The organism is Acuticoccus mangrovi, from assembly GCF_016411865.1.
GTDB classification, from domain to species: Bacteria; Pseudomonadota; Alphaproteobacteria; order Rhizobiales; family Amorphaceae; genus Acuticoccus; species Acuticoccus mangrovi.
On the sequence record NZ_JAEKJA010000011.1, the window covers coordinates 57,672 to 114,582 of the forward strand.

Genomic DNA, 56,911 nt, shown 5'->3' on the forward strand with positions numbered 1-56,911 from the left:
GCGTCATCGACACGGCCATCGACAATCTGTTGAGCGCGGAGGGCACGCTTGGGGCATCGCTCACCCGCGTCGAATCCCAGCAGACCTTCAATCAGGCGCTGATCGACGCCAAGAGCCAGGCGATCAGCGATCTGCTCTCGGCCGACATGGAAGCGGAGTCGACCCGCCTCCAGGCGCTTCAGACGCAGCAGGCGCTCGCCATCGAGGCCCTCGCCATCGCCAACAACCAGACGAGCAGCATTCTCGCTCTCTTCCGCTGATCGGGTCTCACCCTAACCCGCCCAGCTTTACTGGGACTTGCCGAGGCCGGGACCCCTGCACGGGACCCGGCCGAGGCGACGACATGCCCGACAACGCCCCTCTCTTCACGGGAATGACATAGCGCTATTTCCTTGCACGAGGCTTTTCGCCTCGGATCGCCGCCGCTCGCCCGTCGCGCGGCGGCGACGCTGTGCAGGGCCGCCGATCGCGCTATAGGTGCCGGGTATGCACATCGTACCCAACATCCTCACTGTGCTGCGCTGCCTCGCCGTCATCGTCGTCGCCGTGCTCCTGGTGCCGCCGCTCGGGCCGCAGCTCTGGCCGGCGTTCGTCATCTTCGTGCTCGCCGCGGTGACCGACTGGTTCGACGGCTACATCGCCCGCACCTTCCAGGTGACGTCCGACTTCGGCCGCATGCTCGATTCCATCGCCGACAAGCTCCTCGTCGCGGTGACGCTCCTCACGCTCGTCGCCGCCGGGCTGATCCCCGGTTGGCACGCCATCGCCGCCGCGGTGATCCTCTATCGCGAGATCGCGATCTCCGGCCTGCGCGAGCATCTCGGCCCCAAGGGCATCGTCATCCCCCCCTCGATGGCCGGCAAGCTGAAGACCACGGTGCAGCTCGTCGCCATCGCCGCGCTGATCGCCGCGCCGCTGACGCCGCTGCCGCGCATCGCCCTCTGGAGCGGCCTCGCCCTCCTCTGGATCGCGGCCGCGTTGACCATTATCTCAGGCGTGCAATACGCTTGGGGCGCGCGGACGGCGTTCGGCGGCCGTCCCGCCGCCCCAATGCCGGCGGACGCGCGCGCCGCGTCGCCGACCATGCCCGAGGCACGCAAGGAAACGCCATGAAACTCAAGTATTTCGCCTGGGTTCGCGAGCGCATCGGCCTCGCCGAGGAAGACATCGCCCTGCCCGACGACGTCGCCACCGCCGGCGACCTGATCGTGTGGCTCAAGGGGCGCGGCGAAGGCTATGCCTATGCGCTCGAGCGCGACGCCTTCATCCGCGTCGCCATCGACCAGGAGCACGCCCTTCACACCGCCCCCGTCCGCGGCGCCCGCGAGGTCGCCCTGTTCCCGCCGATGACGGGCGGATGATCTCGGTCCGCATCAGCGGCGATCCGCTCGACCTCGCCGCCGAGGCCGCGGCCCTCGGCAGCGACGACGACACCGGCGCCGTTGCCACCTTTCTCGGCCTCTGCCGCGGCGAGGCCGGGCGTCTCACCGGGCTCGAGCTCGAGCACTATCCCGGCATGGCCGAGGCAGAGATAACGCGCATCGCGCAAGCGGCGATGGAGCGCTGGCCGGTCCAGGCGATCCACGCCGTGCACCGCCACGGCCTCGTCGGGGTGGGCGAGCCGATCGTGTTCGTGGCCGCCCGCTCGGCCCACCGCGACGCCGCCTTCGACGCCGTGCGCTTCGTGATGGACTTCCTGAAGACTGAGGCCCCGTTCTGGAAGCGCGAACACCTCCTCGACGGCACCACCGGGCCGTGGGTGGAGGCGAAGGACGCCGACGACCGAGCCCGCGAGCGCTGGGCCGCCGCATAGGCCGCCGGCCGGCCGCGCGACCTCAGCGGATGCCGAGCCGCCGCGCCCGCGAATGCCGGGGTGGCGGCGGGTCCGTCGCGCCGGGCACGCCCACCGTGCCGTCCACGATGCGGCGGGCGATCGCCTCCGCCGCCGCCCTGGTGCCCGCCCGCGAGTAGATCGTGCCCCGCACCTGAACGCTCGCCGCGAGAAGGCGCAGGAACGCGTCGAACAGCTCGGCATCGGGCGGGTCGGCCGCGCTCCAGAAAGCGTCGATGTCGCCCTGGAAGGTGAGGCCCGGCACGTCGTAGATCGCCGGCGACAGGCAGATCGTCGGGAGCCCCGCCGCGAGCCCGTCGAGGCCGGCGCTGGAATTGACCGTGACGAGACCCGCCGCGTCGGCGCACCAGACGCTCATCGAGAGACCGTCGGCGAAGGCGACACGCTCGGCAATGCCGGCCGCACGCGCGAGCCGCGGCACGTGGCGCGCCCAGTCGACGGGGCCGAGATCGCCCGGGTGCTTCTTCACGACGAGCCGCGCGGCCGCCGGAGCATGCGCCGCGAACGACGCGAAGGTGAGGCGAAGCGCCTCCTCCATGTCGGCGAGCTGCGAGTTGGTGCGAATCTGGAAGTCCGTATCCGTCTGCATCGCGAACAGGAAGAAGGGCGGGCCGATCTCTCGCCGCACCGCCGTCGCCGCGCGATCGCGCGCGCCGCGCTGCGCCTCGCGCCACAGAAAGCGCGCGTAGGCGACGAACGGATGGTAGAGCCCGTGCTGACGGTAGTAGGGGTACAGGAACCAGGCGAAGAAGTTCGGCAGGCTGTTCTTGAGGTCGTCGACCGTCTCGAGACCCGCCTCACGCGGATAGCGCACCGGCGTCTCGACCGGCGGCAGATCGGCCGCCAGCCCGAGGATCGTGTCGGGATCGGTCGGCACCAGCGAATCGACGGAGTTTCCGTAGCGCTCCAACGTCATCCAGTCGGGACGCAGATAGCCGAGCTCGGTCACGAGCACGTCGACGCCGAGCCGCCGTGCCTCCGCCGCGGCCTCGCGGTGATAGGGGCGCTGCTCGGAGTGCATCAGCACGGCGTCGATGCCGTGACGCGGCATGAAGTCGGCGACGAAGGCCGGCCAGCCCGCCTTCCGCCCGCGATAGGCGACGGCGCGGGAGAGGCCCCACGCCACGCTGTCTCCCGGGCAGAGATTGATGCGGTGGACGGCGACGCCGGCCGCCTCGAGATGGCGGCCGACCTGGCGATAGAGCGGCGACAGCGGGCCCTCCAGAAGGAGGACCGCCGCGGGGCGCGTCAGCCGCGCTCTCCGCTCTCCCCGGCGTCGTCGGCGGCGGCTTCCTTCTGCGCCTCGCTGGCCTTCGGCCCGCCCTTCGCGATGCCCACCATCGCCGGCCGCAGCACGCGGTCGCCGATCATCGACCCGGTCTGCACCACCTGCACGATGGTGCCGTGGGCGACGTCCGGGTTCTCCACCTCGAACATCGCCTGGTGGCGGTTCGGGTCGAAGCGCTGGCCCACGGGGTCGATCGACGTGATGCCGTGCCGCTCCATCACCGAGGCGAGCTCGCGCTCGGTCATGGTCACGCCCTCGAACACGCCCTTCAGCTCCGCGGGGATCTGACCGTCGTCGATCCCCTCGGCAGCCTGCATCGCGCGTTTGAAGTTGTCGGCAACGTTCAGCAGGTCGCGCGCGAAGCTCGTCACGGCGTACTGGCGCGCGTCCGACACGTCGCGCTGGGCGCGGCGACGGACATTCTCCGTCTCCGCGAGAGCGCGCAGCATCGACTGCCGCATCTCGTCATATTCGCGGCGGAGCTCCTCGAGCTGGTCGAGAAGCGCCGTCTCGGACGAGGCGTCGTCGGCCGGAGCCGCCGTCTCGCCCATGATCTCCGCCGCGTCGGGGACCAGCGTGTCCCCAACTTGCGCGTCTTTCGATGCGCTCGGCTTGTTGTCGTCTGCCATGCCCGCCCCTGCGGTTAGATGGACGAATTGATCCAGGCGAGGAGCTTGCCCTTCGGCGCCGCCCCGACCTGCGTCGCTGCCGGCTCACCATTCTTGAACATGATGAGCGTCGGAATCGAGCGGACGCCGTATTTCATGGCGATCGCCTGATTCTCGTCGACGTTCAGCTTGGCGATCTTCACCTTGCCGTCCATCTCGCTCGCGATCTCCTCGAGCGCGGGCGCGATCATCTTGCAGGGGCCGCACCATTCGGCCCAGAAATCGACGATCACCGGCTCGTCGGCCTGGATCACGTCGGCGTCGAACGACGCATCAGTCACGGTGGAGGGGGACATGCCTCACCTTTGTCTGTCAGGAGGTTCGATCGTACAGGTATGAGCCGCCGGGGGGAGCGTCAAGCAGCCGCGACGGCGGACACCTCCGGCAATTCTCCGTCGAGCCGCATGAAGCGCGGCACCGCCGTCCACACCAGCGCCGTCTCGACGTGGTGACCGGGCAGGATGCGGCGCACCAGCGCCCGATAGATGGCGAGCTGCCGACGGTAGGGGGCGGAGACCTCCGCCGCGCTCGCCGGCACGACGCGATCGGTCTTGAAGTCCACGATCAGCGCCCGATTCCCGTCGATCTGCAGCCGGTCGATGCGCCCGCTCGCCCGCCGCACCGCGCCGCCGGCGAGCCGCACGTCGCCGATCACCGCCACCTCGCGCCGCACCTTGGGCGCCGCAAGCTCGGGCAGCGCCATCACCGCGCGCGCCTCCGCCACAATGGCCGCCACGGCATCGCTGCCGAGCGTGGGGTGAAGGGCGGCGACGCGGGCCGCCATCGTCGCGGCGTCGGCGTCGCGCTCCATCAGCGCGTGCAGCACGTCGCCGAACTCGGCGGCCGGCAGCGGTCGCGCCGCGAGAGCCTCGCCCTCGGCCGTCTCGTGCTCGCCCTCGGAGGGGGCGAGCGGCTCCGGCGCCCCGGCCGGCACGATCGCCGGCGCCCGCAGCCAATCGGGCGCCGGCACCGGGCGGCGCGTCGGCGCGCGGCGGGCGGCGGAGGGGAGCGACGTGCCGGCGGGCTCGCGGAAGGCGAGCGCCGGCTCGGCGTGCCCCGGCAGCGCGAAGGGCGTCGCGTCGCCGGCGAGCGCCTCGCCCACGATCTCGTGCCACATGCCGGCCTCGGGCGTGCGGGTGCGGTAGGCCCCACACACCACGAGATGCCGCTCGGCGCGCGTCATCCCGACATAGAGGAGGCGGTAGTGCTCGGCCTGCTCGGCGGCGCGCGCCGCCTCCTCCCGCGCCGCCACCACCATGGGCTTGTGGTCCCTGGTCGGCGCGAAGAGCAGCACCTCCCCTCCGTCTTCGGCCCTGAGCGGCACGAGGCGGGGCCGGGTGCGCCCGGCGACGGCGCGGCTGCCGACGTCGGCGAGGAACACCACCGGCGCCTCGAGCCCCTTGGAGCCGTGCGCCGTCATCACCCGCACCGTGTCGCCGTTCCCCTCGGTGGAGCGGCGCAGCTCGGTGCGCGTCTTGGCGAGGCGCATCAGAAAGGTCTCGAGGGCGGGAATGCCGCGGCTTTCGAAATCGAGCGCGATGTCGAGGAAGGCGTCGAGCGCATCTTCGGCCTCCGAACCCATGCGGGCGGCGAAGTCGGCGCGCCGCCCCTCGCCGGCGAGGATGCCAGCGAAGAGGTCGAACGGCCGCCCGGTGGCCGCGAGCCGCCGCCAGCGCACCAGGGTGGCGTGCGCCTCGCGCGCCGCCGCGTCGCCCTCCGCCAGCGCGGCGAAGAGGCTGCCCGCCCGGCCGTGCGCCACGCGGAACAGTGCCTCGTCGGAAAAGCCGAACAGAGGGCCCCGCAGCACCGCGGCGAGCGACAGGTCGTCCCGCGAGATCAACGCGCGGGCGAGGGCGACCATGTCCTTGACCGCGATATGCTCGGTGACATCGAGCCGGTCGGCGCCGGCGGCTGGGATCCCGCGCCGCTTCAGTTCGCGGTTCATCAGCGTGGCGAAGGGCTCGCGCTTGCGGGCGAGGATCAAGACGTCGCCCGGGCGGATCGGCGGCCCGCCGTCGGGCCCGTCGACCATCCAGCGCTCGATCTGGTCGGCGATGGCCTGCACCAGCTTGGCGGGGCCGTCCTCGTCGGCGGTCTCGTCGAAGGGGGCGTCCCAGTCGCCGGGCTTCTCCGCCACCGTGCTCGCAAACAGCGGCCAGACGTCGACGCCGCCCGCCGCCTGCCGCGTCGCAAGGTGGCGCACGCCGCCCGGCGGCGCGCCGACGGCGGCGGCAAGCTCCGGCCGGGCGAACACCCGATCCACCGCCGCGAGCACCTGCGGGGCGGAGCGCATCGAGTGGGCGAGCTCCACCGCATGGAAGGTGAGATCGATGTCGGCGGCGGAGGCCTCGTAGGCGGCCCGCTTCTCGGCGAAGAGGCGCGGCGCGGCGCCCTGGAAGGAGTAGATCGACTGCTTCTCGTCGCCCACCACGAAGAGGGTACGGTGAGCTTCCCGCGCTCCCACCCCGGCGAAGAACTCCTCGGTGAGCGCGCCGACGAGGTCCCACTGGGGAGGCGAGGTGTCCTGCGCCTCGTCGACCATCACGTGGTCGATGCCCTCGTCGAGCTTGAAGCGCACCCACGCCGCCGCCGAGCCGGAGCGCACCAGATGCATCGCCCGTTCGATCTGGTCGTCGTAGTCGATCAGCCCGCGCCGGCGCTTGTCGGCCTCGAGCACGGCGAGCACGTCCCAGCCGAGCATCACGAGCGGCAGGGTGGCGGCGATGGCGGCCTCGGCGCGGTGGCGCTCAGCGAGGCGCTCCAGGCGCTCCTGCTCGGCCGCCACGCGCTCGTCGAGGTCGGGAAAGTCGCCGCGCACGGCAGCGGGGGCGAAGCGCTTCAGCCCGCGCGGCTCGCCCTTCTGGGTGAAGAAGATGTCGCGCCACAGCCCGTCCCGGCGCGGCCCCTCCGGGCAGCCGAGGGCGGCGGCGATCCGCTCGGCGAGGTCCCGCATCTTGCCGCTCGCGAGCACCGCGTCGTGGAGGCGGCGGCAATAGTCCTCCTCGATCGCCGGCGCCTCGTCCACCGGCGGCACGGCGAGGGCGGCGGCGAGATCGGCGGCGAGGCGATCACGATCGGGCGTGAGCCCCACCCAGTCCATGAGGCGCTGGTGCTCGGATAGTACCCAGGCCTTTAGGTGCTGGTGCTCGGCGAGCACCGCTCTAAGACTCGCTGACAGCGAGGCGTCGGAGACGTGCGGCAGCAGCTCGTCGACGAGCCCGGCCACGCCACCGGCCGGATCGTGGGCGGCGCGGGCGAGCACGGTGGCGATGGCGCTGTCGGTCAGCTCCTCGCGCGTCGCGTCGTCGAGCACCTGGAAGGCGCCCGACACGTTCGCCTCCAAGGGAAAGCGGCGCAGGAGGGCGGCGGCGAAGGCGTGGATCGTCTGCACCTTGAGGCCGCCCGGCGTCTCCAGCGTCTCGGCGAAGAGGGTGCGGGCGCGCTCGGCCGCCGCATCCGGATCGGCGCCGGGCGCGAGCACCGCCACGCGGGCGCGCAGGGCGGCGGGCGCCATGGTGGCGAGGCCGGCGAGCTCGCCGTAGACGCGGCTCGCCATCTCCGCCGCGGCGGCGTTGGTGTAGGTGAGGCACAGGATCGTGCGCGGCGCGACGCCCGACAGCAGCAGCCGCACCACGCGCTGGGCGAGCACGTAGGTCTTGCCGGCGCCGGCATTCGCCGACACCCACACGCTCGCCGCCGGGTCCGACGACCGGCGCTGGGCGGCGTCCGCCTCGGGCGGGATCAGCCGTTCTGCCATTCCGCCGCCCGCGCCAAATGGTCGTAGTCGCCGTCGAGGGTGCCGCCGAACTGCAGCCGCGCGCGACTGAGATAGCCCTTCGACGGGTCGCGATAGTGGGCGACGAGCCGCACGAGCCGCGCCATCGTCTCGGCGGCGAGGTCGGCCGCATCGTCGCCGGCGACGGGCTGCCAGGCGACCGGCTCGCGGCCGGCGCCGAGCGCCACGTAGGTCAGCGCGGCGAGCGGGATGTCGGCGGGCACCCCCTCCACGGCGCCCGCCGCCACCAGCGCCGCCTCGAGCGGGAGCTGGGGCTCGAAGAAGGTCGCGACCTCCTTGCGCGTCGGCGCCCGGCCGGTCTTGTAGTCGATGACCTCGAGCCGCCCGTCGGGCCCGATGTCCATGCGGTCGATGCGGCCCGAGAGTTCGAGCCCGCCGGCGATATCGTGTCTCACCGGCACCTCCACGTGATGCACCGAAGGCGGCCGTCCCCGCTCCGCCTCGATCACCCCGGCGGCGATGAATTTCAGCCGCGCGCCCCAGAGCGCCTGCGCCTCCGGAGCGTGGTCGAGGGTGCCGAGCAGCTCGTCGACGACGGCGGCGAAGCGCGCCTCCGCGTCGCCTCCCCGGTGATGGCCCTCACCGACGAAGCGGGCCATCACCGCGTGCATCAGCTCGCCCCGGTCGCCGGCGGTGGGGTCGGCCTCCAGAGGGTCGAGCGGCTCCAGGCCGAGCACGCGACGGGCGTAGACGGCGTAGGGATCGCGCACCAGCCGCGCCACCTCGGTGACGCGCAGCGCCGTCGGCCGCGCCGCGAGCGGCGGCGTCGGCGCCGGGCGCCGCGGCGGGTCGACCCGCGGCCGCGTCTCGATCCTGCGGGCGAGGTCGAGATAGCGCCGGCCGCGCTCCACGGCGGCGTCGGCCCCCTCGCCGGCGAACGCCGTGAGACGCTGCCACCAGCGCGAGGCGACGGTGGGTTCCCCCGCCGCCTTCTTCGCCCGCGTCAGCGTCACCCGCGGCGCGTGTGCAGCCATCACGAAGTCGTGCGCCGACAGGCCGATGCGCCGCTCCGGCAGATCGATGCCGAAGTCGCTCATCATGCCGCGCGACATCCAGGGGCCGGCGTCGGGCAGCTGCGGCCAGGTTCCCTCGTTGAGGCCGCCGAGGATCGCGTGGTCGAAGGCCTGAAGGCGCGCCTCGAGGGGTCCGAGGATACGCACCGCGTCGTCGCGCGGCGGACTGCGCACCACGATGCCGCGCATCAGCGTGTCGAAGGTCGCCGGCCAGTCGCCGGCGGGGATCGTGAGCTCGGCACGCGGGCCGAGCTCGGCGAAGAGGTCCGCCACGGCGCGGGCGTCCGCCGTATCCGCCCGGCTCATGTCGGCGGCGCCGGTGTCCGCGTCGCCGGTGTCGAGGGTACGCACGACCGCCGCGAAGGCACGGCCGTGGGCCCGGGCGAGCTCGCCCACGCCGGCGTCCCGGCCGGCGAGGCGCGCGAGGGGGGCGAGCGCCGGCATCACCCACTCGGCGAGCCGGGCCGCCTCCTCGCCCGCGGCGAGCATCGCGCCGTGCATCTTGCCCGCGCCGATCCGCGGGCCGCGCAGCAGCCGCTCCACCTTGGCAACGCCCTTCGCCTTGTCGGCGGCATCGAGGCCGAAGCTTGCGGCGGGGTGCTTCAACAGCGCCAGCCACTCGGCCGCGCCGCCGCCGAGGGCGACACTCGCCACGAGCCGCGCCAGGATGCCGGCGGGCGTCGCGCCGAGCGGGTCGCCGCCCGAATCGTCGACGGCGATCTGCCACCGCTTCAGCGCGTGGCTGACGCGGCGGGCGAGCGGCCGATGCGGCGTGACGAGCGCCACCCGCTCGCCGAGCGCCACCGCCTCGCGCATCGCGAGCGCGATGGCGGCCGCCTCCTCCCGCTCGTCCGCCGCCTCCACCAGGGCGACCCCGTCGAGGGCGCCCGCGAGATCGCCGATCGCGTCACGGTCGGCGAGCCAGGCGCCAGTGGCGGGGGCGGGCTTCAGCGCCGCGCTCATCAGGCGCGTGCGGGCGGGCGCCACCCCGGCGGGCTCGGGGGCGGCGAGCGGCACCACCTCAGCCGGCGCGAGGCCCAGCGCATCCACCAGCTGCTTCATGCCATATTGGGGATGGCCCGGCGCGTCGGTCGCCTCCTGAAGCGCGCTCCAGGCGGCCCCATCGGCGGTGCGGTCGAAGCCCGGCAGCACCACCACCCCCATCGGGCTCTCGGCGATGGCGCGGATCAGCCGCCGCGTCGCCGGGATCGACCCGGTGGAGCCCGCCACGATGATCGGCCCGGGCGCCGCCTCCACCTCCGCCGCGGCGGCCTCCGCCTCCATCCGCCGCGCCGTCGCCGCCGTCACTTTGCCGACCTGGGCGAGGTGGTCGGGCCACGTCCCGGTGGCGATCTCCAGAAACTCGGTGGTGATCTGCCAGTGCTCGGCGAGGTCCGCCCGCTCGACGAGGCCGTGGAGGTCGGCCCAGTCGGCCTCCTGCGTCTCCACCTGTTCGAGCAAGGCGATGAGATCGTCGGCGAGGCGCACCGCGTCGGGCCCCGCCGACGGTACCAGGACGCGCGCCCCCTCCTCCGCCCGCGGCGCCCGCTCAAGCGCCGCCGCCCAGCTGCGGATGAGGCTCGCGAGCACCACCCGCGCCTCGGTCAGCCCCATGATGGCGGCGCCGGCGAGCGGCTCGTCCTCGGCATCGCCCAGCCCGCGGATGCGGGGCAGCGCGGTCGGCCCGCCCGCCACGTCGAGGAAGGCGCCAGCGAGCGCCCGCGCCGCACGCTGGGTCGGCAGATAGATGGTCACGTCAGCGAGCGCGAGGGGATCGTCCGGCCGCACCCCTCCCGGCCACAGGGTGCCGTCCGCGACCCGCGCCGCGAGCGTTCCGAGGAACGGCTCGCCGGGGTCGACGGAGTAGACCCTCATGCCGCGCTGGCGACGAAGGCTCGTTCCGCCTCCCCGATCGCCGCCGGCGTGCCGACGTGCATCCACAACCCGTCGAGCCGGGTGCCGAAGAGCCGCCCCTCGGCGAGCAGCCGGTCGAACACCACGTTGAGCGAGAACGCCCCGTTCGGCGGATCGACGAGCACCGACGGCGACATGATCGCGCAGCCGGCATAGACGAACGGCGCCACGGTGCGCTCGCGACGCCGCTTCAGCCGGCCGTCGGTGCCGAACTCGAAGTCGCCCGCCCCGTCATATCCCACCGAGGCGACGGTGGAGGCGAGGAGAAGCAGCCCGTCCATCCGGTCGGGATCGAACTCGCGCATCATGCGGGCAAGGTTCGACGAGGCGCCCTCGATCCAGAAGGTATCGGAGTTCGCCACGAAGAAGGGCGTGTCGCCGAGATGGGGCTGAGCCTTGACGAGGCCGCCGCCGGTGTCGAGCAGCCCGGCCCGCTCGTCGGAGATGATCACGCGGTCGCCGGCCCGGCGCCGCGCATGCACCTCGATGAGGTCGGCGAGATAGTGCACGTTGACGACGAAGCGGGTGACGCCGGCGGCCTCCAAGCGGTCGAACACGTGGTCGATCAGCGCCTTGCCCGCCACCTCGATGAGCGGCTTGGGCGTCGTCGCGGTGAGCGGGCGCATGCGCTTGCCCCGCCCGGCGGCGAACACCATCGCCGTCTGTCCGATACCGGTCATCCGGCCTCCTGGAGGATCGTGGTGTGCGCGGCGAACCAGTCGCGGATCGGCGCCAGCCTCGGCTCGGCCGCGAGGTGGCGGGCGAGCGCCCGCTTCAGCCGCGGCAGATGGGGCAGATATTGGGGCTTGCCATCGCGGTCGTTGAGGCGGCGGAAGACGCCGAGGATGCGCGTCGCCCGTTCCGCGCCGAGCGTGTGGTAGGTGGTCCACCACCGCGCGGCGTCGACGTCCGGCCGCAGCGCCAGATAGCGGGCGCAGATCTCCGCCTCCAGCGCGTCGGGCACGTCGACGCGGGCGTCCTGCGCGAGCGAGACCACATCGTAGGCGGTGGGAGCGATCATGGCGTCCTGATAGTCGATCACCCCCACTCTAGCGATGCCGCCGCGTTCTGGAAGCCACAGAAGATTGGGCGAGTGATAGTCGCGCAGGGCGAGATGATCGTCGCCCCGCCACATCGCGTCGATCGCACCGCGCCACAGGCCGACGAAATCCGGGTCGACGGGAGCGCGCTGATACCATTGCGGGAACAGCGCCACCTCGATGGCCGCAAGGTCTGCATCGAAGCGAGGCGGGGCGTAGGCGGGCGGCCCGAGGGTGGCGGGCGCCGGCGCGGCGTGGAAGCGGGCGAGCGCCTCCGCCGCGGCGATATAGCGCTCCACGACGGGTGTGCCGTCGACGGCGACCTTCTCGTCGCCGAGATCCTCGAGGAGCAGGAAGCCCTTCTCCGGGTCGGCCGCCTTGACCGCCGGAACGGTGAGACCGCGCTCGGCGAGCAGCGCGCCGACCGCGAGGAAGGCCCCCATGTTGCCGTCGGCGAGGCGGGCACGGACGCTGTAGGAATCGGGCGCCGGGGTGAAGCACGGCGCGTCCATCAAGACGGCGCGCTCGCCGTCGCGGCGGAGCCGCTCGTAGCGACGGGTGGAGGCGTCGGCCTTGAGGGTGAGGCGACGCGCCCGCCCCCAGTCGGCGCCGTCGAGGAAGGCGCGGATCGCCTCCTGCCGGGCGAGGGCGTCGAGCACGCCGTCCGGCGCCTCGATGGTGAGGCCGCGCGTCTCGTTCTCGCCGATGTCGATGCGGATGGTGACGGGCAGCGGCTCGCGCGGCCACTCGACGAGCTCCACCGTCTCGCCGTCGCCGAGGCCAAGCTCGTCGAGCTCGGCGTCGTCCGCGACCCGGTAGAGGTCGACGTGGCGCACCGGCAGCCGCAGCGCATAGTCCTGCACGATGGTGAAGGTGGGGCTCGGCACCTCGAGGTCGGGATCCTCGGCAAGGGTGCGCAGGACCGCCCGCACGAGGGTGGTCTTGCCGGCGCCGAGGTCGCCGACGAGGGCGATCCGCAGGCCCGGCGTCAGGACGCGGGCGAGATCGGCACCGAAGGCGGCCATCGCCGCTTCGTCGATGATGAACCGGGTGATGGCGCTCACGCGGCGTCCTTGACCGCAGGCGCCTCACCCGAGGCCGACAGGGGGAAGCGCACCACGAGCTCCGCCCCCGGCCCCTCCACCGGCGCCACCGACACCGTCCCGCCGTGCAGCTCCACGAAGCTCTTGACGAGCGCGAGCCCCAGCCCCACGCCGCCGCGCCGCCCGCCGGCGCCGGTGGTGTGGAAGCGCTCGAACACGGCCTCCGCCTTCTCCTCGGCGATCCCGGGCCCCCGGTCGCGCACCGACACGGCGACGAAGCCGCGGTCGCGTCGCGCGGCGATGGTGATGCATCCGCCCGGCGGCGAATGGGAGACGGCGTTGGACAGGAGGTTGAAGAGGATCTGCCGCACCCGCTGAGCGTCGCCCTCGAAGGTGCGGGCGTCGTCGTCGATCTCGATGCGGATGTCGAGCGCCGCTTCGGCGACGCGGTCCTTCAGCCCGTCGAGCACCTGCCGCACCGCCGCCCGCACGTCCACCGGGGCGATGGCGAGCTCCATGATGCCGGCATCGATGGTCGCAAGGTCGAGAATGCCGTCGATGATCACGAGCAGCGCCTCGGAGGAGGTGGAGATGTAGTTGGCATATTCGCGCTGGCGGTCGGTGAGGTCGCCGGTCTCCGCCCGCGTCAGGAGCTGGGTGAAGCCGATGATGGTGTTGAGCGGCGAGCGCAGCTCGTAGGAGACGTGCTCGATGAAGGCGTTCTTGAGGCGGTCCGCCTCCACCAGCGCGTTGTTGCGCTCCACCAGGGCGCGGGCGACGTTCACGCTGTCGGTGACGTCGGCGAAGGTGGCGAGGGTGGAGCCGTCGGGTAGCGGCGAGAAGGCGTAGTCGAGCACCCGCCCGTCGCGGCGCTCCAGCCGCCCCTTGGCGGCGGTGCGGTGGTCGGTGAGGCCGGTCACGCGCTCCACCAACGCTGCCCAAGCCGGGCGATCCTCGTCGGAGGCGAGGTCGGCGATGGCGCGCACGTGGTCGCCCACCTCCGCCGCCGGCACCCCCGTCAGCGACCAGAAGGCGGGATTGGCGAGGCGCAGCAACCCGTCCGGCCCGAAGCTCGCGATGCCCTCGCCGAGATTGTCGATGGTCTCCGCCTGCACCCGCGACAGGGCGTTGTAGCGGCGCTCCAGCGCGAGCTGCTCGGTGACGTTCTCGTAGATGTAGGTGACGCCGCCGTCGGAGCCCGGATTGGCGATCACCCGCAGCGTCTGCCCGTCGGGAAGGTGCCACCAGCGCTCGAACCCCTCGCGCGTCTCGTAGCCCTTGAGCTGATCACGCTTCCAGGCCTTGAAGTCGGCGGTCTCGGGAAGGCGCCGGTCCGCCCGCAGCCGGTCGAGCACCCGCTCCTCCGGCGGCGCCTGCTCCAGGAAGGCGGCCGGCAGTCCCCACAGCGTCTGAAAGGCGGCGTTATGGAAGGTGAGGCGCTGGTCGGGGCCGTAGATCGCCACCGCGGTGGCGAGGCGGTCGAAGGTCGCGGCGTGGCTTTCGAGCGCCCGCGTCTGGGCGACGAGGGCCTGGTTCGCCTCGGTCACGTCGACGGCGAGGGCGGCGAGCGTCCCGTCGCGCTTGTCGGCGGTGACGTCGAACAGGCGCCGCTCGCCGGCGACCACGGTGGAGACGCGCTCGCGCGCGAGACCGTCGGCGAGGGTGGCCGACAGCTGTCCCTCGGCGTTGGCGTCGAGCAGCGCCTCGCCGGCGGCGGCCTCCTCGGCGCCGCCCACCATGCGGCTATAGGCCGGATTGGCCCACACCCGCTCGCCGGCGTCGGTGGCGATCCAGGCCGGATGCGGCGCGCGTGCGAGCAGCGCCTCAAGGCGGCCGGTCAGGCCGCTGTCCGCCGCGCCTGCCAGCCAGCGCGACACGAGAAGGGTCGGGTGGCCGCCCTCCAGCGAGCCGGCGACGGCGCTCGCCCCGGTGAGGGCGTGGCGGAAGGGGATGCCCTCGTCGAGCAGCGTGCGGACGGCGCGGCCGAGAACGCCGTCGCCCGCCGTCACCGCGCGACGCACCTCCTCGGGCACCTCGCCGCAGGCAAGGAGAGTGCCGTCGCCCATCACCCGCAGCGCGCCGACGGCGCCTCGCTCGAGCGCCAGCGCGGCGAGGGCGGCCTCGGTCTCGGCGGCCATCGCCCGCGCTTCGGCGCGGCGCCGCTCGCGCACGCACTGGCCCGCGCGGGCGACCACGCCCGCGGCGACGGCGCTCACCGCGGCCGTAACGGCCCAAGCCGCTAGCATCCTGCTGTCTCCGTCCCGCGGCGCTCGACGCTCGCAGCCATCGGCGTCACCCCGTCGCCCGAATCAGCCTCAAGGATAGCCGTTCGCGCGACGCGGCGAAACGGGCGGATGGGACGGGATGCCCAACACTGCCGCCCCATCGCGGCGCCGAGCGGCGCCCGCCGCAGCGATCAGAAATAGAGGTCTTCGGACGCGAGGTCCGTATAGAGACCCGCCACCTCCTCGGCGTAGCCGTTGAAGAGCAGCGTCGGGATCTCCTCGTCGGTGCCGAGGGGGCGCTCCATCGCCTGGCTCCAGCGCTTGTGCGGCACCTCGGGGTTCACGTTGGCCCAGAAGCCGTACTCGTTGCCGGCGACGTCCATCCAGAAGGAGCTCGGCCGCTCGTCGGTGAAGGTGAAGCGCACCAGCGACTTGATGGACTTGAACCCATATTTCCACGGCAGAGCGAGGCGCAGCGGGGCGCCGTTCTGCTCCTCGACGGGCTTGCCGTAGGCTCCGGTCACGAGGAAGGCGAGCGGGTTGGTGGCCTCCTCGATCGTCACCCCCTCGACGTAGGGCCACGGATACCAGGTCTGGCGCTGACCGGTGGCGACGTCCGGATCCTCGAACGTCTCCATGCGCACATAGCGCGCCCCGGACGTGGGCTTGGCGTAGTCCACCAGCGCCGCCATCGGGAAGCCGGACCAGGGCACCACCATCGACCACGCCTCCACGCAGCGATGGCGATAGACGCGCTCCTCGAGCGGCATGGCGCGGATGAGGGTGTCGATGTCGACGGTCCTCTCCTCCTCCACCATGCCGTCGAAGGTCACGCTCCACGGCCGGATCTCGAGCGCCTGCGCCGCATTGAAGATGCGTTTGTGCGAGCCGAACTCGTAGAAATTGTTGTACGTCGTCACCAGCTCTTCCTTGGTGATCGGACGCATCGGCGTATAGGCATCGTTGCGCGGCACGGGGTAGAGGTCGGCGGTCGGGTCCACCTCCGCATCGGGCTCCGGCCCGCCGCCGCCGAGCAGACGGTCGAAGAAGTTGGCATGGGCCGGCCCCGCGGCAGCCGCGGCACCGATCATGCCGAGGCCGGCCGCCTTGATCAGCGCACGGCGCTGCCGAAACAACGGCTCGGGCGTGACGTTCCGCTCGTCGAGGGCCCAGCGAGGTTTGGAACGAATGAACATGACCCACCCCTTCACACGATCTTCGCACTCCGTCGCCAAGGTATCGGTGCGGGTGGTATCCTCAAGTCAAGCTTGCGTTAGAAGGACGTCATCCGAGGCAGACACATGACCGACCCGGTAGCGCGTTGAGTGGTCAAATGAAAACAATAAGCGCTCGTCGCGCTGTACCGGCCGTTCTCCTGTGCGTCATGGTCGGCCTCTTTCTCGTCGTCGGCACGATGGTGTCCTCGGTGATCCTCGCCTCGCTGGCGCTCGCCGCGGTGCTCGTCGTGGCCGGGCCGGTCCGCGCGGAGGAGATGGAGACGGCCGAGGCCGTGTCGGCCGACACCCAGGCGATCCTCGACGCCTCGCCGGACGCCTGCATCGTGCTCGCCGGCGACGGCACCATCTTGTGGGCGAACCGTGCCGCCAACGACCAGTTCGGCCAGTTCACCGCCGGCACGCCCTTCTCCTTCGCGCTGCGCGTGCCGGAGCTGATCCGGGCGGTGGAGATCGCGAGCCGCTCCGGCTTCACCGAGCGGGCCCGCTGGTCGGAGAAGGTGCCGACGAGCCGCTGGTTCGAGGCCTTCATCTCCCCCTTCAGCCTCACCGGCGGGCCGGTCGGGCGGCACAACGCCATCGCCGTCTTCGTGCGCGACCTCTCCGAGCAGAAGCGGCTGGAGCGCATGCGCGAGGACTTCGTCGCCAACGCCAGCCACGAGCTGCGAACGCCGCTCGCCGCGCTCACCGGCTTCATCGAGACACTGCAGGGCCCGGCCCGCGACGACCCCAAGGCGCGCGAACAGTTCCTCGCCATCATGCGCGAGCAGGCGGACCGGATGAAGCGCCTCACCGACGCGCTCCTGTCGCTGTCGCGCATCGAGATGCGCGCCCACGTGCGCCCCACCGAGTCGGTCGACCTCGCCGAGACCGCCCGCTACGCCGTGGAGATGATGCGCTCGATGGCCGACGAGCACGGCGTGGCGCTCGAACTCGCGATCGACGAGGAGCCGCTGATGGTGCGCGGCGATTCCGACGAGCTCGTGCAGCTCGTCGACAACCTCATCGAGAACGCCATCAAATATGGCGGCGGCGGGGGCCGCGTGCACGTCAGCGCACGGCGCGGCGAGGCGGACGACACCGCCGTCATCGCCGTGCAGGACTTCGGCCGCGGCATCGCCCCGGAGCACGTGCCACGCCTGACCGAGCGTTTCTACCGCGTCGACGTCGAGGAATCGCGAGCCCGGCAGGGCACCGGACTGGGCCTTGCCATCGTCAAGCACATCGTCGCGCGACACCGTGGTCGCCTCACCGTCCGCTCCGAATTGGGGGCCGGATCGACCTTTTCCGTCAGACTTCCCCTGTCATCCACCAAGGCGAAAGTTGGATGACGATATTTTTCCATTTATTTTCAATTACTTAATACGTCATGGAAAGTTCACTGAAGTGACACGATAGGTTCGAACAGCCCCCATAGTGGATGGGTCGGCAAGCGGCACGGACGAAGTCTCCGGCGTCACCGCATGCAGTGAAATCTGATCCCAACCGAGGGGAGTTCCTCCGTGAAGCTCAACACCATCGCGAGCGTCGCCGCGCTGGCCGCCGCTGGCGCGCTCATGGCCACCAACGCCTCCGCCCAGTCGCGCGACACCATCCAGATCGCCGGCTCGTCGACCGTCCTGCCGTTCGCGAGCGTCGTGGCCGAAGAGTTCGGCAACACGTTCCCGGAGTATAAGACCCCGGTCGTCGGCTCGGGCGGTTCGTCGGGCGGCCTGCGCCAGTTCTGCCAGGGCGTCGGCGAGAACACCATCGACATCGCCAACGCTTCGCGCCCGATCCGCGCGAAGGAGATCACCGCTTGCGCCGAAGCCGGCGTGAACACCATCATCGAAGTGCGCGTCGGCTATGACGGTATTGTCTTCGCCTCCGACGCCTCGACCGGCCACTTCGAGCTGACCCCCGCGCAGATCTTCGAGGCGATCGCCGCGAAGGTCCCGCAGGACGGCGAGCTCGTCGACAACCCCTACACCAACTGGAACGAGATCGACGGCTCGCTTCCGGACCAGGAGATCACCCTCGTGATCCCGGGCACCAACCACGGCACCCGTGAAGTGTTCGAAGAGAAGGTCGTCCTGCCCGGCTGCGAGTCCTTCGACGAGATCGAAGCCCTTGGCGACGCCGCCGAAGAGACCTGCCTCTCCTTCCGCCAGGACGGCCGCGTGATCGAGGTCGCCGGCGACTACACCGAGACCCTTGGCCGTCTCGACGCCCAGCCGAACGCCGTCGGCGTGTTTGGTCTCTCCTTCTACGACCAGAACCGCGACCGCCTGCAGGTTGCCACCATCGACGGCATCGAGCCCTCGCTGGAGACCATCGCGTCGGGCGAATATCCCGTGTCGCGTCCGCTGTTCTTCTACGTGAAGGGCGAGCACATGGGCGTCATCCCGGGTCTTGAGGACTACGCGATGTACTTCGTGTCCGACCAGGTGTCGGGCGCCGGCTCGCAGCTCGAGGCGATGGGCCTGATCCCGCTGTCCGACGACGAGCGTGCGGCTCAGATGGAGAAGATCCAGGCGAAGACGCCGGTCACGGCCGACTGATCGACCCCGCTCGGCGCCTCGCTGCGCCCGTCCGCGGCTCGCCGTCCCCTGGGGCGGCGGGCCGTTTCGCTCCGGCCGCCCGCCGGCGCGCGCCTCGACGCTGCTCCCCTCCCCCGCCAAGCGAAGGTGGATAGCCACCCGTGAATACGCTGATCGTCATCGCCGTCATCCTGATCGTGCTCAGCCTCGTCTACCAATGGGGCGCCTCGACCAGCCGATCCGTCGCTCGCTCCGCGGGCGTGAAGATGCACTCCCGCCCGGTCTATTACGGCCTTCTCCTCGTCCTGTGGTGCGCCATTCCCGCCGCGGTGGTGTACGTCCTCTACAGCCTCTTCGCGCCGACGATCATCAACAGCATGATCCTGTCCTACCTCCCGGCCGACGTCGCGGGCGATCCGCAGGCTCGGGTGAGCGCCATGAGCCGCATCCAGAACCTCGCCTCCGGCTTCGGCGCGCTCGGCGACGTGCCGGACTACGAGCGCCAGGCCGCCCGCGCGCTGACCTCGCTGCGCTGGACCGCCAACCTCGCCATCGTCGCTCTCGTCGCCGTGGTGGGCGTGCTCGGCACGCTGTTCGCCCGCAGCCGCATCGGGCCGGAATATCGCGCCCGCAACCGGGTGGAGTGGGCCATCAAGGCGCTGCTCATCACCTGCTCGGCGATCGCCATCCTCACCACGGTCGGCATCGTCCTGTCGGTGCTGTCGGAGGCGCTGCGCTTCTTCACCTTCGTCAACCCGATCGACTTCTTCTTCGGCACCGTCTGGAACCCGCGCTTCTCCTCCACCGGATCGGGCGGGCAGGGCGACTTCGGCCTCCTGCCGCTCCTGTGGGGCACGATCATGATCACCATCATCGCGATGCTCGTCGCGGTGCCGGTGGGGCTGATGGCGGCAATCTACCTGTCCGAATATGCCGGGGCGAAGTTCCGCTTCATCTCCAAGCCGCTCCTCGAAGTGCTCGCCGGCATCCCCACCATCGTCTACGGCTTCTTCGCTCTCGTCACGGTGGGTCCATTCTTCTCCGGCATCGGCGCGGCGCTGGGGCTCGACGTGCAGGCGACCAGCGCCTTCACCGCCGGCATCGTGATGGGGATCATGATCATCCCCTTCGTCTCCTCGCTGTCGGACGACATCATCAGCCAGGTGCCGCAGACGATGCGCGACGGCTCCTACGGCCTCGGCGCGACGCGCTCGGAGACGATCCGCAAGGTCATCCTGCCCGCGGCGCTGCCCGGCATCGTCGGCGCGTTCCTCCTCGCCGTCAGCCGCGCGGTGGGCGAGACCATGATCGTGGTGCTCGCCGCCGGCAACAGCCCGGTGCTGACCGCCAACCCGTTCGAGGCGGTCTCCACCGTCACGGTCACCATCGTGAACCAGCTCACCGGCGACACCGACTTCGCGAGCCCGCAATCGCTCGTCGCCTTCGCGCTGGGCCTCACCCTCTTCGTCATCACCCTCTGCCTCAACGTGGTGGCGATCTACATCGTCAAGAAATACCGCGAGCAATACGAGTAGTCCGATGGCCAGCACCGCTGAAACCCCCGCGCTCGCAGGCGCGCCGTCGCCGCGCTCCAATCGCGACGTCGTCGAGCAGAACCTCGCCCGGCGCCATCGCAACGAAGCGATCTTCCGCTTCACCGGCCTCGGCGCGATCCTCGTGGGCATCGCCCTCGTGGGCGTCCTGTTCGGGTCGATCCTGATCAAGGGCGTCCCCGCCTTCACCCAGGCGACGATGACGCTCGAGGTCGACTTCGACCCCGAGATCATCAACATCCCGGAGCGGCCGGTGCTGCAGGCCAGCCAGTCGGTCGCCGAATACGAGCAGGCGCTGTTGAGCTGGCGGCGCCGTCTCGCCTTCGTCAACTGGAACAAGGTGATCCAGGCCTCGCTCGCGAAGGTGCTGCCCGCCGCCGCCGACAACGCCCGCGACGCCGCCGGCATGATCGCGAGCGGCGAGCGCATCAAGCTGCGCGACATGGTGGAGGCCGATCCCTCGATCGTCGGCACCACGCAGGCGGTGTCGCTGGTCGCCGCCGCCAACGTCGACGTCTGGCTGAAGGGCAACATCGACCGCACCCTGCCCCAGCACATGCAGCAGCTCTCCAAGCTGCAGCAGGAGTGGTCGGACGAGCTCTACCAGCGCGGCGTCATCTCGATGGCATTCTCGACGGCCCTCTTCACCAACGTGGACTCCCGCTCCTCCCCCGCGACCGCCGGCCTCCTCGGCGCCATCGTCGGCTCCGTGATGATGATGCTGATCGTCCTCGTGGTCGCGGTGCCGATCGGCGTGATGGCGGCGATCTATCTCGAGGAGTTCGCCCCGAAGAACCGCTTGACCGATCTCATCGAGGTCAACATCAACAACCTCGCGGCGGTGCCCTCCATCGTGTTCGGTCTGCTCGGCGCGGCGGTGTTCATCAACTTCCTGGGGCTGCCGCTGTCGGCGCCGATCGTCGGCGGCCTGGTGCTCTCGCTGATGACGCTGCCCACCGTCATCATCGCCTCGCGCGCCTCGCTGCGGGCGGTGCCGCCGTCGATCCGCCAGGCCGCGCTCGGCGTCGGCGCCTCGCCGATGCAGGCGATGTTCCACCACACCCTGCCGCTCGCCGTGCCGGGCATGCTGACCGGCGCCATCATCGGCGTCGCCCAGGCGCTCGGCGAAACGGCGCCGCTCCTGCTCATCGGCATGAACGCGTTCGTCGCCTCCGTGCCGTCGACGCCGATGGAGCAATCCTCGGCCCTGCCGGTGCAGATCTATCTGTGGCAGGGCAACGAGCTGCGCAACTTCTTCGAGGCGCGCACCTCCGCCGCCATCATCGTGCTCCTGGCGGTGATGATCACCCTCAATGCCCTCGCCATATTCTTGCGCAATCGCTTCGAGCGCCGCTGGTAGACGAGACGAGAAGGACTAGACCCATGAGCGCTGTCGCCGCAGAGGCCTCGACCGGCCGCTACGAAACCATCCGCATCGCCGACCCCGTCGCCCGGCCGACCAAGATCGCGGCCAAGGAGGTGTACGTCCACTACGGTGCGAAGGAGGCGCTGCACCACGTCTCCATCGACATCCCGGCACAGGCGGTCACCGCCTTCATCGGCCCGTCCGGCTGCGGCAAGTCCACCTTCCTGCGCTGCTTCAACCGGATGAACGACACCATCGAGAACTGCCGCGTCGACGGCGTGCTCGACATGGAGGGCGAGGACCTCAACGACCACTCGCTCGACGTGGTGCTGTTGCGTGCCCGCGTCGGCATGGTGTTCCAGAAGCCGAACCCGTTCCCGAAGTCGATCTTCGAGAACATCGCCTACGGCCCGCGCATCCACGGCGTCGCCCAGGACAAGGCACACCTTCAGGAGATCGTCGAGACCAGCCTGAAGAAGGCGGGGCTCTGGGAGGAGGTGAAGGACCGCCTCAACGAGCCCGGCACCGGCCTCTCCGGCGGTCAGCAGCAGCGGCTGTGCATCGCCCGCGCCATCGCCGTCAGCCCCGAGGTCATCCTGATGGACGAGCCCTGCTCGGCGCTCGACCCCATCGCCACCGCCAAGGTGGAGGAGCTCATCGGCGAGCTGCGTCAGAACTACACCATCATCATCGTGACGCACTCGATGAGCCAGGCGCAGCGCGTCAGCCAGCGCACGGCCTACTTCCATCTCGGCTATCTTGTGGAAGAGGGACCAACCGAGTCTATTTTCAACAATCCTCAGGAAAAGCGGACCAAAGATTACATAACGGGCGTCTTCGGCTGAGCGGGACGCCCGCTATGCGTCAAGGAGTGAACGAGTGGTGCAGTCCATGGGTAGCCGGCAGCGCGAGCTGCAGACGCTGGCAGGCGAGATCGCGGAGATGGGCGGTCTCGCCGAACGCCTCGTCATGGAGAGCGTCACGGCGCTGACGCGGATCGATCCCGCCCGGGCGCGGCGCGTGATCGCCGACGATCAGCGCCTCGATGCGATGCAGCGGCGGGTGGAGAACCATGCGGTGGAGCTGATCGCGGCCCACCGCCCGACCGACAAGCCCCTGCGCGAGCTGGTGGCGGCGCTGCGCATCTCCTCCGACCTCGAGCGGGTCGGCGATCTCGCGAAGAACAACGCCAAGCGCGTGCTCGCCATCGAGGGGCGGGCCCATCCCCCGCGCGTCGCCCTCGGCGTGGAGCACATGTCCGACATCGCGCTCGAGCAGCTGAAGTCGGTGCTGGACGCCTTCACCAGCCAGGACCTTTCGGCCGCGCTCGACGTGCGCAACCGCGACGACGAGGTCGACGCGATCTACACCTCGATCTTCCGCGAGCTCCTCACCTACATGATGGAGGATCCGCGCAACATCACCTTCTGCACCCACCTCCTGTTCTGCGCCAAGAACATCGAGCGGATCGGCGACCACGCCACCAACATCGCCGAGAACATCCACTATCTGGTCACCGGTGAGCAGCCCCACGAGGCCCGCGTGAAAGCCGACACCTCGAGCTACCTGCCCTCCAGCTTTTCCGAGACCCCGCCCGGGAGTGCCTGAGATTGCCTAGGGTGATGATCGTGGAGGACGAGGAGCCGCTCGTTCTCCTGCTGCGCTACAACCTCGAGGCCGACGGCTATGCCGTCGAGACCTGCACGCGCGGCGACGAAGCCGAGCTGCGCCTCCTCGAGGAGCTTCCCGACGTTCTGGTGCTCGACTGGATGCTGCCGGGCCTCTCCGGCATCGAGCTCTGCCGTCGGCTGCGCTCGCGGCCGCAGTCGGAGCACCTGCCCATCGTCATGCTGACGGCGCGCGGGGAGGAGACCGAGCGCATCCGTGGTCTCGCCACCGGGGCCGACGACTACGTGGTGAAGCCCTTCTCGACGCCGGAGCTGATGGCCCGCATCCGCGCCATCCTGCGCCGCTCCAAGCCGGAGGTGGTGTCGAGCATGCTGCGCGCCGGCGACATCGAGCTCGACCGGACCACCCATCGGGTGCGGCGGGCGGCGCGCGAGATCCATCTCGGCCCCACCGAGTTCCGCCTGCTCGAGTTCCTGATGCAGTCGCCGGGCCGCGTGTTCTCGCGCGAGCAGCTTCTCGACGGGGTCTGGGGGCGCGACGTCTACGTCGACGAGCGGACGGTCGACGTCCACATCGGCCGATTGCGCAAGGCGATCAACAAAGGGAAGGCCCGTGATCCGATCCGGACCGTGCGCGGTGCGGGCTACGCCTTCAACGACCAGTTCGCCGCCCGCTGACCGGCGTGGCCCCGTGCACCGGCCTCGATGGCGCCGTGGCGGCGAGACGGCCCGGCGACGCCGCGGCTTCGCCTCAGGCGTTTTCCTTGGGCTTGCGTGCCCGCGCGGGGAAGGCCTGCTCGGCATGCGCCCGGCAGTAGACCTCACCGGCGGCCGTGCGCGCGCCGCAGAAGCGGAAGTTGGCGTCCGACGGATCGCCGATCGGCCAACGGCAGCAGGAATGGGTCAGTTCGAGCAGCGTGACGCCGCCGTGCAGGGAGACGATCTCGGCCTCCGGCAGCACCACCGGGGCCGGAAGCTCGCGCTCGACCACCTTGACCGCGGTGGCGCCCACGGCCATCACCCGCGCCGGCGCCGGCTGGGCGGGTCGCTGCGGCGCGACCGGCGCGCGCTTGGCCGGTGTCCGCGCCTTCGGCGACTTCACCCGCCCCGACAGTCCCAGCCGGTGGATCTTGCCGATCACCGCGTTGCGGCTGACGCCTCCGAGCGCCGTTGCAATCTGCGAGGCCGACAGCCCGTCCGCCCACAATTTCCGCAAGGTCTCGATGCGATCATCGGTCCAGCTCATCGGGTCTACCCCCTTTGTCCACCGGCGACCCACAGCGAATCCACAAGCACACGCCGACATGCGGCGCGAAGCTTCGCGACAATCCGTGAATGCTGTGGGGCACGCGACTCAGTGCCTTGGATGAGCGAATCGTACGAAATTTGGCGAATCAGCGTCTACCGAGGCGGACTCCGCCCGGACTCGAACCTTGCTTTTTCCCCAACCATCGGAAACAAGACGCGCCTGTTCCGCATCAGACACACGATAGATGTGGACAAGACCAGCAAAGGCCGATCAACGCCATGACCGCGAGCTCTCTCTTTCAGACCTACAACCGCGCCAACCTCTCTTTCGAGAAGGGCGAGGGCGTGTGGCTTGAGGGCTCGGACGGGCGACGATATCTCGACATGGGCGCCGGCATCGCCGTGACCGCCCTCGGCCATGCCCATCCGCACCTCGTCGAAAAGCTGCAGGAGGCGGTGGCCGGCGTGTGGCACACGTCCAACCTGTTCCGCATTCCGGAGCAGGAGCGGCTTGCCGACCGCCTGGTGGCGGCGACCTTCGCCGACAAGGTGTTCTTCTGCAACTCGGGGGCGGAGGCCAACGAGGCGGCGATCAAGGCCGCCCGGCGTTACCACTATGTGAAGGGCGCGCCCGAACGCTGGCGCATCGTCACCATCGAAGGCGCCTTCCACGGCCGCACCCTCGGCACCATCGCCGCCGGCGGCTCGCCGAAATATCTCGAAGGCTTCGGCGAGCCCGCGCCCGGCTTCGACCAGGTGCCGTTCGGCGATTCGGAGGCGCTCAAGGCCGCCATCGGACCCGAGACGGCCGCCATCATGGTGGAACCGATCCAGGGCGAAAGCGGCATCCGCCCGTTCGACATCGCAGCGCTCCGGGAGATGCGCCGCCTGTGCGACGACAACGGCCTGCTCCTCATCTTCGACGAGGTGCAGACCGGCGTCGGCCGTCTCGGCACCCTCTTCGCCTATGAGACCATCGGCGTCACGCCGGACATTCTGACGTCGGCCAAGGGGCTCGGCGGCGGCTTTCCGATCGGGGCGTGCCTTGCGACCGACGACGCGGCCTCCGGCCTCGTCGCCGGCACCCACGGCACCACCTTCGGCGGCAACCGCCTCGCCGGCGCGGCGGGCAACGCCGTGCTCGACGTGGTGCTCGCCGACGGCTTCCTCGACGAGGTGAAGCGCAAGGGCCTCCTCGCCAAGCAGCTCCTCGCCGGGCTCGTCGACTCCCATCCCACCGTGTTCGAGCTCGTGCGCGGCGAGGGGCTGATGCTCGGCGTGAAGACCAAGGCGCCGCTCGGCGACGTGGTGGGGGCGGCGCGCGAAGCCGGCCTCCTGGTGATTCCGGCGGGCGATTCCACGCTGCGCCTGCTGCCGCCCCTCATCGTCTCCGACGAGGAGATCAGGGAGGCCGTCAACCGCCTCGATGCGGCGGCGGGCGCGGTGGAAGCCGCAGCACAGAACGGTGCCGGCGCATGACGATCCGGCACTTTCTCGACATCGCATCCAACGAGGCCGCCACGCTCAGGACGATCCTCGACAAGGCGCACCGGCTGAAGGCCGCCGGGCGCACGGCCGTGCCGGTCCTGTCCGGGAACACCCTCGCGATGCTGTTCGAGCGACCGTCGACGCGCACGCGCTTCTCCTTCGATCTCGCGATGCGCGAGATGGGAGGCGACACGATCGTCGCCTCCGGGGCGGAGATGCAGCTCGGGCGCGGCGAGTCGATGGCCGACACGGCCCGGGTGCTGTCGCGCTACGTGGATGCGGTGATGATCCGCATGCTCGACCACGACGACCTGCTGACGTTCGCCGAGAACGCCACGGTGCCGGTCATCAACGGCCTCACCCGCCGGTCCCACCCCTGTCAGATCATCGCCGATCTGATGACCATCGAGGAGCGGCTCGGCGCCATCGGCGAGCGCACCGTCGCCTGGGTGGGCGACGGCAACAACGTCGCCACCACCTTCCTGGAGGCGGCCGAGCGGCTCGGCTTCAAGATGCGCCTCGCGATGCCGGTGGACTTCGCGATCCCCGAGTCGCGCATCATCGCCGCCCGCACCGCCGGCGCCGAGGTGACGGTGACCACGAGCCCCGCCGAGGCGGTCAACGGCGCCGACGTCGTCGTCACCGACGCCTGGGTGTCGATGGGCGACGAGGACGAGGAGCGCCGCCGCGAGACCTTCGGCCCCTATCAGGTCGACGAGGCGCTGATGGGCAAGGCCGCGCCGGAGGCGATCTTCCTCCACTGCCTGCCCGCCCACCGCGGCGAGGAGGTGACCGACGCGGTGATGGACGGCCCCCGCTCCGCCGTGTTCGACGAGGCGGAAAACCGCGTGCACGCCCAGAAGGCCGTGCTCGCCTGGTGCTTCGGCGTCATCTGACGCGCGACCGGAGGGGGTGGCGACGCCCCCTCCCTCACGCCCCCTCTCTCACGGCCCCTTCGCTCACGCCTTCGCGCCGCGCTTGCCCGCACCGATGAGAGGCGCCGCCGCACCGTCGAGCGGCCAGCGCGAGCGCACCCTCGTCTCGATGCCGTCCGCCGATCCCGCCGCCCGCCGCTCGATGGCGGCGTAGGCGATCATCGCGCCGTTGTCGGTGCAGAGCCGCAGCGGCGGGGCGACGAAGGCCGTGCCGGCCCGCTCGGCGACCCCCGCGAGCGCCGCCCGCAGGACCCCGTTCGCCGCGACGCCACCGGCGACGACGAGCGCCGTCGGGGCCGTCCCCGCCTCGGCGGCGAACGCCTCGAGCGCCCTCGCCGCCTTGAGGGTGAGGAGACGGGCCACCGCATCCTGGAAGGAAGCGCAGATGTCCGCGACGTCGGTCTCGGTGAGCGGCGCCGCCCGCTCGGCCGCGAGGCGCACCGCCGTCTTCAGGCCGGCGAAGGAGAGGTCGCACCCCTCCCGGCGGGCGAGCGGGGTCGGAAAGTCGAAGCGCTTCGGATCGCCGGAGCGTGCCGCCCGCTCCACCGCCGGCCCGCCCGGATAGGCGAGCCCCAGAAGCTTCGCCGTCTTGTCGAAGGCCTCGCCGGCGGCGTCGTCGATGGTGCCGCCGAGGCGGCGATAGTCGCCCGGCCCGATCACCGCCACGAACTGGGCGTGGCCGCCCGACAACAGGGCGACGCAGTAGGGGAAGGCGACGCCGTCGGTGAGGCGGGGCGTCAGGACGTGGGCCTCGAGGTGGTTGACGGCGACGAAGGGGAGCCCCGCCGCGCGCGCCACCGCCTTGCCGAAGGTCGCCCCCACGAGGAGGCCGCCGAGAAGCCCCGGCCCGGCCGTCGCCGCCACCGCATCGAGCGCGCCGAGGTCGACACCCGCCTGGTCGAGCGCCTCGGCGGCGACCTTGTCGATGGTCTCGCCGTGAGCGCGCGCGGCGATCTCCGGCACCACGCCGCCATAGGCCTCGTGGAGATCGATCTGGCTCCACACCACGTCGGCGAGGATGCGCGCCGCGCCCGGCCGCCCGGCGACCACGGCGACGGCACATTCATCGCAGCTCGTCTCGATGCCGAGCACCAAGGGTTCCGCCTGCCCGGCGGCTCCTTTATGGTCCATGAGATCGGTCACGTTCGCGGCAAGGTCCTTGTGAAGCCCATCAGAATCGGCACGCGCGGCAGCCCGCTTGCCCTCGCTCAAGCGCAGATGGTGGCGGAGGCCCTCGCCGCCAACGCGATGGGCGAGACGGAAATCGTCGTGATCCGTACCACGGGCGACAGGGTTCTCGATCGCCCGCTGTCCGAGATCGGCGGCAAGGGCCTCTTTACCAAGGAAATCGAGGAAGCGCTGCTCGACGGGCGGATCGACTGCGCCGTCCACTCGGCGAAGGACCTCGAGACGGTGCTGCCGGCCTCCCTCACGATCGGCGCCTTCCTGCCGCGCGAGGACGTGCGCGACGTCTTCATCGGCCGCGACGGCGCCCGCCTCGCCGAGCTGCCCGAGGGGTCGCTCGTCGGCACCGCCTCGCTCCGGCGGCAGGCGCTGGTGCGGCGCGCCCGTCCCGATCTGCGCGTCGCCGTGCTGCGGGGCAACGTCCAGACCCGCCTCGCCAAGCTCGGGGCCGGCGAGTGCGACGGCACCCTCCTCGCCCTCGCCGGGCTGAAGCGGCTCGGCAACGAGAGCGTCGCCAGCGAGATCCTCGACCCTCGCCGCTTCCCCCCCGCCTGCGGCCAGGGCGCCATCGCCGTGGAGATCCGCCGGGACGACGATCGCGCGGTCGACGCCCTCGCCCCGGTCAACGACCTCGCCACCGAGATCGCGCTGCATGCCGAGCGCGGCTTCCTCGCCGCCCTCGACGGGTCCTGCCGGACCCCCATCGCAGCGCTCGCCACGGTGGAGCACAAGAGCGTGAGCCTCATGGGCCTCGTCGCCTCGCCCGACGGCGAGCGGATCGAGGAGATCACCAGCCGCGGCGCCGCCACCGAGGCGGCGGAGATGGGCTATGACGCCGGCAGGCGGCTGCGCGCGCGGGTCGGCGAGGACTTCTTCGCGGGGCTGGTGTGAGCCTCGTCGTCGCCATCACGCGCCCGGAGCCGCAGGCGGCCGACACCGCCCGCCGCGTCGCCGAGGCGGGCCATTTCCCCCTCCTCGCGCCGCTCTTCGAGATGACGCCGCTCGGCGATCCGGGCACGCCCGACGGGATCGGCGCGATCGCCGTCACGAGCCGCACCGGCGCCCGTCTCCTCGCGCACCACCCCGCCTTCCACCACCTGCCGGTATTCGCCGTGGGCGACGCGACGGCGGCAGAGGCCCGCCGCTCGGGCTTTCGCACCGTGCGCAGCGCGGCGGGCGACGTCGACGCCCTCTTCGCCCTCCTCGCCGAGGCCGAGGGTCCGATCGTCCACATGACCGGCGAGGCGCACGCCGGCGACCTCGTGGAGCGCCTCATCGCGCGCGGCGAGAGGGCCGAGCGCCGCATCCTCTACCGCATGGCGCCCGCCGCCGGCCTGCCCGCCGCCGAACGGGTCGATGCGGTGATGCTGTTCTCCCCCCACGCCGCGACGCGCTACCGAGCGCTCGCGACGGAGCCGCCCTGGCGCCACGCGCCGTGCGTCGCCCTCTCCCCCGCCGTCGCGGCGCGCCTGCCCGAGAGCCTCGCCGTGACCGTCGCCGAGGCGCCCACCGAAGCGGCGGCCCTCGCCGCGCTCGCGACCCTTTCGGGGTCCGTCGCAAGTCCGGGCTGAAGCGATGCGTGCCGCCCTCAGCCGCCGCACAGCCTGCCGCGAGGGGAAGCCATGATCCGCGTCCTCGTCATTCTGGGTCTACTCTTCGCCGCCGCGTTCGGGGCGGTGTGGGTCGCCGACCGCCCGGGCGAGGTGCAGGTGGAGTGGCTCGGCCGCTCCGGCACGCTGACGACCAGCGAGGCGCTGACCGTCCTCATCATACTCCTCGCCGTCGGCGTGCTGTTGGTGGAGCTCGCCCTCGCCGGGCTACGGCTGCCCAAGCAGATGGCGCGGCGCGCCGAGGAGCGCCGCCGCGAGCGGGGCTTCGCCGCCCTTTCGGAGGGGCTGGTGGCGGCCGCCGCCGGCGATCGCGCCACCGCCGAGCGCGCCGCAGCCGAGGCCGTGCGCTGGCTCCCAGGCGCCCCTCTCACGGCGCTGCTCGCCGCCCGCGCGGCGCAGCTCTCCGACAAGCCCGGCGCCGCCGAGGCGGCCTTCATGGCGATGACGGAGGACCCCGCCACGCTGGTGCTCGGCCTGCGCGGCCTCTACGACGAGGCGGTGCGGCAAGGCGACGTCGCCGCCGCGCGGGCCCATGCGCGGGCCGCCAACCTCGCCGCCCCGGCGCTCCCCTGGGCCGCCGCCGCCGCGTTCGACGCCGCCACCGCCGAGCGCGACTGGGACACCGCGCTGGAGCTCAACGACGCCGCGATGCGCCACCGTCTCGTCGAGCGGGCCGTCCACAAGCGGCGCAAGGCGGTGCTCCTCCTCGCACGGGCGGAGGAGGTGGCGGCGGAGGATCCGCAAGCCGCCCGGCGCGCCGCCATCAAGGCGCACAATCTCGCGCGCAACCTGGTGCCGGCGGCGGTGCTCGCGGCGCGCCTCTCCGCCGGGCGCTCGCGCCGTCAGGCGATGGGCTTCCTGGAGGCGACCTGGAAGCTCGCGCCGCACCCCGACCTCTTCGCCGCCTATCTCGCGGCCGGCGAGGCGCAGAGTGCGGCCGACCGGCTGAAGCGCGCCGAAGCCCTCGCCGCCATGCGGCCCGACCACGTGGAGAGCGCCCTCGGCGTCGCCGCCGCAGCCCGCGCCGCGCGCGCCTTCGCCCGCGCGCGGGCCGTGCTCGCTCCGATCGCCGAGGCGCGGCCGACCCAGCGCGTCGCCATCGCCATGGCCGAGGTGGAGGCCGCCGACGCCGGCGACGAGGGCCGCGTGCGCGAATGGCTCGCCCGCGCCGTCCGCGCCACCCGCGATCCGGTGTGGATCGCCGACGGGGTGATCGCCGACCACTGGGAGCCGATCTCCCCGCTGACCGGCCGCCTCGACCGCTTCGAGTGGCGCGTGCCCGACGGCGTCGCCGACGCCGCCGCCCCCGCGATCGACCTCACCGCGCTGACGCCGGTGCGCCTTGCGAGCGTCGCCGCCGCGGCCCTCCCCGAACCGCCCGCCGAAGCCGTGCTGACGGCGGCCGGCACGACGACGCCGGAAGCACCGGCGAACGCGGAAACCACCGCTCCGCCGACGCCCGCCCCGCCGCAGCCCGCAACGGCGGCGAGCCCGGCGCCGGAGGAGGCCGCCGCTCCCACCGCGATGCCGCGCCCGTCGGTGCCCGGCGCGCGCTCCGTGCCCTCGTCCTAGACGTGCTGGCCGCCGTTCACGTGGATCTCGGCGCCGTTCACGTAGGAGGAGGCCGGGCTGCACAGGAAGAAGATCGCCTCGGCGACTTCCGACGGCGTGCCGAGGCGACGCAGCGGGATGGCCGCCGCCATATCCTCGGTACCGGGGGAGAGGATCGCGGTCTCGATCTCGCCGGGGGCGATGGCGTTGACGCGGATGCCGTGCGGCCCGAAGTCGGCGGCCATCTCGCGGGTGAGCGCGGCGAGCGCCGCCTTCGACGTGGCGTAGGCGGTGCCGGCGAAGGGATGCACCCGGCTCCCGGCGATGGACGAGACGTTCACCACCGCCCCGCGCGCCACCTTCAACTCCCGCATCAAGCCCCGCCCCAGCATGATCGGAGCAAAGAAGTTCACCTGAAACACCGTGCGCCACAGGTGCATCGGCGTCTCGATGGAATCGAGCCGCTTGCCGCCCTCCCCCTTGGGGCTGATGCCGGCGTTGTTCACGAGCGCGTCGAGCCGTCCGCCATTCGCCGCGAGACGGTGGCGGATCTCGGCGATGGCATCGCCGAGATTCTCCGGATCGGCGAGGTCGACGACGATGTGGTCCTCCTCGCCCGAGGGCCACGGACACTTGTCGGAAAAGGGCTGGCGCGAACAGGTGATGATGCGCCACCCGTCGGCCGCGAAGCGCTTCACGGTGGCATGGCCGATGCCGCGGCTCGCGCCGGTGAGGACGAGGGTCTTGCGGTCGTCCATCGGGTGTCTCCGTGCTTGCACCGCGTCCGCGCTCTTATATCCGAACCTGAAGCCGAGAGCCCGAAAATGCGGCATCATGCGTGGAGCAGGCGATTCGTTCTTCCCCCTAGTCGATTTCCAAAGTGACACCAGCTATCTCTTCGACATGACCCTCCGCTTTCCCATCGCCGATCACTCCGCCGCCCTCGCCTTCGGGGGTAACCGCCTCGACAGGATGTCGGAACGGCGGGAGGACGAGCCCTTCATCGCCGGCATCCGCGGCGATCCGGCGGGGCGCGCCTACCTGTTCGCGAAGGACCTCCTGGTGACGAAGGGGGACGGCGGCGCCTTCGCCTTCACCCGCCCCGAAGCGGAGGCGCTGGGGGTGGACTGGCAGGCGGCCGTGTTCCTCGGGCTCGACGCCGAGGGCCCGCTCTTCGCCGCCGCCATCGCCGCGCCGGCGGAGGACGCCGGCTTCGCCCTCACCAACCTGCGGCCGCTCGCGATCTCCGGCGCGGTGGACGAGGAGCGGCTCGGCCAGCTCGCCCAGGCCTCCTCGATCCTCGGCTGGCATGCGCGCCACGGCTTCTGCGCCAACTGCGGCACCGCCACCACCGTCGCCCAGGCCGGCATGCGGCGCGACTGCCCCAACTGCGGGACCAACCACTTCCCGCGCACCGACCCGGTGGTGATCATGCTGGCGGTCGACGGCGAGCGCTGCCTCCTCGGCCGGCAGACCCGCTTCGTGGAGGGGGTCTATTCCTGCCTCGCGGGTTTCATGGAGCCGGGCGAGACCATCGAGGCCGCCGTCCGCCGCGAGATCTGGGAGGAGGCCGGCATCCGCACCGACCGGGTCGCCTATTTCGCGAGCCAGCCATGGCCCTTCCCCTCCAACCTCATGATCGGCTGCTTCGCCGAGGCGACGTCGTTCGACGTCGACCCGCGCGACAAGGAGCTCGAGGACGTGCGCTGGTTCGACCGGGCGGACATCCTGCCCATGCTGGAGCGCACCCACACCAACTTCGCGACGCCGCCGAAGATGGCGATCGCGCACCACCTTCTGCGGGCCTACGCCATCCACGGCGCGCCGGTGGCGGACGACGCCGCCCTCGGCACGGCCGCGACTACTGCCGGGGCGTTGGCCTGAGCGCGGCGTTCTCCTCCGGCTCGCGGATCGTCTCGCGGAAGGGCGAGGCCGGATAGGTCCCGAGCACGCGCACCTTGGCGGAGAAGAACTCCAGCTCCTCCATGGCGAGGGCGACGTGGCTGTCCTGCGTGTGCCCCTCGATGTCGGCGTAGAAGAGGGTGGCGAAGAACTGCCCGCCGAGCTGATAGCTCTCGAGCTTCACCATGTTGACGCCGTTGGTGGCGAACCCGCCCAGCGCCTTGTAGAGGGCGGCCGGCACGTTGCGCACGCGGAACAGGAAGGACGTCATCGCCGGCGCGCCGTAGGGCATCGGCTCCGCCTCGCGCGCCACCACCACGAAGCGGGTGGTGTTGTGCGCCTCGTCCTCCACGTCGCTCCGCAGGATGTCGAGGCCGTAGATCTCGGCGGCGAGGCGGGAGGCGATCGCCGCCGAGTGGCGGTCGCCGCTTTCGGCCACCTGGCGGGCGGATCCCGCCGTGTCCGCCGCCACCACCGGGGTCAGGCCCAGCGTGCGCAGCGTCCGCCGGCACTGGCCGAGCGCCTGGACGTGACTATAGACGCGCCGGATGTCCTCGATCTTGGTGCCGGGCAGCGCCATGAGCTGGTGGTTGATCGGCAGGAAATACTCGCCGACGAAGTGGACGTCCGCCTGGGGCAACAGGCCGTGGATGTCGGCGACGCGGCCCGCGACGGAGTTCTCGATCGGGATCATCGCATAGGTGGCGCTGCCGCTCTCCACCGCGGCGAAGCAGTCCTCGAACGTCGCCATGGCGACGGCTTCGGCGTCGGGGAACACGGCCTTGGAGGCGATGTGGGAGTTGGCGCCCGGCTCGCCTTGGTAGGCAACCTTGAGGCTCATCGGGAACCGCTCCCGCCATGGCGCGGCTCTTGCAGCGCGCGGCCGCCGGGCCGTGCCACGGAGGGGTTGGGAACGGATGAGGCGAAGCAGGAGGCGAAGCTCACGGTGTCTCTCTCGTCAGCGTGACGAAGGGCAAATCGTTTAGAACGATCACAACCCCCTCGTGTACGATGTGGTCTCATTTGATGTGCTCCAAATCCCACTCTATAGGTGATCGAGCCATCGGTGGGCGATGAAAGGTCGATGGGGGCATCGACCTCTTCCGCTCGCGCTGCTAGCAGCGCGAGCGGGCGGAATAACCAACAAGGGTCTCTGCGGCAATGGACGCGTTCGAACTCAATAAGATCTTGGGCGCCGTTTTGGGTGCGCTGGTGTTTGTGATGGGGCTTTCGGTGCTCTCCGAAATCATTTTCGCACCGCACGGTCTCGACACGCCCGGCTACCTGATCAACATCGACGACTCCAGCGCGGCCGCCGAGGCGCCGAAGGAAGTGCCGTTCGCGGTCCTGCTGCAGCAGGGCGATGCCGGCGCCGGCAAGGCCGGCGCGCGCGTCTGCGGCGCCTGCCACAACTTCGAGGAGGGCGGCCCCAACGGCATCGGCCCGCACCTTTGGGGTGTCGTCGGCCGTCCGATCGCCTCGGCGGAAGGCTTCAACTACTCCTCCGCCCTCAAGGAATATGGCGCCGACAAGACCTGGAGCTATGACGAACTGAACGGCTTCATCCATGCGCCGCAGCAGGACGTGCCGGGCACCATCATGGGCTTCGCCGGCATCAAGAACGACCAGGACCGCGCCAACGTCGTGCTGTTCCTGAAGTCGATCTCGCCGGACGCCCCGCCGCTGCCGGAGCCGCCGGCCGCGGAAGAACCCGCCGCCGACGAGGCCGCGGCCGAAGAGGCCACCGCCGCCGCAGGCGATGCCGAACCCGCCGCCACCGAAGAGGCCGAGCCGGCGCCCTCGGCCAACTGAGGCCGGGCGCTTCCCGCTTCCGAGCGATCATCACCGCAGATGGCGACCCCACGCCTTCCACGCCCCGCTTCGGCGGGGCGTTTGCGTGTGCGGGCGCGCGCGGTGCCGCGCCTTTCGTCGCAGCCACGGCGATCGACGCGGCTGGCGGCCCACCGACGCCGGATTTGCTGGTTTGCATCTCTACAATTTTAGATTTAAAGTCGATCAGACAGCAATTCCTGGCATTACATCTCGGTTAGATCGGGACTCTGCGGGTTGCGAACCACGGCATGACCGATAATCTCCCGAGCGACGGACAACTGGAGGTGTGACATGCGCGCCACGCTCATGGCTCTCGTTCTTGCATGTGCTCCGGCAGCGTTCGCCGTGGCGGACGACGGTGCGCCGGAGCCCGCCTGGAGGCACGCCACCTCGCTGTCCGAATCGCCCCGCTACGACGCGGGGTTCGCCCACTTCGACTACGTCAACACGCAAGCGCCGAAGGGAGGCACGGTGCGCCTCGCCACGCCGGCGGGCTTCGACAGCTTCAACCCCGTCCTCACCCGCGGCATTCCCGCCCCGGGCATCGGCCTGATCTACGATACGCTGATGACACCCTCGATGGACGAGGACGACATCTCCGCGAGCTACGGGCTGATCGCCGAGGCGATGCGCTTTCCGGACGACTTCTCCTGGGTGGAGTTCCGCATCAATCCCGCCGCCCACTGGCACGACGACACGCCGATCACGCCCGAGGACGTCGTCTGGAGCCTCGACGCGCTGAAGGAAGCGAACCCGCGCTACGCCTACTACTATCGCGACGTGGAAAAGGGCGAGGTGGTGGACGAGCACACCGTGCGCTTCACTTTCGCCCGCGCCGGCAATCGCGAGCTGCCACACATCCTCGGCCAGCTCCTGGTGCTGCCGAAGGCGTGGTGGACGGGAAAGACCGCGTCGGGGGCGGAGCGCTCCATCATGGAGGGCACGCTCGAGCCGCCGCTCGGCTCCGGCGCCTACAAGATCGCCCGCTTCGAGCCGGGCCGCTTCGTCGAATATGAGCGGGTGCCGCGCTATTGGGCCGCCGACCATCCGACCCAAGTCGGCAGCAACAATTTCGACACCATCCGCTACGACGTCTACCGCGACCAGACGGTGCTTCTCGAAGCCTTCAAGGCCGACAGCTACGACTTCCGCGCCGAGAACAGCGCCAAGAACTGGGCGACGGGCTACGATTTCCCGGCCGTGGAGCGCGGCGACGTGATCCTGGAGGTGTTCCCGAACGAGGCGATGGGCATCATGCAGGCGTTCGTGATGAACCTGCGCCTGCCGAAGTTCCAGGACGAGCGCATCCGCCGCGCGCTCAACCTGATGTACGACTTCGAGACGCTGAAACGCACGGTCTTCTACGATCAGTACGACCGGATCGACTCCTTCTTCGAAGGCTCCGAGCTCGCCTCCTCCGGCCTGCCGGAGGGCAAGGAGCTCGCCATCCTGGAGGAGGTGCGCGATCTCGTGCCCCCGTCCGTCTTCACCGAGCCCTACACCAACCCGGTGAACGGCACGCCCGAGAATGTTCGCGCCAACGCCCGCGAGGCGGTGCGCCTCTTCCGCGAGGCGGGCTACGAGATCCGCAACGGCAAGATGGTGAACGTGGAGACCGGCGAGCCCTTCACCATCGACTTCATGGACGACAGCCCGACCTCCGAGCGCTCCGTCCTGCCCTACGCCAACTCGCTGCGGCGCATCGGCGTCGATCTCACCTTCCGCGTGATCGATGTCTCGCAATATCAGAACAAGCTGCGCAACCGCGACTTCGAGATGACCACGACGCTATGGGCGCAGTCGCTCTCGCCCGGCAACGAGCAGCTCGCCTACTGGGGTTCGGCCGCCGCCGATTCGCCGCAGTCGGAGAACTATGCCGGCATCAAGGACCCGGGCGTCGATGCGCTCATCCAGAAGATCATCCTGGCGAAGAACCGCGAGGATCTCGTCGCCGCCACCAAGGCACTCGACCGGGTGCTCCTCCACCACAACTACGTGATCCCGCAATTCTACACCTCGGGGATCCGCACCGCCCGCTGGAACCGCTTCGGCCATCCGGACAACATTCCGCCCTACACCACGGGCTTCCCCACCATCTGGTGGTGGGACGCGCAGAAGGCCGCGTCGGTGGGATCGCCTTCGTGAGCGGCCTCACCCGCCGGCGCGTCCTGGCGCTGACGGGCGGTGCCGCGGCCCTCTCCGCCCTGCCGCCGGTCGCCTTCCGTGCCGCCGCCGCCGGCGAGGCGGCCACGACGCCGCAGCACGCGATCACCGTGTTCGGCCCCGCCAAGCACGCCGCCGGCTTCACCCACTTCGACTACGTGAACCCCGACGCGCCCAAGGGGGGCGAGATCCGCCTCCTCCCCGCCTCGTTCGGCTACAATCAGAACCCGCTGACCTTCAACACCTTCAACATGTACATCCTGAGGGGCGACTCGCCGCCCCTCATGCAGCTCTGCCACGGCCAGCTCATGGTGCGCGGCCTCAACGAGCCCGACGCCGTCTACGGCTCGATCGCCGAGAGCGTCACCATCGAGGGCAAGCGCTACGCCTTCGCTCTCCGCCCCGGCGCCACCTTCTCCGACGGCAGCCCGATCACGGCGGACGACGTGGTGTTCTCGCTGGAGACGCTGCGGGCCGACGGCCACCCGAGCCTCGCCCAGCCCCTCTCAGGCGTCGAGAAGGTGGAGGCGGCCGACGAGGCGACCGCGGTCATCACCTTCGCCGAGGGCACCTCCAGCCGCCTGCCACCGCTGATCACGATCTACCCGATCCTCTCGCGCGCCTACTACGAGGCCCGCCCGTTCGCCGACGCCACGCTCGACGTGCCGGTCACCTCCGGCCCCTACACGGTGGGCGACTTCAACCCCGGCCGCTACGTGACCTTCGAGCGGCGGCCGGACTCCTGGTACGAGACCGTCCCCTCGAGCGTCGGCCACTACAACTTCGACAAGGTCCGCGTCGACTTCTACCGCGAGCGCATCGCGAGCTTCGAGGCGTTCAAGTCCGGCCTCATCACCTTCCGCGAGGAGTTCACGTCGAAGATCTGGGCGCTCGACTACAACTTCCCCGCCGTGGAGGACGGCCGCGTCGTCCGCCGCGAGTTCCCCGACGGCCGCCCCGCCGGCGCGCAAGGTTGGTTCATCAACACGCGGCGGCCGAAGTTCGCCGATCCGCGCACCCGTGAGGCGCTGTCCTACGCCTTCGACTTCGAGTGGACCAACGAGCACCTCTTCTACGGCGCCTACGAGCGCACCCAGTCCTTCTTCATGAACTCCGACATGATGGCGACGGGCGAGCCCTCCGCGGCCGAACTCGCCCTGCTCGAGCCCTATCGGGACGACGTGCCGGAGGCGGTGTTCGGCCCGGTCTGGACCGCCCCGGTGACCGACGGCAGCGGCCGCGACCGGGCGTCCCTGCAAAAGGCCAACGCCCTCCTCGCCGCGGCGGGCTGGCGGCGCGACGGCGGCCGCCTCGTCAACGACGCCGGCGAGGCGCTGACGGTGGAGTTCCTCTACGCCCAGCCGACCTTCGAGCGCGTGCTCCAGCCCTACGCGGGCCGGCTGCGCCTCCTCGGCGTGGAACCGATCCTGCGCCTCGTGGAGGCCTCCCAATATCAGCTGCGGATGACCAACTTCGACTTCGACCTCACCACTCGCCGCTTCTCCTTCGAGCCGACGCCGGGCGACGAGATCCGCGAGATGTGGTCGACCCGCGCCGCCGACATGCCGGGCTCGTACAATCTCGCCGGCATCAAGAGCCGCGCCGTCGACGGTCTCACCGAGGCGATGCTCGCCGCCGACACCCGCGAGGGGATGATCGCCGCCGCCCGTGCCCTCGACCGCGTGCTGCGCTGTGGCCACTACTGGGTGCCGCAATGGACCAAGGCGATCCACACCGTGGCCTATTGGGATCGCTTCGGCATGCCCGAAGCGAAGCCCCTCTACGACCTCCCCGTTTCGACCACCTGGTGGTCAAAGGTCTCCTGAGACGATGGCATCCTATATCCTCCGCCGCATTCTCCTCATGGTGCCGACGCTCTTCGGCGTCATGCTGATCTCGTTCGTGGTGGTGCAGTTCGCCCCCGGCGGTCCCGTCGAAAAGGTGATCGCCGAGCTGCGCGGCACCGACGTCGCGGCCACCGCCCGCATCTCCGGCGGCACCCAGGCCGGCGACTTCGCGAGCTCGGCCGCGGGCGGCGGCGGCGAGAGCGGCGGCTCCGCCTACCGCGGCGCCCAAGGCCTCGACCCGGAGTTCATCGCCGACCTCGAGCGCCAGTTCGGCTTCGACAAGCCTCCCGTCGAGCGCTTCTTACTGATGCTCGGCAACTACCTGACCTTCGACTTCGGCCAGTCCTACTTCCGCGACCGCAGCGTCATCGACCTCATCCTCGACAAGATGCCCGTGTCGATCTCCCTCGGCCTCTGGATGACGCTGATCTCCTACCTGATCTCGATCCCGCTCGGCATCCGCAAGGCGGTGAAGGACGGTTCGATGTTCGACATCTGGACGTCGGCCATCATCATCATCGCCTACGCGATCCCGGGCTTCCTGTTCGCGGTGCTCCTGATCGTGCTGTTCGCCGGCGGCTCCTTCTGGAACGTCTTCCCGCTCGGCAATCTCGTCTCCGACAACTTCGATCAGCTCTCCCTGGTCGGCAAGCTGCTCGACTATTTCTGGCACCTCACGCTGCCGCTGATCGCCCTGTCGCTGTCCTCCTTCGCGACGCTCACCCTCCTCACCAAGAACTCCTTCCTGGAGGAGATTCGCAAGCAGTACGTGCAGACCGCACGGATGAAGGGACTGTCGGATCGCGAGGTGCTCTACGGGCACGTCTTCCGCAACGCCATGCTCATCATCATCGCGGGCTTCCCCGGCGCCTTCATCAGCGCCTTCTTCGCCGGCTCGCTGCTCATCGAGACCATCTTCAACCTCGACGGGCTCGGCCTCCTCGGCTTCGAGAGCGTCATCAACCGCGACTATCCGATCGTGTTCGGCACGCTCTACATCTTCTCGCTGCTGGCGCTGTTCGTGAACCTCGTCTCCGACCTCACCTACACCTGGGTTGATCCGCGCATCGACTTCGAGAGCCGGGGGGTCTGACATGGAAGAGATCCGCAAGAGCGGCGACGAGCGCGAGACGATCCCCGACCGCGACGCCGCGGAGGACCTCGCCGTCGCCTTCGAGGAGCGCGAGGCGACGGCGCTGCCGACCGGCGCCGGCTTCGACACGGCGACGACGCTGAACCAGCGCCGCTGGCGCATCTTCAAGCGGCACCGGCGCGGCTACGTCTCGCTGTGGCTCTTCCTCGTCCTCTTCACGGTGACGCTGTTCGCCGAGTTCATCGCCAACGACCGGCCGCTGCTCGTGTCCTACAAGGGCGAGCTGCTCGTACCCGTGCTCGTCGACTATCCGGAAGAGAAGTTCGGCGGCTTCCTCGCCCGCACCGATTATCGCGATCCCTTCATCCGCGACGAGATCGAGCAGAACGGCTGGATGATCTGGCCGCCGATCCGCTACGACTATCGCGCCGTCAACACGAGCCCGCCGACCCCCTTGCCGTCCGCCCCCTCGTGGATGTTCACCAAGGAGAAGCGCTGCTCGCTGATGCCCGAAGGCGTCGACGACCCCTCGTGCACCATCTGGAACTGGAACTGGCTCGGCACCGACGATCAGGGTCGCGACGTCCTCGCCCGCGTCATCTACGGCTTCCGAATATCGATCCTCTTCGGTCTCGTCCTGACGGCGGCGTCGTCGGTCATCGGCATCGCCGCCGGGGCCGTGCAGGGCTACTTCGGCGGCTGGACCGACCTCCTGTTCCAGCGCTTCATCGAGATCTGGACCTCGGTGCCCTCGCTCTACATCATCCTGATCCTGTCGGCCGTCTTCACGCCCAACTTCTTCCTCCTGCTCGGGATCCTGCTCGCCTTCTCCTGGGTCTCGCTGGTGGGCGTGGTGCGGGCCGAATTCCTGCGGGCGCGCAACTTCGAGTACGTCACGGCGGCGCGGGCGCTCGGCGTCGGCAGCCTCACCATCATGTGGCGCCACCTGTTGCCCAACGCGATGGTGGCGACGCTCACCTTCCTGCCCTTCATCATGAACGGCTCGATATCGACGCTGACGTCGCTGGACTTTCTGGGCTTCGGCCTGCCGCCGGGCTCGCCGTCGCTGGGCGAGCTTCTGGCGCAGGGCAAGAACAACATCCAGGCCCCCTGGCTCGGCATCTCCGGCTTCATCGTGATATCGCTGATGCTGTCGCTGCTCATCTTCATCGGCGAGGCGGTGCGCGACGCCTTCGACCCACGCAAGACATTCGTCTGAGGAGGGACTTGATGACCATCACCATTTCCCTCGCCCTCCCGCCCCTCGGCCCGCTATGACCGCCCCTCTCCTGCAGATCGAAGATCTTTCCGTCGCCTTTCATCAGGAAGGGCGGACCGCGCTCGCCGTCGACAAGGTGTCGTTCGGGATCGAGAAGGGGGAGACGCTGGCCGTCGTCGGCGAATCGGGGTCGGGCAAGTCCGTCACCGCCCTCTCCTGCGTGCGCCTGCTGCCCTATCCCGCCGCCTCGCACCCCTCGGGCCGCATCCTCTTCAAGGGTCGCGACATGCTGCAGCTGCCGCCCAAGGAGCTGCAGAAGATCCGCGGCAACGACATCACCATGATCTTCCAGGAGCCGATGACCTCGCTCAACCCGCTCCACAGGGTGGAGAAGCAGGTGGGCGAGATCCTGCGGCGCCACCGCGGCCTCTCCGACAAGGCCGCCCGCGCCCGCACGCTGGAGCTCCTCGACGCCGTCGGCATCCGCGACCCGGAGAGCCGCCTCGCGAGCTACCCGCATCAGCTCTCCGGCGGCCAGCGTCAGCGCGTGATGATCGCGATGGCGCTCGCCAACGAACCCGATCTCCTCATCGCCGACGAGCCCACCACCGCCCTCGACGTCACCGTGCAGGCGCAGATCCTCGCCCTCCTGAAGGACATCCAGGAGCGCATGGGCATGGCGATGATGTTCATCACCCACGACCTCGGCATCGTCCGCAAGATCGCCGACCGCGTGGTGGTGATGACCGAAGGCAAGGTGGTGGAGACGGGGGCCACCGAGCGCGTCTTCACCGCGCCCGAGCACCCCTACACGCGCCATCTCCTCGCCGCCGAGCCCACCGGCAGCGCGCCCGTCGCCGATCCCAACGCCCCGATCGTGGTGGAGACCAAGGACCTCAAGGTCTGGTTTCCCGTCAAGCGCGGCCTGCTGCGGCGCACGGTGGACCACATCAAGGCCGTCGACGGCATCGACCTCGAGGTCCGCCGCGGCGAGACGCTCGGCGTCGTCGGCGAATCGGGCTCCGGCAAGACGACGCTGGGCTTCGCCATCCTCCGCCTCATCCAGTCGGAGGGGCGCATCGTCTTCATGGGCGACGCCATCGATCAGACCTCGTGGTCGAAGATGCGGCCGCTGCGCTCCAAGATGCAGATCGTCTTCCAGGACCCCTACGGCTCGCTGTCGCCGCGGATGGCGGTCGGCGAGATCATCGCCGAGGGGCTGAAGATCCACTCCCGGATGTCGGCCGCGGAGCGGGAGGAGGCGGTGGTGCGCGCGCTCACCGAGGTGGGCCTCGACCCGGCCACACGCTCGCGCTATCCGCACGAATTCTCCGGCGGCCAGCGCCAGCGCATCGCCATCGCCCGCGCGCTGGTGCTCGAGCCCGACTTCATCATGCTCGACGAGCCCACCAGCGCCCTCGACCGCTCGGTGCAGGCGCAGGTCGTCGACCTGCTGCGCGCCGTGCAGAAGCGGCGCAACCTCACCTTCCTGTTCATCTCGCACGACCTCCAGGTGGTGCGGGCGCTCGCCAACGAGGTGATCGTAATGCGCAGCGGCAAGGTGGTGGAGCGCGGCCACACCAAGGACATCTTCGAGACGCCGCAGACCGACTACACCCGCGCCCTCATGGCCGCCGCCCTCTATCACGAACAGGCGCCCGCCGGGGTTGTCGCGGACTGACGCTTCGTTCATTCCTGTGGCGTACTGGATGCCATGACCCGAGCCGAATCGCCGGTCCGGCATCCAGTCCGGACCAACCCTTTGAGCCCAACCGCACCAGCCCCCCGGTGGGGCGGGCCCTACCCGACGCGGAACCGCCCCATGCACGATGGCGCGCCTCTTTCGCCTTCTTTCGCCGCCCCGGGAGCGGGGCGCGTGCGATGATGGGCGTGAAGCGGCGGGCCCGCCTCTTCCGTGCCGCGCCGGCGGAGCGCGAGCAGATCGTCACCGGATCGCCGGAGGCGCGCGTGGTCGTCGACGTGCGCCGCTCCGCCACCGCCAAGCGGATGACGCTGCGCATCCCGCCCGGCCACGCCAACCCGGTGGTGACGGCCCCCCTCCGGGCCCACCTGTCCACCGTGGAGCGCTTCGTCGAGAGCCAGGAGGGCTGGCTCGCCGCCCGCCTCGCCGAGCGCGCCCCCGCCCTTCCCTTCGCCGACGGCTGCTCGATCCCGCTGCGGGGCGAGCTTCACCGCATCGTCTGGGTGGGCGGCAACCGCGGCACGGTGCGGCTCGGCCTCGCCCCGACCGGCCCGACCATCGAGGTGCTCGGCCGCCCCGAGCATCTCGGCCGCCGCGTCGGCGACTTCCTGCGCCGCAACGCCCGCGCCGACATCGACGCCGCGGTGAGCGAGTTCGCCGCCCGCGTCGGCCGCAAGCCGTCCGCGCTCAGGATCAAGGACACCCGCGCGCAGTGGGGCTCCTGCACGCCGACGGGCGTCCTGTCGTTTTCCTGGCGCCTCGTGCTCGCCCCGCCGTTCGTTCTGCGCTATGTGGCAGCTCACGAAGTCGCCCATCTCGTCGAACTCAACCACTCCCCGGCATTCTGGCGGCTGAATGCCGAGCTCGATCCCCACTACGAGCGCGCACGCGCCTGGCTGAAGGGCCATGGGCGGATGCTCCACGCGGTGGGGGTGGAGGCACCACCGGCGAGCTGAATGTCCCTCAACGCCCTTCTGTCCATCGTCCTGCCGGTCTTCGGCTTCATCGGCATAGGCTACGGGGTCATCTGGGGGCGGATTCTGAAGCCGGACGTGGGCGACGGGCTCGGCTCCTTCGTCTTCACCATCGCCGTCCCGACCTTGCTCTTCCGGGCGATCGGCACGCTCAAGCTGCCGGACATCTCACCCTGGCCCTATTGGCTCGCCTACTTCTGCGGCGTGCTGATCACCGTAGGGATCGGCGCGCTCCTGGTGGAGAAGGCGTTCGGGCGGGATGCGCGCGCCGGCGTCATCGGCGGCCTGTCGTCGTCCTTTTCCAACACGGTGATGGTCGGCCTGCCGATCGTCACCCAGGCCTTCGGGGATGAAGGACTCGTCACCGGCTTCCTCCTCGTCGCCATCCACCTGCCGGTGATGATGACCATCTCGGCGATCCTCATCGAGGTGGCCGAGTATCGCGACGGCACGGGGTCCGGCGGTGTCCGTATCACCGCGGCGCTGCAGCGGGTGTTCTATTCGCTGATGTTCAACCCGCTGGTGATCGCGATCCTCGCCGGCGCCGCCTTCCGCCTCACCGGGCTGCCGCTCACGGGCATTCCCCGCACCATCATCGACCGCATCTCCGACACCGCGATCCCCCTCGCCCTCGTCGCGATGGGGATGAGCCTCCACAAATACGGCATCAGCGGCAACGTCCGTCCGGCGCTGGCGCTCACCGCGCTGAAGCTCCTCGGAATGCCGGCGGTGGTCTACGTGCTCGCGGTGCACGTCGCGGGGCTGCCGCCGATCGCCGCCTCGGTGGCGGTGGTGATGGCGGCCTGTCCCACCGGGGTGAACGCCTACCTCATCGCCACGCGCTTCCGCACCGGCCTCGCCCTTTCGGCCAACACCATCTCGCTGACGACGGTGCTGTCGATCCTCACCTTCACGCTGTGGCTGTCGGTGGTGGGCGCCTGAGCCCTCAGAGCCCCGCGGCGGCGCGCACGCCGGGCGAGAACTCCAGAACGAGGTAGCCGCCATAGAGGGCGACGAGAAGCGCGCCGGCGCGCCGGCCGATTCCGCCCGTCACCGCCGCGACCGCGACGAGAAGCAGCGCCGATGCCAGCATCACCCAGACGTCGAGGTGGATGATCTCGGGCGGCACCGGGATCGGCGAGACCACCGCCGTCACCCCGCCGATGCCGAGCACGTTGAAGATGTTGGAGCCCACCACGTTGCCGAGTGCGACGTCGCCCTGCCGGCGGATCGCCGCCATCACGGAGGTCGCGAGCTCCGGCAGCGAGGTGCCGATCGACACGATGGTCAGCCCGATGATCGCCTGCGAGATCCCCGCGATCTCGGCGATCTCGATGGCGGCGTCGACGAGCAGGTCGGCGCCGAGGACGACGCCGCCGATGCCCACCAGCGAGATCGCGAGCGCCGTCCACAGGTTGCGCGGCCAGCACGACGGCTCCTCGGGGACGACGTCCCCGTTGCCGCGCATCTCGAACACGAAGCTACCTATCGTATAGACCGCCAGGGCGGCGATGAGACAGACGCCGCTCCACCGGTCGAGCGTGCCCGACAACACGATGACGACGAGCACTACCGACACCACGATGAGCATCGTCCCGTCGCGCCGCAGCATCTGGCCGCTCGCGACCACCGGCAGGATCACCGCCGACACGCCGAGGATCAGCAGGATGTTGGCGATGTTGGAGCCGACGATGTTGCCGACCGCGATGCCCGGCGCACCGATCCACGCCGCCTGCACGCTCGCCACGAGCTCGGGCGCGGAGGTGCCGAAGCCGACGAGGGTCAACCCGATCACGAGCGGCGAAACGCCGACGCGCGTCGCCACGGCCACCGAACCGCGGACCAACGCTTCGCCCCCTGCCAGCAGCAGCGCGAGACCGATGAACAATGTGAGGAGAGGCATAGACGGCGGGTTCCCGAGTGTCGCAACGCGAGAACGACGCGCTCAGACGCTCCACAAGATGATGACGAGTCCGCCCATCACAAGGGCGATGCGCAGAACGGCGTTCGTGCGCGCGATTATGCCCCACGACACGGCGGCGAGGCCGGCGGCGACCTTGAGCGTCATCAGGACGGGGAGGACGACGCCGTCGGAGAGGCCGATGATCGCGGGATTGGCGACCATCGCGAGCGGCACCAGGTAGAGGCCGATGCCGAGCGTCATCGCCTTCGCCGCCACGCTGAGCCAGGGCGCCTCCACCATGCCCGCCGCGATGAAGACCGCCCCGCACACCGGCGGCGTGATGGTCGACAGGAGCGCGTACCAGAACACGAAGAGATGCGCCTGGAGCGGGGCGAGGCCGAGCTCCGTCAGCGCCGGCCCGGCGACGGCGACGCAGATCACGTAGGCCGCGGTGGTCGGCACCTCCATGCCGAGGATGAGGCAGGCGAGCGCGGTGAGGAGCAGCGCCGGCCACAGGAGCCCGCCCGACCCCGAGAGGATCAGCGAGGTCACCTTGACGCCGAGCCCGGTCATCCCGAGCACGCCGATCACGATCGAGGCGCACAGGATCACCGAGGCGATCACCGCCACCTGTTCGCCCGAGGTCAGCGCCGCCTTGGCGAGGCGCTGGGCCGTGCGGCGCAGCGACAGGGTGAGGCGCGCGTCGACGAAGAGGAGCAGCGCTCCGGCCGCGATGGCGTAGACCGCCGAATATTGCGGCGTCAGCCCCTCGCCGAACATGCCGACGAGCAAAATGGTGAACGGCACCAGGAAGAAGGCCGAGGTGATCGCCACCATGCGGGCCGACGGATGATCCTCCGGCGCGAGACCGGCGAGCTTGTAGCGCGTGGCGAAGGCGTCGATGCCAATCCACACCGTGAAGAAGTAGAGAAGCGCCGGCGGTAGCGCCGCCAGCATGATGTCGGCATAGGGGGTGCCGGTGAGCTCCACCATCACGAAGGCGCCCGCGCCCATGAGGGGCGGCATGATCTGCCCGCCCGAGGAGGCCACCGCCTCGATGGCGCCAGCGAGGGAGCGCGGATAGCCGAGGCCGCGCATGGCCGGCAGCGTGACGGCGCCGGTGGAGGCGACGTTGGCCGAGGCCGAGCCGGAGATCGACCCGAAGAGCGCGGAGGACAGCACCGACACCTTGCCCGCCCCGCCGCGCAGCCGCCCGGCAGCCGCGGCGGCGACGTTCATGAAGCCCTGCCCGGCCTCGCCGGCGTTGAGCACCGCGCCGAAGATCACGAACACCGCGACGACACCGACGGAGATGCCCGTCAGCTCGCCCCAGAGCCCGCCCTCGGCGACCACCAGCGTGCCGAGAAGGCTCGCCGGCGGCAGCCCCGCGTGGCCGAACTCGCCCGGCACATACTGGCCGAAGAAGGCGTAGAGCAGCGCGATCAGGGCGACGAGCGGGAGCGGCCAGCCGATCGCCCGCCGCGCCATCTCGAGCACCACCGCGAGCAGCGCGAAGGCCACCACATATTGGGTAGTGCCGAAGATCATGCCGTACTGGTCGCCCAGCGCCTGATGATTGACGGCGATGTAGAGGCAGGCGGCGACGCCGACGGCGGCGAGCAATATCCCCGAGATCGAGAAGCGCCGGCCGTAGAGCGCGATCCACGGCAGCGCCAGCGCCATGTGGAGGGGACGGGCCACGAGGTTGGGCGTCAGCCCAGAGACCACCAGCCACAGGTGGTAGGCGATGGTGAGCGCCCCGAGAGCGATCCACACGCCGCGCCACGCGCCGGGCCTTGCGAGCGGCGCCATCTCCCCGTCCGGCGCACTCATCGGCGGGCGGCGCGGCGGAGCGGTCGGAAGATCGCGCCGCGGTCCTGCCGCGACGCGCCGGGGCGCAGTCTATCCAAGGGGAGTTCTTTCGTCAGTCGCCGATCAGTTCGCCGTGTCGGGCACGGCCATCCCGGCCTCTTCGTAGTATTTCAGCGCCCCCGGGTGGATCTTGCCGGCGATGTTGCCGAGGAAGCTCGGATCGACGCCGTTCCACCAGCGCGCGGTCTCGCCGAGCTTGGCCTTCTCCTCCCAGAACGCCTTGGTGAGGGCGTAGGCCGTGTCGTCGTCCATCTGAGTGGTGGTGTAGGCGATCACCGGCAGCGAGGTGGTGACGACGTCCGCGTCCTGGCCCGGATAGGTGCCGGCGGGGATGACGACGCGGGTCGACCCGGTCTTCGCGATCTCGTCGTCGCTCATCGAGATGATGGTGACGCCGGTACCCGCGGCCGCCTCGATCACGTTCGGCGCGGGGAAGGAGCCCGCCGTCACGAAGGCGTCGATCTGGCCGTTCTTCAGCGCCGCGACGGCGTTGTTGAGCTCGGCGTCGGCGATCTCCACCTTGTCGGTCAGATCGAACAGGCCGATATATTTCTCACCCTCGCGGGCGCCGAAGGAGCCCTTGCCGAGGAGCAGGGTGTGGCCGGCGAGGTCGGGGAGGCTCTCGATGCCCTCGTCGTCGCGCGCGACGAAGTGCATCGTCAGCGAGGGGATCGGGAAGAGCGCGCGGATCTCGGCGAATTTCGGGTTGGCGCGCGCCTCGAACATTGCCTTGCCGTCGCGCGCGAGGCCCACCAGCGAGGGCGGCGAGGTGAACACGTAGTCGCCGCCGCGCACGGCCGCTTCCATCACGTTCTGCACCGAGCCCTGGCTCTCCTCCACCGTCACCGACACGTCGCCGGCCTTCATGGCCTCGGCGAGCTGCACGGCCATCTGATAGTAGGAGGAGCCGCTCTTGGCGGACTTGAAGGTGACGCGGGTCTGCGCGTCGGCAGCGGGCGCGGCCGCCATGGCGAGCGCCATCGCTGCGGCGGCGATTATGGAAAGACGCATGAAAGCCTCCCTCAGAGTCATCATTCTTGTATAGCGGTGGGGGCCGTACGGCCGACGGATTGCAGCGGATGTGGCACGGCTCGTTCGACAAAGGCAAGCGTCGGCACGCATGGCAGGACGCCGCGCGCCGCGCTGAACCAATGCGGGCCCTTCGCCGTTCATTGCGCACAACCGGGGCGACCCCAAGGACCTCGCATGAAACGCTTCTATTGCAACAATTGCGGCAACGAGGTGCATTTCGAGAGCACCGAATGTGTGACGTGCCATCAGATTCTCGGCTACGAGCCCGTCTCGGCGACGATGCTCGCCACCACCCGCGGCGAGGCATGGCACGGCTCGGACGGTGCCGAGTACAACGTGTGCGCCAACATGAGCGCCATCGGCTGCAACTGGCTCGTGCCGGCGGGCGGTCCGGACACGCTGTGCATCGCCTGCCGGCACAACCACACCATTCCGGACCTGTCGCAGCCGCAGAACCAGGAGCGCTGGCGCCGTCTCGAGGCGGCCAAGCGGCGCCTCTTCTATTCGCTGCTGCGCTGGAACCTGCCGCTGCCCATGCGCCAGGTCGACGGCGATGGCGGCCTCGCCTTCGACTTCCTCGCCGACACCGTCAATCCCGACGGCTCGGTGACGCCGGTGCTGACCGGCCACGCCGACGGGCTCATCACCATCAACATCGCCGAGGGCGACGATGCCGAGCGCGAGCGTCGCCGCACCGACATGGGCGAGCCCTACCGCACGCTCGTCGGCCACTTCCGCCACGAGATCGGCCACTATTATTGGGATCGTCTGGTGCGTGACGGAGGGCCGCTCGACGCCTTCCGTGCTCTCTTCGGCGACGAGCGGATCGACTATGGCGAAGCGCTGCAGCGCCACTACGCCGAGGGCGCGCCCTTCGACTGGGCCGACAACTACATCTCCACCTACGCCGCGGCCCATCCCTGGGAGGACTTCGCCGAGACCTTCGCCCACTATCTCCACATGGTGGACGCGCTGGAGACCGCCCACGCCTACGGCCTCCTGGTGCAGCCGGGCTACGGGTCGGAGCCGGGCGAGGTGATGGAGAACCCCTACAACATCACCACCATCGATGCGCTGATCGCCGCCTTCGTACCGATCACGGTGGCGATGAACGCGATCAACCGGTCGATGGGCCAGCCCGACCTCTACCCCTTCGTGCTGTCGCGTCCGGTGGAGGAGAAGCTCGGCTTCGTCCACCGTCTCATCCACCAGTGGGATGCGGCCGCCGCGGAGACGCTCTCCCTCGACCCGGCGATGCTTGACGCCGCACGTGCTCCGCGACGACGCTGGTTTCTCTGATAGAGTTGTCCGCCTCGCCAGGAGGAGACCCGCCGTGCTGATCGCCCTCAGACCGCTGGCGCGCCGTCTCGTCGTCGGCGCGCTCTTCGCGGCGCTCCTCGCGCTGGCGCCCCGGGCCGGGCGCGCGCAGGACGCGGTCGGCGACATGGCACAGGAAGCGGTCGGCGTGGTCGCCGCGCTCTACGCGGCGCAGGCCTCCTCGCTCGACGCCGGCGACGCGCCGGTCTGGCGCTCCGCCGAGGCGCCGCACTTCTTCGACGCCGAGGTCGTCGGCCGCCTCGCCGTCGCCGACCTCGACTTCGACCCGATCTACAACGGCCAGGACTTCGAGATCACCGAGGTGGAGATCGCCCCCGACGCCGAGGTGACGGCGCTCAGGGGTACCTACTTCGTCAAGGTGCGCTTCCTCAACTTCGGCAGCCCGCAGGAGCTCACCTACCTCTTGCGCGCCACCGGGGCGGGCGGCGCGCTAAGGATCGTCGACATCGAGGCGCCGGAGTGGCGCCTCTCCGACCTCATCTGAGGTCCACGCCTCAGACCTCCGCCGTGGTGCGGGCGAGCGCCTCGGCGATCATCGCCCGCGTCTCCTCCACGCCGTAGAGCGCCACGAAGGAGCCGAAGCGCGGCCCCTGCTGTTGGCCGAGGAGCACCTGGTAGAGCGCCCCGAACCACTCGCGCAGCACCTCGAAATGCGCCTTGCCGATGGCGTAGACCTCGTTCTGGATCGCCTCCGCGTCGGCCGGCATGCCCTCGAGCCGACGGCTGAGCTCCTCGAGAGCAGTGCGCTCGGTCTCGGTCGGCGCCCGGTAGCGCTTCGTCGGCAGCACGAAGTCGCGATAGTAGGAGAGCGCGTGCGTCACCAGCTTGTCGAGCTCCGGCTCGCTCTCCGGCGTCGCCGCCGGCGCGTAGCGCGAGATGAAGCCCCACAGAACGCCGCGCTCCTGGGCGTTGGACGCCGAAACGAGGTTGAGGAGCATCGCGAACGAGATCGGCACCGTCGCCGCCGTCTCCGCTCCGCCGGAGATGTGCCAGACCGGGTTTTCCAAGCGCTCGGCGAGCCCCTGGTCGGCATACTTCGACGCGAACGTGTAGTACTCGTCGACCGCCTTCGGGATCACGTCGAAGAACAGGCGCTTCGCCGTCTTCGGCTTCTGGTACATGAAGAGGGCGAGGCTCTCCGGCGAGGCGTAGGTGAGCCACTCCTCCACCGACAGGCCGTTGCCGCGCGACTTGGAGATCTTCTCGCCCTTGTCGTCGAGAAACAGCTCGTAGTTGAAGCCCTCGGGGGGCGTGCCGCCGATCGCCTTGCAGATGCGGCCGGAGTGGCGCACCGAATCGATGAGATCCTTGCCCGCCATCTCGTAGTCGACGCCGAGCGCGGCCCAGCGCATCGCCCAGTCAGGCTTCCACTGAAGCTTGGCGTAGCCGCCCGTGACGGGGGTCTCGAACACCTCGCCCGCCGCGTCCTGCCAGGTGATGGTGCCGGCCGCTGCGTCACGGGCGATGAGCGGCACCTGGCAGACGAGCCGCGTCTTCGGGTGGATCGGCAGGAAGGGCGAGTAGGTGGCGCGCCGCTCCGGCCCGAGCGTCGGCAGCATGATCGCCATCACCTCGTCGTAGGCGGCGAGGGTCGCGAGCAGCGCCGTGTCGAAGCGGCCCGAGCGGTAGCACTCGGTGGCGCTCATGAACTCGTAGTCGAAGCCGAACGAATCGAGGAAGCCCCGCAGCCGCGCGTTGTTGTGGTGGGCGAAGCTCTCGTGGGTGCCGAAGGGGTCCGGCACCTCCGTCAGAGGCCGGCCGAGATAGCCCGCGAGCATCTCCTGGTTGGGCAGGTTGGTGGGCACCTTCCTGAGGCCGTCCATGTCGTCGGAAAAGGCGACGAGGCGCGTCGGGACGGTGCCGCCGGTCAGCGCGATGAAGGCGTTGCGCACCATCGTGGTGCGCGCCACCTCGCCGAAGGTACCGATGTGGGGCAGGCCCGAGGGGCCGTAGCCGGTCTCGAAGACGACCGGCCGGGTCTCGCCGCCGAGGCGGGCGATGACTTTCCGCGCCTCCTCGAACGGCCAGGCACGGGCGGCCGCCACGATGTCATGGTCGAGGGAGGATAGCGCGCTCATTTCGGCTCCGATTGGTGATTGATGGCCCGCCCGCCGCACCCACACGGTTCGGCTGGGGATGGCAGGCCGCGCAGCCGTAGCACCATCTGGCCGCGGATGCTAAGGGCTAGCTGTCGGTAAAGGGGCAATGGATCTGATGGAACAGCCAATCTCGCATCATGAGGCGCTCGTCTTCGCCATGGTGACGATGTCCGCCGTGGACCGCACGATGACCGACGCGGAGCTGCGCCGTATCGGCGAGATGGTCCAGACGCTGCCGATCTTCGCGGACTTCGACGCCGATCGCCTGGTGAACCTCTCCGAGACCTGCGGCGAGATCCTGCAGGAGGACGACGGGCTCGACACCATCCTCGACCTCATCGCCACCTGCACGCCGAAGCAGCTGCACGAGACCGCCTACGCCTTGGCCGTGGAGGTCGCCGCCGCCGACCTGCGCATCCAGAAGGAGGAGCTGCGCTTCCTCGCGATGCTGCGCGACAAGCTCGACCTCGAGAAGCTGATCGTCGCGGCGATCGAGCGCGGCGCGCGCGCCCGCCACCGCCGGCTCTAGCCGCTCGGCTCGCCGCCGCCCCCCGTCAGTTCATCGTCGGCCGCGCGTCGGGCAGGTCCAGCGAGAAGGCGGGGATGTCCACGAAGAAGCGCTCGCCGGTCTCCCGCTCCATCTCGTAGCTGCCGACCATGATGCCCGACGGCGTCGTCAGCGGGCAGCCGGAGGTATAGCGGAAGGCGCCGCCGGGGGTGAGCGTGGGCTGCTCGCCCACGACGCCGGCGCCGCGCACCTCCTCCACCTCGCCATTGGCGTTGGTGATGGTCCACTGGCGATTGCGCAGCCGCACCGTCTCGCCGCCCAGATTGCGGATCTCCACCTCGTAGGCCCAGACGTAGCGGCGGCGCTCCGGCGAGGAGTGCTCGGGCAGGAAGCTCGGCTCGACGGTCACCTGAATGTGGTTCGTGACCTTTTGATACATGACGCGAGCCCCCTCGATACACGGTTCGGCCGGCGTCGCCGGTCGACCTTGGCGCGCCGGCAATTGTTGCACCGGCGCCGGCAGAACGCCATGGCCAACTATCGCGCGGCCGCCGCCTTGCGTCGCACCCGCAAGCAGCGCAATCATCTTGCTGTGTTTGATACAATGTTGCGGCCCATCATCGATCGACCCCTCAATTTCGCGGCGCGACGCTTCGTGCCGGCGGAGGTGTCGGCCAACTCGGTCACGACCGCCGGCCTCGCCATGGGCCTGGTGGCTGCGGTCGCTATCGCCATCGGCTGGTTCTGGCTCGCCGTGATCCTGATCGTCGCCAACCGCCTCGCCGACGGTCTCGACGGCGCCATCGCGCGCCAGCACGGCACCACCGCGCTCGGCGGCTATCTCGACATCGTGTTCGACTTCCTGTTCTACGGCGCGGTCCCGCTCGCCTTCGCGCTGCACGATCCCGCGCGCAACGCGCTCCCCGCCGTCGTGCTCCTCGCGGCCTTCTACGCCAACGGGGCGACCTTCCTCGCCTATGCCGGCCTCGCCGCCGAGCAGAACCTCACCACCGACGCTCAGGGCAAGAAGAGCATCTATTATCTCGCCGGCCTCGCCGAGGGGGCCGAAACCATCGCGATCTTCCTGCTGATGGCGTTGTGGCCGTCCGGCTTCATCTGGCTCGCCTACGCCTTCGCCGCGCTCTGCTTCGCCTCCGCCCTCGGCCGCATCCTCTCCGTGGTGGAGCGGGAGACCGTGGCGCGTCTCCTCGCCGCCCCGCGGATCCCGGCCGGGCCCGTGCCGCCCACCGCCCCGCCCGCCGATGGCTGACGATCGCGCGGCCCGGTTCTCGGGCGTACGCGAGGTTCCCGACCGCCTCAGCATCGACGCTGAGCGGCTCGCGGGCTTTCTCGCCACCGTGATCCCCGGCTTCGCCGGTCCGCTCCGGGTGCGCCAGTTCAAAGGTGGCCAGTCGAACCCGACCTACCTCGTGGAGGCGGCCGATCGAACGCTGGTGCTGCGCCGCAAGCCGCCGGGAACGTTGCTCGCCAGTGCCCACGCCGTCGACCGCGAGGCGCGGGTGATGTCGGCGCTGTCGGCCGCCGGCTTTCCGACGCCGCACGTCTTCGCCTATTGCGAGGACCCCGAGGTCATCGGCACGCCCTTCTTCGTGATGGAGCACGTCGCCGGCCGCATCATCTGGGACCCGGCCATTCCCGGCGCGACGCCGGCCGAGCGCGGCGCGCTCTATCGGGACATGGGCGACACCCTCGCCGATCTCCACCGCATCGCCCCGTCGACCATCGGCCTCACCACCTTCGGCCGGTCCGAGGGATACGTGCACCGCCAGATCACCCGATGGAGCCGCCAATATGGCGTCTCAGCCACCATCGAGATCCCCGAGATGGACCGGCTGATGGCGTTCCTGCCCAGCGTGGACTGGCCGGACCATCCTCCCGCGGTGGTCCACGGCGACTATCGGATCGACAATCTCATCTTCGCCGCCGACACGGCGAAGGTGCGTGCCGTGCTCGACTGGGAGCTCGCCACCCTCGGCGATCCGGTGGCCGACTTCGCCTACCACGCCATGAGCTTCGTGATGCCCCGCCGCAATGCCGCGACGGGGACGCTCGAAGGCCTCGACCTCGCCGCTCTCGGCATTCCGCCGCTCGAGGAGTACGTCGCCCGCTACGAAGCGCGCACCGGCCTCGCCGTGGCCGGCATGCTCGACCTCTACCTCGCCTACAACCTCTTCCGCTTCGCCGCGATCATCCAGGGTATCGTCGGCCGGGTGCGCGACGGCACCGCCACCAGCGAGACGCCCTACACCATCGACAGCGTGATCCCCCTCGCCGAGGCGGGATGGGAGCGGGCGCGCCGGGCCGGCGCCTGAGCGCCGCACGTCACGTGCGCCTGAGCGCCGCGCATGATCGGCGCGGGGGCGCGGCAAGCCATGAGCGCGTGAGCGCGGCAAGCCGATTGACAATGATTCCAATGAGCATACCGTATACGGATTAGCCGCGCCGCGGCATCGCGTCCGGAGGTCGCGTGAGCATCGCCAAGCTCGACGTCGAGCCCATCGAAAAGGCGACCAGCCTGCGCGAGCGGATCTACCGCGACCTTCTCACCCGTCTGCAGCGTTCCGAGTTCGGCGAGGACGACCGGCTCGTCGACACCGACATCGCCCGTCTCTACGGCACGAGCCGCATGCCGGCCCGCGAAGCCCTGCTGCAGCTCGTCAACGAAGGCTATCTCGAAGGCACCACGCGCGGCTTCACCCTGCCGCGCCTCTCGATCGAGGACATTCGCGACATCTTCGAGGTGCGCAAGCTCCTGGAGCCGCGTGCGGCCGGCCAGGCGGCGCTGTCGCTCGACGGTGCCGCGCTACGCGCGCTGCGGGGCGCGCTCGACGAGGCCGGCCGTGCCGCCCGGGCCGGCGACCTGCAGGCGATGATCGCGGCCAACATCACCTTCCGCAACACCTGGCTCGGCCACGTGCGCAACGCGCGGCTCGCGAGCACCATCGCCCGCTTCGTCGACCACGTGCAGACCGTGCGCCTCGAAACGCTGAAGCGTCCCGCCACCCAGCGCGTGGTGGCCGAGGGCCTCGCCGAGATCTTCGCCGCCTTCGAGGCGCGCGACGCCCTCTCGGCGAGCGATCGCATGGCCGCCTTCCTCGGCGCCGCGGAGGCGGCCTTCTTCTCCATCCGCGCCGGGCATCAGCACGACGGAGCCCTGCGGTGACGCCCGCCCTCCTCGACGCGCTGAAGGCCGCTCTCGGCGCCGCGTCCGTCCTCACCGGCGACGACATTCCCGCGCGCAACGAGTTCGACCAGACGCTCGGCCGCCCGACGCGCCCGGCCGCCCTCCTCCTGCCGCGCACCACCGACGCGGTCGCCGCGGCCCTCCGCCTCTGCCACGAGGCCGGCCAGCCGGTGGTGACCCAAGGCGGCATGACCGGCCTCGCCGGCGGCGCCCATCCCAAGGAGGACGAGGTCGCCCTGTCGCTGGAGCGGATGCGCGGGGTGGAGGAGATCGACCCCGTCGCCGCCACCCTCACGGCGCTCGCCGGCACGCCGCTCGCCGAGATTCAGGCCGCCGCGGAGCAGGCGGGCTTCCACTGCGGCATCGATCTCGGTGCGCGCGGCTCCTGCTCCATCGGCGGCAACGTCGCCACCAACGCCGGCGGCAACAACGTGCTGCGCTACGGCATGACGCGCCACAACGTGCTCGGCCTCGAGGCGGTGCAGGCCGACGGCACGGTGCTGACCTCGCTCAACAAGATGCTGAAGAACAACACGGGCTACGACTGGAAGCAGCTCTTCATCGGCTCGGAAGGCACGCTCGGGGTGGTGACGCGCGTGGTGCTCGCCCTTCACCCGCAGCCCGGACCGGTGGAGACCGCCCTTCTCGCCTGCCCCTCCATGGAGGCGGCCGTCGGCGTGTTGACCCGGCTCGGGGCGGAGTTCGGCTCCGGCCTCATGATGTTCGAGGGCATGTGGGCGGAGTTCATCGACACGGCGGTGACGATGATGGGCCTGCCCGCCCCCTTCGAGCGCCCTCACGAGCTTCTCGTTCTGACCGAGATCGCTCCCGGCCCCGGCGGCGCGGAGCGCGTCACCGACGCCCTCGGCGTGCTGATGGAGGACGGCCTCGTGGAGGACGCCATCGTCGCCCGCTCGGGCAACGACGCGGCCCGCCTGTGGGCCTACCGCGAGAGCCCCTACGAATATTACAAGCACCTCGCGAGCCAGACGATCTTCGACGTCTCGATCCCGCGTGCCGACATGGCGGCCGCCGTCGCCGACCTGCGGGCGCTGGCGGCGCAG

At 70.4% G+C, this 56,911-nt stretch carries 50 protein-coding genes (2 of these 50 only partly in view); 32 read left to right on the plus strand and 18 right to left on the minus strand.

Annotated features, from left to right (window positions below):
• The 4 genes from JCR33_RS14095 to JCR33_RS14110 form a co-directional block, all read left to right on the plus strand.
• Positions 1-260, plus strand: the 3' portion of a protein-coding gene (locus JCR33_RS14095; protein ID WP_198882739.1) for a flagellin N-terminal helical domain-containing protein. It extends 607 nt beyond the left edge of the window; the window shows 260 of its 867 coding nt (coding positions 608-867); the start codon falls outside the window, past its left edge; its stop codon occupies positions 258-260.
• A gap of 226 nt (positions 261-486) precedes the next feature.
• Entirely contained in the window at positions 487-1,113 is a 627-nt protein-coding gene (gene pgsA / locus JCR33_RS14100; protein ID WP_198882740.1) for a CDP-diacylglycerol--glycerol-3-phosphate 3-phosphatidyltransferase, read from the plus strand.
• Positions 1,110-1,361, plus strand: a complete 252-nt coding sequence (moaD, locus tag JCR33_RS14105; protein ID WP_198882741.1) for a molybdopterin converting factor subunit 1 — start codon at positions 1,110-1,112, stop codon at positions 1,359-1,361. Before pgsA ends, moaD begins: the two co-directional genes overlap by 4 nt.
• Positions 1,358-1,813: a molybdenum cofactor biosynthesis protein MoaE gene (locus JCR33_RS14110; protein ID WP_198882742.1), complete on the plus strand. Its 456-nt coding sequence runs from the start codon at positions 1,358-1,360 to the stop codon at positions 1,811-1,813. Before moaD ends, JCR33_RS14110 begins: the two co-directional genes overlap by 4 nt.
• A 22-nt stretch (positions 1,814-1,835) precedes the next feature.
• Here JCR33_RS14110 and JCR33_RS14115 read toward each other — a convergent pair whose 3' ends face one another.
• The 9 genes from JCR33_RS14115 to msrP all read right to left on the minus strand — a co-directional run bounded on the left by JCR33_RS14115 (position 1,836) and on the right by msrP (position 16,035).
• Positions 1,836-2,978 carry a capsular polysaccharide export protein, LipB/KpsS family gene (locus tag JCR33_RS14115; RefSeq protein ID WP_198882743.1) on the minus strand — a complete coding sequence of 381 codons (1,143 nt, stop codon included), beginning with the start codon at positions 2,976-2,978 and terminating at the stop codon, positions 1,836-1,838.
• A gap of 122 nt (positions 2,979-3,100) precedes the next feature.
• The gene (grpE, locus tag JCR33_RS14120; RefSeq protein ID WP_198882744.1) at positions 3,101-3,769 is read right to left on the minus strand and encodes a nucleotide exchange factor GrpE; all 669 of its coding nucleotides are present in this window, start codon (positions 3,767-3,769) and stop codon (positions 3,101-3,103) included.
• A gap of 14 nt (positions 3,770-3,783) precedes the next feature.
• Positions 3,784-4,104, minus strand: a complete 321-nt coding sequence (gene trxA / locus JCR33_RS14125; RefSeq protein ID WP_198882745.1) for a thioredoxin TrxA — start codon at positions 4,102-4,104, stop codon at positions 3,784-3,786.
• 59 nt (positions 4,105-4,163) lie between these two features.
• Entirely contained in the window at positions 4,164-7,565 is a 3,402-nt protein-coding gene (gene addA, locus JCR33_RS14130) for a double-strand break repair helicase AddA (RefSeq protein ID WP_198882746.1), read from the minus strand.
• On the minus strand, positions 7,550-10,492 hold the full coding sequence (locus JCR33_RS14135; protein ID WP_198882747.1) for a PD-(D/E)XK nuclease family protein: 2,943 nt from the start codon (positions 10,490-10,492) through the stop codon (positions 7,550-7,552). The genes addA and JCR33_RS14135 overlap by 16 nt, the downstream gene beginning before the upstream one ends.
• Complete coding sequence (locus tag JCR33_RS14140) at positions 10,489-11,211, minus strand: nucleotidyltransferase family protein (protein ID WP_232372574.1); 723 nt, start codon at positions 11,209-11,211, stop codon at positions 10,489-10,491. Before JCR33_RS14140 ends, JCR33_RS14135 begins: the two co-directional genes overlap by 4 nt.
• Complete coding sequence (gene tsaE / locus JCR33_RS14145) at positions 11,208-12,635, minus strand: tRNA (adenosine(37)-N6)-threonylcarbamoyltransferase complex ATPase subunit type 1 TsaE (protein ID WP_198882748.1); 1,428 nt, start codon at positions 12,633-12,635, stop codon at positions 11,208-11,210. The genes JCR33_RS14140 and tsaE overlap by 4 nt, the downstream gene beginning before the upstream one ends.
• Entirely contained in the window at positions 12,632-14,860 is a 2,229-nt protein-coding gene (locus JCR33_RS14150; protein WP_198882749.1) for a sensor histidine kinase, read from the minus strand. The genes tsaE and JCR33_RS14150 overlap by 4 nt, the downstream gene beginning before the upstream one ends.
• A gap of 170 nt (positions 14,861-15,030) precedes the next feature.
• Complete coding sequence (gene msrP, locus JCR33_RS14155; RefSeq protein ID WP_198882750.1) at positions 15,031-16,035, minus strand: protein-methionine-sulfoxide reductase catalytic subunit MsrP; 1,005 nt, start codon at positions 16,033-16,035, stop codon at positions 15,031-15,033.
• 137 nt (positions 16,036-16,172) lie between these two features.
• Here msrP and JCR33_RS14160 point away from each other — a divergent pair, with 137 nt between their 5' ends.
• The 7 genes from JCR33_RS14160 (at position 16,173) to phoB (ending at position 23,818) form a co-directional block, all read left to right on the plus strand.
• Positions 16,173-17,405, plus strand: a complete 1,233-nt coding sequence (locus JCR33_RS14160; protein ID WP_211110305.1) for an ATP-binding protein — start codon at positions 16,173-16,175, stop codon at positions 17,403-17,405.
• Between the two features lie 171 nt (positions 17,406-17,576).
• The gene (locus JCR33_RS14165) at positions 17,577-18,614 is read left to right on the plus strand and encodes a PstS family phosphate ABC transporter substrate-binding protein (protein WP_332461192.1); all 1,038 of its coding nucleotides are present in this window, start codon (positions 17,577-17,579) and stop codon (positions 18,612-18,614) included.
• Between the two features lie 140 nt (positions 18,615-18,754).
• Positions 18,755-20,128 (plus strand): phosphate ABC transporter permease subunit PstC, encoded by a 1,374-nt coding sequence (gene pstC / locus JCR33_RS14170; RefSeq protein WP_332461193.1) that lies wholly within the window; start codon positions 18,755-18,757, stop codon positions 20,126-20,128.
• A gap of 4 nt (positions 20,129-20,132) precedes the next feature.
• Positions 20,133-21,506, plus strand: a complete 1,374-nt coding sequence (pstA, locus tag JCR33_RS14175) for a phosphate ABC transporter permease PstA (protein ID WP_198882751.1) — start codon at positions 20,133-20,135, stop codon at positions 21,504-21,506.
• Between the two features lie 23 nt (positions 21,507-21,529).
• Positions 21,530-22,357: a phosphate ABC transporter ATP-binding protein PstB gene (gene pstB, locus JCR33_RS14180; protein WP_198882752.1), complete on the plus strand. Its 828-nt coding sequence runs from the start codon at positions 21,530-21,532 to the stop codon at positions 22,355-22,357.
• Between the two features lie 46 nt (positions 22,358-22,403).
• On the plus strand, positions 22,404-23,120 hold the full coding sequence (gene phoU, locus JCR33_RS14185; protein WP_198882888.1) for a phosphate signaling complex protein PhoU: 717 nt from the start codon (positions 22,404-22,406) through the stop codon (positions 23,118-23,120).
• Between the two features lie 2 nt (positions 23,121-23,122).
• On the plus strand, positions 23,123-23,818 hold the full coding sequence (gene phoB / locus JCR33_RS14190; protein ID WP_198882753.1) for a phosphate regulon transcriptional regulator PhoB: 696 nt from the start codon (positions 23,123-23,125) through the stop codon (positions 23,816-23,818).
• A gap of 73 nt (positions 23,819-23,891) precedes the next feature.
• On the opposite strand, the gene JCR33_RS14195 is transcribed toward phoB, so the two are convergent.
• Positions 23,892-24,386, minus strand: coding sequence for a GcrA family cell cycle regulator (locus JCR33_RS14195; protein WP_198882754.1), 495 nt, complete (start codon positions 24,384-24,386; stop codon positions 23,892-23,894).
• A gap of 281 nt (positions 24,387-24,667) precedes the next feature.
• Here JCR33_RS14195 and JCR33_RS14200 point away from each other — a divergent pair, with 281 nt between their 5' ends.
• Together JCR33_RS14200 and argF are read left to right on the plus strand one after the other, a co-directional pair.
• Positions 24,668-25,867 carry an aspartate aminotransferase family protein gene (locus JCR33_RS14200; RefSeq protein WP_198882755.1) on the plus strand — a complete coding sequence of 400 codons (1,200 nt, stop codon included), beginning with the start codon at positions 24,668-24,670 and terminating at the stop codon, positions 25,865-25,867.
• Positions 25,864-26,772: an ornithine carbamoyltransferase gene (gene argF / locus JCR33_RS14205; RefSeq protein WP_211110306.1), complete on the plus strand. Its 909-nt coding sequence runs from the start codon at positions 25,864-25,866 to the stop codon at positions 26,770-26,772. Before JCR33_RS14200 ends, argF begins: the two co-directional genes overlap by 4 nt.
• A gap of 63 nt (positions 26,773-26,835) precedes the next feature.
• Here argF and tsaD read toward each other — a convergent pair whose 3' ends face one another.
• Positions 26,836-27,942: a tRNA (adenosine(37)-N6)-threonylcarbamoyltransferase complex transferase subunit TsaD gene (gene tsaD / locus JCR33_RS14210; protein ID WP_198882756.1), complete on the minus strand. Its 1,107-nt coding sequence runs from the start codon at positions 27,940-27,942 to the stop codon at positions 26,836-26,838.
• Here tsaD and hemC point away from each other — a divergent pair.
• The 3 genes from hemC to JCR33_RS14225 are packed head-to-tail and all read left to right on the plus strand — an operon-like array spanning position 27,934 to position 31,178.
• Positions 27,934-28,887, plus strand: a complete 954-nt coding sequence (gene hemC, locus JCR33_RS14215) for a hydroxymethylbilane synthase (RefSeq protein ID WP_198882757.1) — start codon at positions 27,934-27,936, stop codon at positions 28,885-28,887. The two genes, tsaD and hemC, sit on opposite strands and share 9 nt — an antisense overlap.
• Positions 28,884-29,567 (plus strand): uroporphyrinogen-III synthase, encoded by a 684-nt coding sequence (locus JCR33_RS14220; protein ID WP_198882758.1) that lies wholly within the window; start codon positions 28,884-28,886, stop codon positions 29,565-29,567. Before hemC ends, JCR33_RS14220 begins: the two co-directional genes overlap by 4 nt.
• A gap of 51 nt (positions 29,568-29,618) precedes the next feature.
• A complete protein-coding gene (locus tag JCR33_RS14225) occupies positions 29,619-31,178 on the plus strand; it encodes a heme biosynthesis protein HemY (protein WP_198882759.1) in 1,560 nt (519 codons plus the stop codon).
• Here the strand turns inward: JCR33_RS14225 and JCR33_RS14230 are convergent.
• A complete protein-coding gene (locus tag JCR33_RS14230; RefSeq protein ID WP_198882760.1) occupies positions 31,175-31,915 on the minus strand; it encodes an SDR family NAD(P)-dependent oxidoreductase in 741 nt (246 codons plus the stop codon). The two genes, JCR33_RS14225 and JCR33_RS14230, sit on opposite strands and share 4 nt — an antisense overlap.
• A gap of 145 nt (positions 31,916-32,060) precedes the next feature.
• On the opposite strand from JCR33_RS14230, the gene nudC reads away from it, so the two are divergent.
• The gene (nudC, locus tag JCR33_RS14235) at positions 32,061-33,041 is read left to right on the plus strand and encodes an NAD(+) diphosphatase (RefSeq protein WP_198882761.1); all 981 of its coding nucleotides are present in this window, start codon (positions 32,061-32,063) and stop codon (positions 33,039-33,041) included.
• On the opposite strand, the gene JCR33_RS14240 is transcribed toward nudC, so the two are convergent.
• Positions 33,019-33,900, minus strand: coding sequence for a prephenate dehydratase (locus JCR33_RS14240; protein ID WP_198882762.1), 882 nt, complete (start codon positions 33,898-33,900; stop codon positions 33,019-33,021). The two genes, nudC and JCR33_RS14240, sit on opposite strands and share 23 nt — an antisense overlap.
• A gap of 320 nt (positions 33,901-34,220) precedes the next feature.
• Between JCR33_RS14240 and JCR33_RS14245 the strand changes: the two genes are divergently transcribed.
• From JCR33_RS14245 to JCR33_RS14280, 8 genes are all read left to right on the plus strand, one after another.
• On the plus strand, positions 34,221-34,871 hold the full coding sequence (locus JCR33_RS14245) for a c-type cytochrome (protein WP_198882763.1): 651 nt from the start codon (positions 34,221-34,223) through the stop codon (positions 34,869-34,871).
• A 312-nt stretch (positions 34,872-35,183) separates the two neighbouring features.
• On the plus strand, positions 35,184-37,037 hold the full coding sequence (locus JCR33_RS14250; protein WP_211110307.1) for an extracellular solute-binding protein: 1,854 nt from the start codon (positions 35,184-35,186) through the stop codon (positions 37,035-37,037).
• Positions 37,034-38,881, plus strand: a complete 1,848-nt coding sequence (locus JCR33_RS14255; protein WP_332461194.1) for an extracellular solute-binding protein — start codon at positions 37,034-37,036, stop codon at positions 38,879-38,881. The genes JCR33_RS14250 and JCR33_RS14255 overlap by 4 nt, the downstream gene beginning before the upstream one ends.
• A 4-nt stretch (positions 38,882-38,885) precedes the next feature.
• Positions 38,886-39,995 (plus strand): microcin C ABC transporter permease YejB, encoded by a 1,110-nt coding sequence (locus JCR33_RS14260; protein WP_198882764.1) that lies wholly within the window; start codon positions 38,886-38,888, stop codon positions 39,993-39,995.
• A 1-nt stretch (position 39,996) separates the two neighbouring features.
• The gene (locus tag JCR33_RS14265) at positions 39,997-41,214 is read left to right on the plus strand and encodes an ABC transporter permease (RefSeq protein WP_198882765.1); all 1,218 of its coding nucleotides are present in this window, start codon (positions 39,997-39,999) and stop codon (positions 41,212-41,214) included.
• A 55-nt stretch (positions 41,215-41,269) separates the two neighbouring features.
• Positions 41,270-42,895, plus strand: a complete 1,626-nt coding sequence (locus tag JCR33_RS14270) for an ABC transporter ATP-binding protein (RefSeq protein ID WP_198882766.1) — start codon at positions 41,270-41,272, stop codon at positions 42,893-42,895.
• 200 nt (positions 42,896-43,095) lie between these two features.
• On the plus strand, positions 43,096-43,872 hold the full coding sequence (locus JCR33_RS14275; RefSeq protein WP_198882767.1) for a M48 family metallopeptidase: 777 nt from the start codon (positions 43,096-43,098) through the stop codon (positions 43,870-43,872).
• Positions 43,873-44,832, plus strand: coding sequence for an AEC family transporter (locus JCR33_RS14280; RefSeq protein ID WP_198882768.1), 960 nt, complete (start codon positions 43,873-43,875; stop codon positions 44,830-44,832).
• A 4-nt stretch (positions 44,833-44,836) separates the two neighbouring features.
• On the opposite strand, the gene JCR33_RS14285 is transcribed toward JCR33_RS14280, so the two are convergent.
• The 3 genes from JCR33_RS14285 to JCR33_RS14295 all read right to left on the minus strand — a co-directional run bounded on the left by JCR33_RS14285 (position 44,837) and on the right by JCR33_RS14295 (position 48,676).
• Positions 44,837-45,793 (minus strand): calcium/sodium antiporter, encoded by a 957-nt coding sequence (locus JCR33_RS14285; protein WP_198882769.1) that lies wholly within the window; start codon positions 45,791-45,793, stop codon positions 44,837-44,839.
• Positions 45,794-45,835: 42 nt separating this feature from the next.
• The gene (locus JCR33_RS14290) at positions 45,836-47,605 is read right to left on the minus strand and encodes a TRAP transporter permease (RefSeq protein ID WP_198882770.1); all 1,770 of its coding nucleotides are present in this window, start codon (positions 47,603-47,605) and stop codon (positions 45,836-45,838) included.
• Between the two features lie 123 nt (positions 47,606-47,728).
• Positions 47,729-48,676 (minus strand): TAXI family TRAP transporter solute-binding subunit, encoded by a 948-nt coding sequence (locus JCR33_RS14295; protein ID WP_198882771.1) that lies wholly within the window; start codon positions 48,674-48,676, stop codon positions 47,729-47,731.
• Between the two features lie 195 nt (positions 48,677-48,871).
• Between JCR33_RS14295 and JCR33_RS14300 the strand changes: the two genes are divergently transcribed.
• Together JCR33_RS14300 and JCR33_RS14305 are read left to right on the plus strand one after the other, a co-directional pair.
• Positions 48,872-49,996, plus strand: a complete 1,125-nt coding sequence (locus JCR33_RS14300) for a zinc-binding metallopeptidase family protein (RefSeq protein ID WP_198882772.1) — start codon at positions 48,872-48,874, stop codon at positions 49,994-49,996.
• Positions 49,997-50,030: 34 nt separating this feature from the next.
• Positions 50,031-50,519, plus strand: coding sequence for a hypothetical protein (locus tag JCR33_RS14305; RefSeq protein ID WP_198882773.1), 489 nt, complete (start codon positions 50,031-50,033; stop codon positions 50,517-50,519).
• A gap of 10 nt (positions 50,520-50,529) precedes the next feature.
• Here JCR33_RS14305 and JCR33_RS14310 read toward each other — a convergent pair whose 3' ends face one another.
• Complete coding sequence (locus tag JCR33_RS14310) at positions 50,530-52,113, minus strand: lysine--tRNA ligase (protein ID WP_198882774.1); 1,584 nt, start codon at positions 52,111-52,113, stop codon at positions 50,530-50,532.
• Positions 52,114-52,249: 136 nt separating this feature from the next.
• On the opposite strand from JCR33_RS14310, the gene JCR33_RS14315 reads away from it, so the two are divergent.
• The gene (locus JCR33_RS14315) at positions 52,250-52,663 is read left to right on the plus strand and encodes a tellurite resistance TerB family protein (protein ID WP_198882775.1); all 414 of its coding nucleotides are present in this window, start codon (positions 52,250-52,252) and stop codon (positions 52,661-52,663) included.
• Between the two features lie 25 nt (positions 52,664-52,688).
• Here JCR33_RS14315 and apaG read toward each other — a convergent pair whose 3' ends face one another.
• Positions 52,689-53,081, minus strand: a complete 393-nt coding sequence (gene apaG, locus JCR33_RS14320; RefSeq protein ID WP_198882776.1) for a Co2+/Mg2+ efflux protein ApaG — start codon at positions 53,079-53,081, stop codon at positions 52,689-52,691.
• A 90-nt stretch (positions 53,082-53,171) separates the two neighbouring features.
• On the opposite strand from apaG, the gene JCR33_RS14325 reads away from it, so the two are divergent.
• The 4 genes from JCR33_RS14325 to JCR33_RS14340 all read left to right on the plus strand — a co-directional run.
• Positions 53,172-53,912 carry a CDP-alcohol phosphatidyltransferase family protein gene (locus JCR33_RS14325; RefSeq protein WP_211110309.1) on the plus strand — a complete coding sequence of 247 codons (741 nt, stop codon included), beginning with the start codon at positions 53,172-53,174 and terminating at the stop codon, positions 53,910-53,912.
• Positions 53,905-54,975 carry a phosphotransferase family protein gene (locus JCR33_RS14330; protein ID WP_198882777.1) on the plus strand — a complete coding sequence of 357 codons (1,071 nt, stop codon included), beginning with the start codon at positions 53,905-53,907 and terminating at the stop codon, positions 54,973-54,975. The genes JCR33_RS14325 and JCR33_RS14330 overlap by 8 nt, the downstream gene beginning before the upstream one ends.
• Before the next feature lie 155 nt (positions 54,976-55,130).
• Positions 55,131-55,826, plus strand: coding sequence for a GntR family transcriptional regulator (locus tag JCR33_RS14335; RefSeq protein ID WP_198882778.1), 696 nt, complete (start codon positions 55,131-55,133; stop codon positions 55,824-55,826).
• Positions 55,823-56,911: the 5' portion of an FAD-binding oxidoreductase gene (locus JCR33_RS14340; protein ID WP_198882779.1), read on the plus strand. The gene runs 300 nt beyond the window's last position; only the first 1,089 of its 1,389 coding nucleotides appear in the window; the start codon lies at positions 55,823-55,825; its stop codon lies off the right edge, out of view. Before JCR33_RS14335 ends, JCR33_RS14340 begins: the two co-directional genes overlap by 4 nt.

Bases quoted from the DNA above. Each gene is read 5' to 3' on its own strand.
- pgsA (WP_198882740.1), top strand. From the start codon at position 487: ATGCACATCGTACCCAACATCCTCACTGTGCTGCGCTGCCTCGCCGTC.
- moaD (WP_198882741.1), top strand. From the start codon at position 1,110: ATGAAACTCAAGTATTTCGCCTGGGTTCGCGAGCGCATCGGCCTCGCC.
- JCR33_RS14110 (WP_198882742.1), top strand. From the start codon at position 1,358: ATGATCTCGGTCCGCATCAGCGGCGATCCGCTCGACCTCGCCGCCGAG.
- grpE (WP_198882744.1), bottom strand. From the start codon at position 3,769: ATGGCAGACGACAACAAGCCGAGCGCATCGAAAGACGCGCAAGTTGGG.
- trxA (WP_198882745.1), bottom strand. From the start codon at position 4,104: ATGTCCCCCTCCACCGTGACTGATGCGTCGTTCGACGCCGACGTGATC.
- addA (WP_198882746.1), bottom strand. From the start codon at position 7,565: ATGGCAGAACGGCTGATCCCGCCCGAGGCGGACGCCGCCCAGCGCCGG.
- JCR33_RS14135 (WP_198882747.1), bottom strand. From the start codon at position 10,492: ATGAGGGTCTACTCCGTCGACCCCGGCGAGCCGTTCCTCGGAACGCTC.
- JCR33_RS14140 (WP_232372574.1), bottom strand. From the start codon at position 11,211: ATGACCGGTATCGGACAGACGGCGATGGTGTTCGCCGCCGGGCGGGGC.
- JCR33_RS14150 (WP_198882749.1), bottom strand. From the start codon at position 14,860: ATGCTAGCGGCTTGGGCCGTTACGGCCGCGGTGAGCGCCGTCGCCGCG.
- msrP (WP_198882750.1), bottom strand. From the start codon at position 16,035: ATGTTCATTCGTTCCAAACCTCGCTGGGCCCTCGACGAGCGGAACGTC.
- JCR33_RS14160 (WP_211110305.1), top strand. From the start codon at position 16,173: ATGAAAACAATAAGCGCTCGTCGCGCTGTACCGGCCGTTCTCCTGTGC.
- pstA (WP_198882751.1), top strand. From the start codon at position 20,133: ATGGCCAGCACCGCTGAAACCCCCGCGCTCGCAGGCGCGCCGTCGCCG.
- pstB (WP_198882752.1), top strand. From the start codon at position 21,530: ATGAGCGCTGTCGCCGCAGAGGCCTCGACCGGCCGCTACGAAACCATC.
- phoU (WP_198882888.1), top strand. From the start codon at position 22,404: ATGGGTAGCCGGCAGCGCGAGCTGCAGACGCTGGCAGGCGAGATCGCG.
- JCR33_RS14195 (WP_198882754.1), bottom strand. From the start codon at position 24,386: ATGAGCTGGACCGATGATCGCATCGAGACCTTGCGGAAATTGTGGGCG.
- JCR33_RS14200 (WP_198882755.1), top strand. From the start codon at position 24,668: ATGACCGCGAGCTCTCTCTTTCAGACCTACAACCGCGCCAACCTCTCT.
- argF (WP_211110306.1), top strand. From the start codon at position 25,864: ATGACGATCCGGCACTTTCTCGACATCGCATCCAACGAGGCCGCCACG.
- hemC (WP_198882757.1), top strand. From the start codon at position 27,934: ATGGTCCATGAGATCGGTCACGTTCGCGGCAAGGTCCTTGTGAAGCCC.
- tsaD (WP_198882756.1), bottom strand. From the start codon at position 27,942: ATGGACCATAAAGGAGCCGCCGGGCAGGCGGAACCCTTGGTGCTCGGC.
- JCR33_RS14225 (WP_198882759.1), top strand. From the start codon at position 29,619: ATGATCCGCGTCCTCGTCATTCTGGGTCTACTCTTCGCCGCCGCGTTC.
- JCR33_RS14230 (WP_198882760.1), bottom strand. From the start codon at position 31,915: ATGGACGACCGCAAGACCCTCGTCCTCACCGGCGCGAGCCGCGGCATC.
- nudC (WP_198882761.1), top strand. From the start codon at position 32,061: ATGACCCTCCGCTTTCCCATCGCCGATCACTCCGCCGCCCTCGCCTTC.
- JCR33_RS14240 (WP_198882762.1), bottom strand. From the start codon at position 33,900: ATGAGCCTCAAGGTTGCCTACCAAGGCGAGCCGGGCGCCAACTCCCAC.
- JCR33_RS14245 (WP_198882763.1), top strand. From the start codon at position 34,221: ATGGACGCGTTCGAACTCAATAAGATCTTGGGCGCCGTTTTGGGTGCG.
- JCR33_RS14250 (WP_211110307.1), top strand. From the start codon at position 35,184: ATGCGCGCCACGCTCATGGCTCTCGTTCTTGCATGTGCTCCGGCAGCG.
- JCR33_RS14260 (WP_198882764.1), top strand. From the start codon at position 38,886: ATGGCATCCTATATCCTCCGCCGCATTCTCCTCATGGTGCCGACGCTC.
- JCR33_RS14265 (WP_198882765.1), top strand. From the start codon at position 39,997: ATGGAAGAGATCCGCAAGAGCGGCGACGAGCGCGAGACGATCCCCGAC.
- JCR33_RS14270 (WP_198882766.1), top strand. From the start codon at position 41,270: ATGACCGCCCCTCTCCTGCAGATCGAAGATCTTTCCGTCGCCTTTCAT.
- JCR33_RS14275 (WP_198882767.1), top strand. From the start codon at position 43,096: ATGATGGGCGTGAAGCGGCGGGCCCGCCTCTTCCGTGCCGCGCCGGCG.
- JCR33_RS14280 (WP_198882768.1), top strand. From the start codon at position 43,873: ATGTCCCTCAACGCCCTTCTGTCCATCGTCCTGCCGGTCTTCGGCTTC.
- JCR33_RS14285 (WP_198882769.1), bottom strand. From the start codon at position 45,793: ATGCCTCTCCTCACATTGTTCATCGGTCTCGCGCTGCTGCTGGCAGGG.
- JCR33_RS14290 (WP_198882770.1), bottom strand. From the start codon at position 47,605: ATGGCGCCGCTCGCAAGGCCCGGCGCGTGGCGCGGCGTGTGGATCGCT.
- JCR33_RS14295 (WP_198882771.1), bottom strand. From the start codon at position 48,676: ATGCGTCTTTCCATAATCGCCGCCGCAGCGATGGCGCTCGCCATGGCG.
- JCR33_RS14300 (WP_198882772.1), top strand. From the start codon at position 48,872: ATGAAACGCTTCTATTGCAACAATTGCGGCAACGAGGTGCATTTCGAG.
- JCR33_RS14310 (WP_198882774.1), bottom strand. From the start codon at position 52,113: ATGAGCGCGCTATCCTCCCTCGACCATGACATCGTGGCGGCCGCCCGT.
- JCR33_RS14315 (WP_198882775.1), top strand. From the start codon at position 52,250: ATGGAACAGCCAATCTCGCATCATGAGGCGCTCGTCTTCGCCATGGTG.
- apaG (WP_198882776.1), bottom strand. From the start codon at position 53,081: ATGTATCAAAAGGTCACGAACCACATTCAGGTGACCGTCGAGCCGAGC.
- JCR33_RS14325 (WP_211110309.1), top strand. From the start codon at position 53,172: ATGGCCAACTATCGCGCGGCCGCCGCCTTGCGTCGCACCCGCAAGCAG.
- JCR33_RS14330 (WP_198882777.1), top strand. From the start codon at position 53,905: ATGGCTGACGATCGCGCGGCCCGGTTCTCGGGCGTACGCGAGGTTCCC.